The 54812-nt window shown below is 69.8% G+C and carries 55 protein-coding genes, 1 tRNA gene and 1 riboswitch (2 of these 57 running past the window's edge); of the genes, 26 read left to right on the forward strand and 30 right to left on the reverse strand.

What is annotated here, in order from left to right; translation table 11 throughout:
* The 3 genes from dapE to MKK82_RS07810 form a co-directional block, all read right to left on the reverse strand.
* Nucleotides 1-235, reverse strand: partial view of a succinyl-diaminopimelate desuccinylase gene (gene dapE, locus MKK82_RS07800; protein ID WP_238285327.1) — the beginning only. It extends 950 nt beyond the left edge of the window; only the first 235 of its 1185 coding nucleotides appear in the window; the start codon lies at nt 233-235; its stop codon lies beyond the left edge, outside the window.
* A gap of 126 nt (nt 236-361) precedes the next feature.
* Nucleotides 362-2707, reverse strand: coding sequence for an amylo-alpha-1,6-glucosidase (locus tag MKK82_RS07805; RefSeq protein WP_238285165.1), 2346 nt, complete (start codon nt 2705-2707; stop codon nt 362-364).
* Between the two features lie 178 nt (nt 2708-2885).
* The gene (locus tag MKK82_RS07810) at nt 2886-4016 is read right to left on the reverse strand and encodes a glycosyltransferase family 4 protein (RefSeq protein WP_238285164.1); all 1131 of its coding nucleotides are present in this window, start codon (nt 4014-4016) and stop codon (nt 2886-2888) included.
* 421 nt (nt 4017-4437) lie between these two features.
* Between MKK82_RS07810 and rpmI the strand changes: the two genes are divergently transcribed.
* The 5 genes from rpmI (at nt 4438) to MKK82_RS07835 (ending at nt 9715) form a co-directional block, all read left to right on the forward strand.
* On the forward strand, nt 4438-4641 hold the full coding sequence (gene rpmI / locus MKK82_RS07815) for a 50S ribosomal protein L35 (RefSeq protein WP_007561407.1): 204 nt from the start codon (nt 4438-4440) through the stop codon (nt 4639-4641).
* A gap of 51 nt (nt 4642-4692) precedes the next feature.
* Entirely contained in the window at nt 4693-5070 is a 378-nt protein-coding gene (gene rplT, locus MKK82_RS07820) for a 50S ribosomal protein L20 (protein WP_043355811.1), read from the forward strand.
* 157 nt (nt 5071-5227) lie between these two features.
* Nucleotides 5228-6310: a phenylalanine--tRNA ligase subunit alpha gene (pheS, locus tag MKK82_RS07825; protein ID WP_238285161.1), complete on the forward strand. Its 1083-nt coding sequence runs from the start codon at nt 5228-5230 to the stop codon at nt 6308-6310.
* 92 nt (nt 6311-6402) lie between these two features.
* Nucleotides 6403-8823, forward strand: a complete 2421-nt coding sequence (pheT, locus tag MKK82_RS07830) for a phenylalanine--tRNA ligase subunit beta (protein WP_243985212.1) — start codon at nt 6403-6405, stop codon at nt 8821-8823.
* 10 nt (nt 8824-8833) lie between these two features.
* Entirely contained in the window at nt 8834-9715 is an 882-nt protein-coding gene (locus MKK82_RS07835) for a DUF1186 domain-containing protein (protein ID WP_238285158.1), read from the forward strand.
* Here the strand turns inward: MKK82_RS07835 and MKK82_RS07840 are convergent.
* Both MKK82_RS07840 and infC read right to left on the reverse strand, forming a co-directional pair.
* On the reverse strand, nt 9704-10489 hold the full coding sequence (locus MKK82_RS07840) for a HesA/MoeB/ThiF family protein (protein ID WP_243985214.1): 786 nt from the start codon (nt 10487-10489) through the stop codon (nt 9704-9706). The two genes, MKK82_RS07835 and MKK82_RS07840, sit on opposite strands and share 12 nt — an antisense overlap.
* 98 nt (nt 10490-10587) lie before the next feature.
* Nucleotides 10588-11109, reverse strand: coding sequence for a translation initiation factor IF-3 (gene infC / locus MKK82_RS07845; protein WP_238285326.1), 522 nt, complete (start codon nt 11107-11109; stop codon nt 10588-10590).
* 288 nt (nt 11110-11397) lie between these two features.
* Between infC and MKK82_RS07850 the strand changes: the two genes are divergently transcribed.
* Nucleotides 11398-11550: a MerR family DNA-binding transcriptional regulator gene (locus MKK82_RS07850; protein WP_279602860.1), complete on the forward strand. Its 153-nt coding sequence runs from the start codon at nt 11398-11400 to the stop codon at nt 11548-11550.
* Nucleotides 11551-11927: 377 nt separating this feature from the next.
* Complete coding sequence (locus MKK82_RS07855; RefSeq protein ID WP_308445409.1) at nt 11928-12224, forward strand: carboxymuconolactone decarboxylase family protein; 297 nt, start codon at nt 11928-11930, stop codon at nt 12222-12224.
* Here MKK82_RS07855 and MKK82_RS07860 read toward each other — a convergent pair.
* The gene (locus MKK82_RS07860; protein WP_238285156.1) at nt 12194-13480 is read right to left on the reverse strand and encodes a glycosyltransferase; all 1287 of its coding nucleotides are present in this window, start codon (nt 13478-13480) and stop codon (nt 12194-12196) included. The genes MKK82_RS07855 and MKK82_RS07860 overlap by 31 nt on opposite strands.
* 107 nt (nt 13481-13587) lie before the next feature.
* On the opposite strand from MKK82_RS07860, the gene MKK82_RS07865 reads away from it, so the two are divergent.
* On the forward strand, nt 13588-14355 hold the full coding sequence (locus tag MKK82_RS07865; RefSeq protein WP_243985218.1) for an alpha/beta hydrolase: 768 nt from the start codon (nt 13588-13590) through the stop codon (nt 14353-14355).
* A 9-nt stretch (nt 14356-14364) separates the two neighbouring features.
* On the opposite strand, the gene MKK82_RS07870 is transcribed toward MKK82_RS07865, so the two are convergent.
* Together MKK82_RS07870 and MKK82_RS07875 are read right to left on the reverse strand one after the other, a co-directional pair.
* Complete coding sequence (locus MKK82_RS07870) at nt 14365-14649, reverse strand: DUF1150 family protein (protein WP_238285154.1); 285 nt, start codon at nt 14647-14649, stop codon at nt 14365-14367.
* 97 nt (nt 14650-14746) lie between these two features.
* A complete protein-coding gene (locus MKK82_RS07875) occupies nt 14747-15175 on the reverse strand; it encodes an Hsp20 family protein (protein ID WP_238285153.1) in 429 nt (142 codons plus the stop codon).
* A 400-nt stretch (nt 15176-15575) separates the two neighbouring features.
* Here MKK82_RS07875 and MKK82_RS07880 point away from each other — a divergent pair, with 400 nt between their 5' ends.
* The 7 genes from MKK82_RS07880 to MKK82_RS07910 all read left to right on the forward strand — a co-directional run bounded on the left by MKK82_RS07880 (nt 15576) and on the right by MKK82_RS07910 (nt 19870).
* A complete protein-coding gene (locus MKK82_RS07880; RefSeq protein ID WP_238285151.1) occupies nt 15576-16067 on the forward strand; it encodes a hypothetical protein in 492 nt (163 codons plus the stop codon).
* Between the two features lie 74 nt (nt 16068-16141).
* Nucleotides 16142-16618, forward strand: a complete 477-nt coding sequence (locus tag MKK82_RS07885; RefSeq protein ID WP_238285150.1) for a Tat pathway signal protein — start codon at nt 16142-16144, stop codon at nt 16616-16618.
* Nucleotides 16619-16749: 131 nt separating this feature from the next.
* A complete protein-coding gene (locus MKK82_RS07890) occupies nt 16750-17445 on the forward strand; it encodes a MotA/TolQ/ExbB proton channel family protein (RefSeq protein WP_238285149.1) in 696 nt (231 codons plus the stop codon).
* A gap of 54 nt (nt 17446-17499) precedes the next feature.
* Nucleotides 17500-17970: an ExbD/TolR family protein gene (locus tag MKK82_RS07895; RefSeq protein WP_238285147.1), complete on the forward strand. Its 471-nt coding sequence runs from the start codon at nt 17500-17502 to the stop codon at nt 17968-17970.
* Nucleotides 17971-17974: 4 nt separating this feature from the next.
* Nucleotides 17975-18970: an energy transducer TonB gene (locus tag MKK82_RS07900; protein ID WP_238285145.1), complete on the forward strand. Its 996-nt coding sequence runs from the start codon at nt 17975-17977 to the stop codon at nt 18968-18970.
* A gap of 288 nt (nt 18971-19258) precedes the next feature.
* Nucleotides 19259-19600 (forward strand): hypothetical protein, encoded by a 342-nt coding sequence (locus MKK82_RS07905; protein WP_238285144.1) that lies wholly within the window; start codon nt 19259-19261, stop codon nt 19598-19600.
* Between the two features lie 6 nt (nt 19601-19606).
* Nucleotides 19607-19870, forward strand: a complete 264-nt coding sequence (locus MKK82_RS07910; protein WP_238285143.1) for a BrnA antitoxin family protein — start codon at nt 19607-19609, stop codon at nt 19868-19870.
* Nucleotides 19871-19883: 13 nt separating this feature from the next.
* On the opposite strand, the gene MKK82_RS07915 is transcribed toward MKK82_RS07910, so the two are convergent.
* The 3 genes from MKK82_RS07915 to MKK82_RS07925 are packed head-to-tail and all read right to left on the reverse strand — an operon-like array spanning nt 19884 to nt 21639.
* Entirely contained in the window at nt 19884-20366 is a 483-nt protein-coding gene (locus tag MKK82_RS07915) for a YaiI/YqxD family protein (protein WP_238285142.1), read from the reverse strand.
* Nucleotides 20363-20566 (reverse strand): hypothetical protein, encoded by a 204-nt coding sequence (locus MKK82_RS07920; RefSeq protein ID WP_238285141.1) that lies wholly within the window; start codon nt 20564-20566, stop codon nt 20363-20365. The genes MKK82_RS07915 and MKK82_RS07920 overlap by 4 nt, the downstream gene beginning before the upstream one ends.
* Complete coding sequence (locus tag MKK82_RS07925; RefSeq protein WP_243985220.1) at nt 20566-21639, reverse strand: adenylate/guanylate cyclase domain-containing protein; 1074 nt, start codon at nt 21637-21639, stop codon at nt 20566-20568. The genes MKK82_RS07920 and MKK82_RS07925 overlap by 1 nt, the downstream gene beginning before the upstream one ends.
* Before the next feature lie 296 nt (nt 21640-21935).
* Between MKK82_RS07925 and MKK82_RS07930 the strand changes: the two genes are divergently transcribed.
* Complete coding sequence (locus tag MKK82_RS07930; RefSeq protein ID WP_238285139.1) at nt 21936-22775, forward strand: aldo/keto reductase; 840 nt, start codon at nt 21936-21938, stop codon at nt 22773-22775.
* A gap of 14 nt (nt 22776-22789) precedes the next feature.
* On the opposite strand, the gene MKK82_RS07935 is transcribed toward MKK82_RS07930, so the two are convergent.
* The 3 genes from MKK82_RS07935 to MKK82_RS07945 form a co-directional block, all read right to left on the reverse strand.
* Nucleotides 22790-24340 (reverse strand): sensor domain-containing diguanylate cyclase, encoded by a 1551-nt coding sequence (locus MKK82_RS07935; RefSeq protein WP_238285138.1) that lies wholly within the window; start codon nt 24338-24340, stop codon nt 22790-22792.
* 403 nt (nt 24341-24743) lie between these two features.
* Nucleotides 24744-26918: a transglycosylase domain-containing protein gene (locus MKK82_RS07940; protein ID WP_238285135.1), complete on the reverse strand. Its 2175-nt coding sequence runs from the start codon at nt 26916-26918 to the stop codon at nt 24744-24746.
* Between the two features lie 694 nt (nt 26919-27612).
* Nucleotides 27613-28005 carry an ATP-dependent helicase gene (locus MKK82_RS07945; protein WP_238285133.1) on the reverse strand — a complete coding sequence of 131 codons (393 nt, stop codon included), beginning with the start codon at nt 28003-28005 and terminating at the stop codon, nt 27613-27615.
* A gap of 532 nt (nt 28006-28537) precedes the next feature.
* On the opposite strand from MKK82_RS07945, the gene MKK82_RS07950 reads away from it, so the two are divergent.
* Entirely contained in the window at nt 28538-28783 is a 246-nt protein-coding gene (locus MKK82_RS07950; RefSeq protein WP_238285132.1) for a pilus assembly protein PilZ, read from the forward strand.
* A 9-nt stretch (nt 28784-28792) separates the two neighbouring features.
* Here the strand turns inward: MKK82_RS07950 and MKK82_RS07955 are convergent, their stop codons facing one another.
* From MKK82_RS07955 to MKK82_RS07965, 3 genes are all read right to left on the reverse strand, one after another.
* Nucleotides 28793-29863, reverse strand: a complete 1071-nt coding sequence (locus tag MKK82_RS07955) for an acyltransferase family protein (RefSeq protein ID WP_243985222.1) — start codon at nt 29861-29863, stop codon at nt 28793-28795.
* Nucleotides 29864-29986: 123 nt separating this feature from the next.
* On the reverse strand, nt 29987-30361 hold the full coding sequence (locus MKK82_RS07960) for an HNH endonuclease (protein WP_238285130.1): 375 nt from the start codon (nt 30359-30361) through the stop codon (nt 29987-29989).
* Between the two features lie 25 nt (nt 30362-30386).
* A complete protein-coding gene (locus MKK82_RS07965; protein ID WP_238285128.1) occupies nt 30387-31217 on the reverse strand; it encodes an alpha/beta hydrolase in 831 nt (276 codons plus the stop codon).
* 98 nt (nt 31218-31315) lie between these two features.
* Nucleotides 31316-31421, forward strand: a riboswitch (TPP riboswitch).
* A gap of 71 nt (nt 31422-31492) precedes the next feature.
* On the opposite strand from MKK82_RS07965, the gene thiC reads away from it, so the two are divergent.
* Together thiC and MKK82_RS07975 are read left to right on the forward strand one after the other, a co-directional pair.
* Nucleotides 31493-33379 carry a phosphomethylpyrimidine synthase ThiC gene (gene thiC, locus MKK82_RS07970; RefSeq protein ID WP_243985224.1) on the forward strand — a complete coding sequence of 629 codons (1887 nt, stop codon included), beginning with the start codon at nt 31493-31495 and terminating at the stop codon, nt 33377-33379.
* A gap of 322 nt (nt 33380-33701) precedes the next feature.
* Nucleotides 33702-34034: a hypothetical protein gene (locus tag MKK82_RS07975; protein ID WP_243985225.1), complete on the forward strand. Its 333-nt coding sequence runs from the start codon at nt 33702-33704 to the stop codon at nt 34032-34034.
* 9 nt (nt 34035-34043) lie between these two features.
* Here the strand turns inward: MKK82_RS07975 and MKK82_RS07980 are convergent, their stop codons facing one another.
* Together MKK82_RS07980 and MKK82_RS07985 are read right to left on the reverse strand one after the other, a co-directional pair.
* Nucleotides 34044-34868, reverse strand: a complete 825-nt coding sequence (locus MKK82_RS07980; RefSeq protein ID WP_238285125.1) for a class II glutamine amidotransferase — start codon at nt 34866-34868, stop codon at nt 34044-34046.
* Nucleotides 34869-34989: 121 nt separating this feature from the next.
* On the reverse strand, nt 34990-36759 hold the full coding sequence (locus MKK82_RS07985) for an N-acetylglutaminylglutamine amidotransferase (RefSeq protein WP_243985227.1): 1770 nt from the start codon (nt 36757-36759) through the stop codon (nt 34990-34992).
* A gap of 313 nt (nt 36760-37072) precedes the next feature.
* Here MKK82_RS07985 and MKK82_RS07990 point away from each other — a divergent pair, with 313 nt between their 5' ends.
* Together MKK82_RS07990 and MKK82_RS07995 are read left to right on the forward strand one after the other, a co-directional pair.
* Nucleotides 37073-37693, forward strand: coding sequence for a glutathione S-transferase N-terminal domain-containing protein (locus tag MKK82_RS07990; protein ID WP_238285122.1), 621 nt, complete (start codon nt 37073-37075; stop codon nt 37691-37693).
* 178 nt (nt 37694-37871) lie between these two features.
* Nucleotides 37872-37946 (forward strand) — tRNA-Gly (locus MKK82_RS07995).
* A 133-nt stretch (nt 37947-38079) separates the two neighbouring features.
* Here MKK82_RS07995 and MKK82_RS08000 read toward each other — a convergent pair.
* From MKK82_RS08000 to MKK82_RS08010, 3 genes are all read right to left on the reverse strand, one after another.
* The gene (locus tag MKK82_RS08000; protein ID WP_243985229.1) at nt 38080-39360 is read right to left on the reverse strand and encodes a cytochrome P450; all 1281 of its coding nucleotides are present in this window, start codon (nt 39358-39360) and stop codon (nt 38080-38082) included.
* Nucleotides 39361-39407: 47 nt separating this feature from the next.
* Nucleotides 39408-40547: a helix-turn-helix transcriptional regulator gene (locus tag MKK82_RS08005; protein WP_238285035.1), complete on the reverse strand. Its 1140-nt coding sequence runs from the start codon at nt 40545-40547 to the stop codon at nt 39408-39410.
* A gap of 636 nt (nt 40548-41183) precedes the next feature.
* Complete coding sequence (locus MKK82_RS08010) at nt 41184-41930, reverse strand: glucose 1-dehydrogenase (protein WP_238285034.1); 747 nt, start codon at nt 41928-41930, stop codon at nt 41184-41186.
* A gap of 107 nt (nt 41931-42037) precedes the next feature.
* Between MKK82_RS08010 and MKK82_RS08015 the strand changes: the two genes are divergently transcribed.
* Nucleotides 42038-42367: an ArsR/SmtB family transcription factor gene (locus tag MKK82_RS08015; protein WP_238285033.1), complete on the forward strand. Its 330-nt coding sequence runs from the start codon at nt 42038-42040 to the stop codon at nt 42365-42367.
* A gap of 96 nt (nt 42368-42463) precedes the next feature.
* Here MKK82_RS08015 and MKK82_RS08020 read toward each other — a convergent pair whose 3' ends face one another.
* From MKK82_RS08020 to MKK82_RS08045, 6 genes are all read right to left on the reverse strand, one after another.
* Nucleotides 42464-43804 (reverse strand): LLM class flavin-dependent oxidoreductase, encoded by a 1341-nt coding sequence (locus MKK82_RS08020; protein WP_238285032.1) that lies wholly within the window; start codon nt 43802-43804, stop codon nt 42464-42466.
* 268 nt (nt 43805-44072) lie between these two features.
* On the reverse strand, nt 44073-44288 hold the full coding sequence (locus MKK82_RS08025; RefSeq protein ID WP_238285031.1) for a hypothetical protein: 216 nt from the start codon (nt 44286-44288) through the stop codon (nt 44073-44075).
* Between the two features lie 33 nt (nt 44289-44321).
* Nucleotides 44322-44870, reverse strand: coding sequence for a hypothetical protein (locus MKK82_RS08030; protein ID WP_238285030.1), 549 nt, complete (start codon nt 44868-44870; stop codon nt 44322-44324).
* A 40-nt stretch (nt 44871-44910) separates the two neighbouring features.
* Complete coding sequence (locus MKK82_RS08035; RefSeq protein WP_238285029.1) at nt 44911-45420, reverse strand: hypothetical protein; 510 nt, start codon at nt 45418-45420, stop codon at nt 44911-44913.
* A 51-nt stretch (nt 45421-45471) separates the two neighbouring features.
* Entirely contained in the window at nt 45472-46146 is a 675-nt protein-coding gene (locus tag MKK82_RS08040; protein ID WP_238285028.1) for a cell division protein DivIVA, read from the reverse strand.
* 536 nt (nt 46147-46682) lie between these two features.
* Nucleotides 46683-47081, reverse strand: a complete 399-nt coding sequence (locus MKK82_RS08045) for a hypothetical protein (protein WP_238285027.1) — start codon at nt 47079-47081, stop codon at nt 46683-46685.
* Nucleotides 47082-48005: 924 nt separating this feature from the next.
* Between MKK82_RS08045 and MKK82_RS08050 the strand changes: the two genes are divergently transcribed.
* The 4 genes from MKK82_RS08050 to MKK82_RS08065 all read left to right on the forward strand — a co-directional run bounded on the left by MKK82_RS08050 (nt 48006) and on the right by MKK82_RS08065 (nt 51013).
* Entirely contained in the window at nt 48006-48986 is a 981-nt protein-coding gene (locus MKK82_RS08050; RefSeq protein ID WP_238285025.1) for an aliphatic sulfonate ABC transporter substrate-binding protein, read from the forward strand.
* Nucleotides 48986-49774, forward strand: coding sequence for an ABC transporter permease (locus tag MKK82_RS08055; protein ID WP_243985230.1), 789 nt, complete (start codon nt 48986-48988; stop codon nt 49772-49774). The genes MKK82_RS08050 and MKK82_RS08055 overlap by 1 nt, the downstream gene beginning before the upstream one ends.
* Nucleotides 49775-49848: 74 nt before the next feature.
* Entirely contained in the window at nt 49849-50631 is a 783-nt protein-coding gene (locus MKK82_RS08060) for an ABC transporter ATP-binding protein (RefSeq protein ID WP_238285023.1), read from the forward strand.
* Nucleotides 50632-50722: 91 nt separating this feature from the next.
* The gene (locus MKK82_RS08065) at nt 50723-51013 is read left to right on the forward strand and encodes a hypothetical protein (RefSeq protein ID WP_238285021.1); all 291 of its coding nucleotides are present in this window, start codon (nt 50723-50725) and stop codon (nt 51011-51013) included.
* Nucleotides 51014-51264: 251 nt separating this feature from the next.
* On the opposite strand, the gene MKK82_RS08070 is transcribed toward MKK82_RS08065, so the two are convergent.
* The gene (locus tag MKK82_RS08070) at nt 51265-54429 is read right to left on the reverse strand and encodes an efflux RND transporter permease subunit (protein WP_238285020.1); all 3165 of its coding nucleotides are present in this window, start codon (nt 54427-54429) and stop codon (nt 51265-51267) included.
* Nucleotides 54422-54812: the end of an efflux RND transporter periplasmic adaptor subunit gene (locus tag MKK82_RS08075; protein ID WP_238285019.1), read on the reverse strand. The gene runs 719 nt beyond the window's last position; only the last 391 of its 1110 coding nucleotides appear in the window; its start codon lies off the right edge, out of view; it ends in the stop codon at nt 54422-54424. The genes MKK82_RS08070 and MKK82_RS08075 overlap by 8 nt, the downstream gene beginning before the upstream one ends.

The raw sequence follows: 54812 nt of genomic DNA on the forward strand, positions 1-54812 counted from the left end.
TATGACCGGCGAAGACGAGGCAGGGGCCGCCCTGCCCGATGCGCGCGAACAGGTTCGGCGTATCGGGATAGCCGGCCTCGGAGAAGACCGGGCGCTCGATGGCGAACCCGGCGTTCCGGAGCGCGTCGGCGACCACGTCGAGGGCGCCACGATCCTCCGGGGTCACGGACCGGCAGCGGATCAGGTCTTGCGCCAGACGCAGTGCGGCGTGGGAAGCGTCGTTGTCAGCCGGCATGAACCCGTCGTCCTTGGAGAACCCGTCCGTCACGAGCCCGCCCTTGGCGTTCCGGCCTTGGCGGCCCGACACGCCGCGCGGGCCGCCTGCCCCGAGGCGGCCCGGACGGGGGAGCTCTGGAGTCCCCTACTTGGTGACCACCACCTGCACGTCACCGTGGCGGCGCTGGACCGAGACGGTGACGTCGTCGTCGTAGCGCTGGAACCGGATATCCAGGTGCGAGCTGCCGAGTCTCACGTTGTAGAGCGTCACGCCGTCGAGGAAGTTCGGTAGGATCGGGTTCTTGAGACGGACCCTGTTCCGCGCATGATCGAGTTCGACGCCGAGACAGGCGGCCAGGAATGCGAACGGCGCTGCCGCCGCCCAAGCCTGCGGGCTGCAGGCCACCGGGTAGGAGACCGGCCCGCGCTGCTTGCGGCGCATGAAGCCGCAGAACAGCTCCGGCAGGCGCTTCTGGTCCTGGTAGAGCGAGGTGTCGAACATCCCCTGGAAGATGCGGGCGGCCTCGTGCTTGCGGTCGTAGCGCGCGAGGCCCATCGCGATCAGCGCGTTGTCGTGCGGCCAGATCGAGCCGTTGTGGTAGGACATCGGGTTGTAGCGTGCCTCGCCCTTGGCGATCGTGCGCACGCCCCAGCCGTTGAACCCGTCCTTGCACAGCAGCGTCTCGGCGACACGCGCCGCGCGCTCCGGCTTGGCGATGCCGGTGAAGAGCGCGTGGCCGGCATTGGACGACCGCACCGCGCACTGCTTCTTGGATCCGTCGAGGGCGAGCGCGTAGGTGCCGATCTCCTCGTTCCAGAACGCCGCGTCGAATCGCTCCCGCAGGTCGGTGGCCGCCTGGGTCAGGCGCTCGGCCAGCGGGTCGTGGCCGAGGAGCGCGGCGAGCTTCGCCATGCCGTGCTTGGCGGCGTAGACGTAGCCCTGTACCTCGCACAGCGCGATCGGCCCCTTGGCGAGGTGGCCGTCGGCGTGGAAGATCGAATCGTGGCTGTCCTTCCAGCCCTGATTCTCCAGGCCCTTGTCGGTGTCACGGGCATACTCGACGAAGCCGTCGCCGTCGCGGTCGCCGTAGCGGTCCATCCATTCGAGGGCGAGTTCCAGCGCCGGCCAGATCGCCCGGATGGTCTCCAAGTCGCCAGTGACCGCGTAGTACTCCCAGGCGAGCATCACGAAGAGAGGCGTGCCGTCGATCGTGCCGTAATAGTGCCGGAACGGAACTTCCCCGAGCATCGCCATCTCGCCGCGGCGGGTCTCGTGCAGGACCTTGCCGGGCTGGGCGTCGGCCGCCGGATCGACCGCCTTGGCCTGGGTTGAGGCGAGGTAGCGCAGCACGCCGCGGGCGAATTTCGGATCGATCCAGAGCGCCATCATCGCCGTGATGATGCCGTCGCGGCCGAAGACCGTGGAGTACCAGGGAATGCCGGCGAACGGGTAGATGCCCTCGGGGGTCCGGCTCGCCAGCATGTAGAGGTCGGCCGTGGCCCGGCACAGGCCCTCGTTGAACTGGTCGTTCGACGAGATGATGGTGGTGATCCCGGCCGTCAGGGCGCGCAGGTCGCGGCGGGCATCGCGGTAGGCGCGGGCGAAGATCGTCCCCTCGCCGAGATCCTTTGCCTCACGCCGGGCACCGCCGACATTGGCGGCCAGCGTCAGCTTCGCGGCGGCGTCCTCGCCGACCATCGTGTCGGTCGGCGGCTTGGTGAAGGCGCGGTGCGCCTCGAACGCGACGCGGATGAACAGCGACGTCCGTCCCCCCGGGGGCAGCGACACGTCGAAGGCGACCCGGCCCGGCTCGATCAGGTCGGGCTTCGGGCCGAAATGCAGCGCCGTGGAGCGCACGATCTCGTCGAGCCCGACGTACCGGAACTGTACCTCGCGGTCGCTCGCGACTAGGACGCCGCGCTTGCCGCGCTCCTTGCGCTCGGTGCCGCGCACCTCGAACAGGTCGCGGAAATCGGCGTCGAAGGTCACGGCGATGCGAACGCGGCGATGCTTCGAATCGAAGGAGCGCAAGCCGATCCGGTCGTAGCAGGTTCCGCGGAACAGAAACTTCGTGCGCTCGATCGCGATCGTCTCGCGGGGGATCGAGGTCTCGTCATGGGCCTCGAGACGGATGTCGGGCGTCGTCATGTCAACGCTGAGGGCGCCGTTGTCGTCCTGCATGACCGAGGACAGCATCAGCGGACGCTGGCCTTCGACGGTCAGCTCCAGGCGCGAGAGATAGCGCGTGTCTTGGAAGTAGAGCCCCTCCGGTCCGGGCTGGACCCCGATATCGCCGTAGGAATCCAGGACCCCGAAGGCCTCGCCGAACTTCAGCGAGCGCAGGGGTCGCTCCACGAGGGAGGTCTGCGCTTCGATATGGTAGGGCGGAAGCACGTCGTCGGCATCCTGGAAGCCGAGCGCCGCGTTTCCGGCACTCGCCAGAGTGCGGGCCGTCGCTGGGTGGGCCGCTGCCGAGTTCTCCGCCGCCATACAGGGCATCTCCGGGTACGTGTGAGGGTGCGAATCGAGAGGGCCGCCGCATCACCTCGGATGCGGCGGCCCTTGTTCACTCTACGGATGAGTCGCCTTTAAGACGCTAGGCCGGGGCGGCCCTGCCTCGCAAGCCCGATGCCGGGATTCCTTGCGCTGCGGGGCCCCGACCGGCCGATCAGGCCGGCATCGCCGCGACGGGGATCGCGGGACGCGCGGAGCCGTTCAGCTCACCGAATTGCGGCTTGAAGCCGGATTTCGGCAGCTTGATCACGTCGGCCCCGCGGGCCAGCAGATCCTCGTAGGCGGCGACGTACTTCTTGACCATGCACTCGGCGGTAAACTGGCTCTCGAAGTGGCCGCGGACACCGGCGCGGCTCATGGCCTTGACCTGGGCGACCGCCGCGACGGCGTCGTCCATGGTCTCGCAGAGCACGCCGCCGACGCCGTCCTTGATGACCTCCGGCACGGAGCCGTTGCGGAAGGCAATCACCGGCGTGCCGGCGGACATCGCTTCGATCATGACGAGGCCGAAAGGCTCGGGCCAGTCGATCGGGAAGGCGAGCGCCAGAGCGTTGCCGAGGAATTCCTTCTTCTGCTCCTCGTTGATCTCGCCGATATACTCGATCAGCGGGTGATGGATCATCGGCTCGATGACCTCATCCCAATAATCCTGGTCGGCCTTGTCGACCTTGGCGGCGATCTTGAGCGGCGTCCCCGAGCGGATCGCCATCTCGATGGCGCGATCGGGACGCTTCTCGGGGGAGATCCGGCCGAGGAAGGCGAGGTAGCCGCCCTTCGCGTCCGGGTAGTACGGGCAGTTCTCGGCCGGCAGGCCGTGATGGATCGTCGCCAGCCAGTTCGAGGTCGGCGGCATGGGCAGGCGCTGGTTGTCGGAGATCGACACCAGGGGCATGCCCGTGAAGGTGCGGTAGACCGGCATGAAGTCCGGCACGTCGAGGCGGCCGTGCATCGTGGTGATGCACTTGTGGTTCAGATCCTCGAACATCGGATACTGCAGCAGATCGATGTGGAAGTGCAGGATGTCGAACTCGTGCGCGCGCCGGTGCACCTGATGCAGCATCGCCAAGTGGCTGGCGGTGTGATCCCGGTATCCCAGAAGGCGCAGGCCCTCGGGCGTGCAGGATGCGAGCTTCGATGAGGTCTTCGAGTCGCCGCTTGCGAACAGCGTGACTTCGTGGCCCTGGCGGACCAGTTCCTCGGTAATCCAGCTGACGACGCGCTCGGTGCCGCCGTAGAACTTCGGAGGGACGGCCTCCGACAACGGAGCGATCTGGGCAATGCGCACGAAGTGTCTCCTGGTTGGCCGAATTTGACGGGGGGTCTAACCCTGCCGGCCTGAGCGGGACATGAATGAAACGGACGGCCAAGGTTATGGTTCCTGGCGCCCCAGCTGTCGCTCCCCGTTTTGTGCAGTGCGCGCGCTGTCCCCGAATTCCCCCGAATCAGCGAGGCTATCCGGGCGTTCTCGACCTTTTGCTCGCGGAGAAGAGGGTGGCGCGCGCCTCCACGGCAGACCGCTCCGGCGGCCCGTTCGCGCGGGCGTTGCCGCGGCGCCGCCTTTCTGTCATAAGCCGCCCCGCGTCGAACCGCCCGGCTGATTAGGGCTGCCGTGGCGGCTCGTGCTGCTCCACCAGAAGCATAAACGCGCGAACCTCATCCGATCCTCGCGGGTCGGCCCGGGGAATCTTCGCGCAACGGAGAGCCAAATGCCCAAGTTGAAGACGAAATCGGGCGCGAAGAAGCGCTTCAAGATCACCGGCACCGGCAAGGTGATGTACGCCCAGGCCGGCAAGCGCCACGGGATGATCAAGCGGACGACCAAGCAGATCCGCAACCTGCGCGGCACCACGACCCTGTTCGAGGGCGATGCCGCCAACGTGAAGAAGTACTTCCTGCCGAACGCGCGGTAAGTCCTTCTACACCCGTTGCCACTGTCTTTCGTCGAATCCAGGAGATAACCGATGGCCCGCGTCAAGCGCGGCGTGACCAGTCACGCGAAGCACAAAAAAGTCCTGAAGGCCGCCAAGGGCTATTACGGCCGGCGCAAGAATACGATCCGGATCGCCAAGCAGGCGGTCGAAAAGGGCATGCAGTATGCCTACCGCGATCGCAAGAACAAGAAGCGCACGTTCCGCGCCCTCTGGATCCAGCGCCTCAACGCGGCGGTCCGCGAGCACGGCCTGACCTACTCGCGCTTCATCGACGGTCTGGCCAAGTCCGGCATCGTCGTCGACCGCAAGGCGCTGTCGGAGCTGGCGATCCACGAGCCGGCAAGCTTCGCCGCCGTCGTCGAGAAGGCGAAGGCCGCGCTGCCGCAGACCACCGCCAAGGCGGCCTGATCCAGGCCTGAGGCGAGACGTACGGAAGGCGCGGTTCCCCCGGGGAGCCGCGCCTTCGTCGTTCTCGAGGTCCCACGCCCCGCGCTTGCACCCGGGCGCACAACGCGCGAGAGCACGGCCCGACGGCCGACTCCGCCAACCCTGCTCGAAGACAGCGATGACCGATCTCGATTCCCTCGAACGCGATCTCCTGGCCGAGATCTCGGCGGCCTCGGACGAGGCGGCCCTCGACGCGGTCCGCGTCGCCGCGCTCGGCAAGAAGGGCAGCGTCTCGGAGCTCCTGAAGACCCTGGGCGCCATGACCCCCGGGGAGCGCAAGGAGCGCGGGCCCCTGATCAACGGCCTGCGGGACCGGGTCCAGGGCGCCGTCACCGCGCGCAAGGCCGAACTCGCCGAGGCCGCTCTGGAGGCCCGCCTCGCCTCCGAGCGGGTCGACGTGACCCTGCCGGTCCGCGAGGCGCCGGAGGTGCGCGGCCGGATCCACCCGATCTCCCAAGTCATCGATGAGATCACCGCGATCTTCGCCGATATGGGTTTCTCGGTGGCCGAAGGTCCGGACATCGAGACGGACGAGTTGAACTTCACCGCCCTCAACTTCCCGCCCGGGCACCCGGCCCGCGAGATGCACGACACCTTCTTCCTGGCGCCGGACCGGGACGGGAAGCGCAAGGTGCTGCGCACCCACACCTCGCCGGTGCAGATCCGCACCATGCGGGCGCAGACCCCGCCGATTCGGGTGATCATCCCGGGCCGGACCTACCGGCACGATTCCGACCAGACCCACACGCCGATGTTCCATCAGGTCGAGGGGCTGGTGATCGACACGGCGGCCAACATCGCCAACCTGAAATGGGTGCTGGAGGAGTTCTGCAAGGCGTTCTTCGAGGTGGAGGGCGTGAAGATGCGCTTCCGCCCGTCCTTCTTCCCCTTCACCGAGCCGTCGGCAGAGGTCGACATCCAGTGCTCGCGCAAGGGCGGCGAGATCCGCTTCGGCGAGGGCGACGACTGGTTGGAGATCCTCGGATGCGGGATGGTGCACCCGAACGTGCTCCGCAATTGCGGGCTCGACCCGGACGTCGTGCAGGGCTTCGCCTTCGGCGTCGGCATCGACCGGATCGCCATGCTGAAATACGGCATGCCGGACCTGCGGCCGTTCTTCGAGGCGGATGTCCGCTGGCTCGATCATTACGGCTTCCGGCCGCTCGACGTGCCGAGCCTCGTGGGCGGCCTCACCGGCTGAGCGCCTCCGCCGCGGCCGTCCGGCTCCGGCGAAGGCCCCGTGATCCTGTTCCTCCGACGGTCGAGCCGACCTCAGGCTCTCGAAGGTCCATCATGAAATTCACCCTCTCCTGGCTCAAGGATCACCTCGAGACCGAGGCCACCCTCGACACCATCGCCGACGCGCTGACGCGGATCGGCCTCGAGGTGGAGGGCGTCGAGGACAAGGCCGCCGCGCTCAAGCCCTACGTGATCGCCCGGATCCTGACCGCCGAGCAGCACCCGAACGCCGACCGGCTGCGGGTGTGCACGGTGGATACCGGCGCGGGCGCGCCGGTTCAGGTGGTCTGCGGTGCGCCGAACGCCCGGGCCGACCTCGTCTCGGTCTTCGCACCGCCCGGCACCTACGTGCCCGGAAAGGCCATCACCCTCTCGGTGGGCATGATCCGCGGCGTCGAGAGCCGCGGCATGCTGTGCTCAGGCGCGGAACTCGGCCTCGGGGACGACCATGACGGCATCATGGAGCTCCCGACCGACGCGCCGATCGGCCAGGGCTACGCGCTGTATGCGGGGCTCGACGATCCGGTCATCGAGATCAACCTGACGCCGAACCGGCCGGATTGCACCTCGGTCCATGGCATCGCCCGCGACCTCGCCGCGGCCGGGATCGGCACCCTGAAGCGCGAGACGCTGCCGGGCGTGCGCGGCGAAGGCCCCTGCCCGGTCGAGGTCGAGCTGGCCTTCGCGTCCGCCGACCGGCACCTCGCCCCGGTGTTCGCCCTGCGGCTCGTCCGCGGAGTCAAGAACGGCCCGTCGCCGGCCTGGATGCAGGCCCGGCTGCGGGCGATCGGCCTGCGCCCGATCAATGCGCTGGTCGACATCACCAATTACGTGACCTTCGATCGCGGACGGCCGCTGCACGTCTTCGATGCCGCCAAGGTGTCGGGGAACATCACGGTGCGGCGCGCGCAGTCCGGCGAGACCCTGCTCGCCCTCGACGGCCGGACCCACACGCTCACCGACGACACGGTGGTGATCGCCGACAAGAACGGCGTCGAATCCATCGCCGGCATCATGGGCGGCCAGGCCTCCGGCTGCGATGCCGGCACGACGGACGTGCTGATCGAATCGGCGATCTGGGACCCGGCCAACATCGCCCAGTCGGGCCGTCGCCTCGGCATCATCACCGATGCGCGCTACCGTTTCGAGCGGGGTGTCGATCCGGCCTTCACGCGTCCGGGTCTCGACCTCGCGACGCGACTGGTGGTGGACCTGTGCGGCGGCACGCCGACCGAGGCGCAGATCGCCGGCGAGCCGCCGGAATCCGGACGCCGCATCGAGTTTCCGTGGACCGAGGTCAGCCGTCTCGCCGGCATCGACGTGCCGCGCGTCGAGATGACGGCGATCCTCGAAGCGCTGGGTTTTCATGTCTCCGGCACCGGCGACCGGGCTCAGGTGCTCACGCCCTCTTGGCGGCCCGACGTCGAGGGCAAGGCTGACCTCGTCGAGGAGGTGGTGCGCATCGCCGGTCTGGATCGGATCGAGGCCAAGCCCCTGCCCCGGCTCGCCGGGATCGGCCGTCCGCTCCTCACCGTGATGCAGAAGCGCACCCGTATCGCCAAGCGCGCCCTGGCGAGCCGCGGCCTGATGGAGGCCGTCACGTGGTCCTTCGTTCCGCACGCGGATGCCGCGCTGTTCGGCGGCGGCGGTGACGACCTCGTCCTGGCGAACCCGATCGCCTCGGAACTGTCGGACATGCGCCCCAGCCTCCTGCCGGGCCTCCTGCGCGCGGCGCAACGCAACGCCGACCGCGGCTACCCGGACGCGGCCCTCTTCGAGGTCGGCCAGTGCTTCGGATCCGACGAGCCTGAGGGCCAAACCATCCGCGCGGCGGCGGTCCGCCGCGGCAGCGCCACCCTGTCCGGCGCCGGGCGGCACTGGGACGGCGGCGTCGAGACCGTGGACGCGTTCGACGCCAAGGCCGACGCCCTCGCGCTGCTGGGCAGCCTCGGCGTGCCGACCGGCGGCCTGCAGGTGACGGCAGGCGGGCCGTCCTGGCTCCATCCGGGCCGCTCGGGCACCCTGCGCTTCGGCCCCAAGACGGCGATCGGCTGGTTCGGCGAGGTGCATCCGCGGACCCTTCAGGCGCTCGATCTCAAGGGGACCCTGGTCGCCTTCGAGATCGTGCTGGATGCCCTTCCCCTGCCCAAGAACAAGACGACGAAGGCCAAGCCGGCGCTCGTGCTCTCCGAGTTCCAACCCCTGTCCCGCGACTTCGCCTTCGTGGTCGGGCGGGATGTTCCGGCCGGCGATATCGTGAAGGCCGCACAAGGGGCGGAGGGCAAGCTCGTCACGGGCGTCGACGTCTTCGACGTCTACGAGGGGCCGGGCGTGCCGGAGGGCTCGAAATCGGTGGCTGTCGCGGTGCGATTGCAGCCGGTGGAGCGCACCCTGACCGATACCGAGATCGAGGCGGTGAGCGCGAAGATCGTCGCCGAGGTATCCCGGCGGACCGGCGCGACGCTTCGAACCTGAGGAGAGCCGCGTGGATCGGATCGCCCTGCTCATCGCGGATCTCGCGGCCGCCGAACATCGGCCGACCGCAGCCTTGCGCGAGGCCCTGACGCATCCGGGGGCGCTCGCCGATGCGACACTCCCGCTGCTGGAGGCGGCAGCCGATGGGCGCGAGCTGACGCCGGAGGAGACCAACCTCCTCTTCTGGGGCCTGCACGTCATGGCCCATGCGCGGGACACCCGCGCCCTGGCACCGCTCCTGCGCCTGTTGCGGCAGGATGAGGAGAGTCTCGACGCCGTGCTGGGCGACGCCCTCACGGCGACCCTGGCCAAGGTCCTGGCGAGCCTGTTCGACGGGGATACCGCACCGTTCTTCCGGCTGATCCTCGACAGCACCGTGGACGATTTCGTCCGCATGGCGCTGCTCTCGGCCTGCACCTTCCTGACCCTGGAGGGCCGGATCGATCGGGGCGCGATGCACGACCTGCTGGTCCGCTTCGACGACGCCCAGGCCGCCGTCGAGGAGGCGCCGGTCTGGTCGGGCTGGGAAGAGACGATCGCGCATCTCGGCTTCCGGGACCTCGCCCCGCGCGTCGCGGCGGCCCGTGCCGATGGGCGCATCACCGACGAAATCAGCGATGCCGACTGGTTCAAGGAGGCGTTGCGCAAGGCCGAGACGAAGCCGAACGATCGCGATCGCCTCGGCCCCTATCAGTACGGCTACTTGGATGATCCGATCGAAGCCCTCGACTGGACCGTCGAAGGCGCGGGCGAGCCGCAGCGCAATCCGCTCAAGGACGTCGGCCGCAACGATCCCTGCCCCTGCGGTTCGGGCAAGAAATTCAAGAAGTGCTGCCTCGGCAAGGTCGAAGCCGAGGGACCGTGGATGCCGCCGGGATCGCTATTGGGCTGAGTCGCCGGACCCGCTCAGGGGATTCTCCGGATCCCAGCCGTATGTCAGCGTCTCGAACCGCATCGCGCGGGCATCGACCATCAGCAAGCGTCCGACCAGGGCCTCGCCGAAGGGAGCCACGGTCCGGATGACCTCCATGGCCATCAGCGAGCCCATCACGCCGGCCAGCGCGCCGAGAACGCCCGCCTCGGCGCAGGCAGGCACGCTGCCGGGTGGCGGCGGGTTCGGAAACAGGCAGCGATAGGTCGGATTCGGCCGTCCGTCCGGGCCGGATTCGTGCGCGCGGATCGTGGTGAGCGTCCCATCGAACCGGCCGAGCGCCGCCGTCACGAGCGGCCGGCCGGCCTGGTAGCAGGCGTCGGAGACGGCGTAGCGCGTGGCGAAGTTGTCGGACCCATCGGCGACCACGTCGTAGCCGGCGATCAGGTCGACGGCGTTGACCGGAGCGATCCGCACGACGTGGGAGACGATCCGCACGTGCGGGTTGAGATGCGCCACCGCATCGGCGGCACTCTCGACTTTCAGACGGCCGAGATCCGGCGTTCCATGGATGACCTGGCGCTGAAGATTCGACAGCGAGACCGTGTCGTCGTCGACGATACCGATCGTGCCGATCCCGGCCGCAGCGAGGTACTGGATCAGCGGCGCGCCGAGCCCCCCTGCCCCGATGACGAGCACCCGCGCGGCCCGGAGGCGGGCTTGGCCCGGACCGCCGATCTCGGGCAGCACGAGGTGGCGGGCGTAGCGTTCGACTTCTTCCGATGCGAGGGCCATGGGCTGCCCATAGCCGTCCGCGGCGCCGCGCGGAAGCGCCCGCACGCAAGAACGCCGCCCCAGTGAGGAGGCGGCGCCGTGTCTCGCAGGACGGCCGATCAGCGCGGCGCGAGGATCATGATCATCTGCCGGCCTTCGAGCATCGGCTCGCTCTCGACCTTGGCGATCTCGGCGGTCTCGTGCTTCACGCGCTCCAGAAGGCGCAGACCGATATCCTGGTGAGCCATTTCACGACCGCGGAAGCGCAAAGTCACCTTGACCTTGTCGCCCTCCTCGAAGAAGCGGTGCACCGACTTCATCTTGGTATCGTAGTCGTGCTTGTCGATGCCGGGGCGGAGCTTGATCTCCTTGACCTCGACGGTCTTCTGACGCTTGCGGGCCTCGTTCTGCTTCTTCTGCTCGTTGAAGCGGAAGCGCCCGTAATCGAGCAGCTTGCAGACGGGGGGCACGGAGTTCGGAGCGATCTCCACGAGATCAAGCCCGGCCTCCTCGGCAAGGTTCAGCGCGTCGAAGAAGGCGACGACACCGCGGTTCTGCCCGGTATCATCGATCAGCTGCACTTCCCGCACTCCGCGAATGTCGCGGTTCGCGCGCGGCCCGTCCTTCTGCGGGGCCGGCATGGCTCTCATCGGTCTACGAATGGCTTCGATCTCCTGCTGCAACGACGAAACGGCGGACTGGACAACCCCCGGGAGGATCGCCTGACCACCAGCCGCTCCGGTCTCATCCGGACATATAACGTTGGGGGAAGCGCGACCAGAGTCAACGGCCAACCGGACCGGGGCCCGAAATAATCGGACGCGTCGGTCGAAATGCGCCTGCCACCATGCGAAGATTGGAGGCGCCGGAAGCCTTGTCGACGCCGTGACTTGGCGTGCGCTCAAAGCAGTACCTGTGCCGGCCTCGCCATGGGAACAGGGTCCAAGAAGATCGAACCCCTCACCAGGCGCTGCGGGGTGCCGGACCACACGCTGCGCTACGACGAGCGGCTCGGGCTGATTCCCTACGCAGATCGGGACGTGTCCGGTCGGCGGGCCTCCGAAGCGTCCATCCTCACCTGATCGCGGTCCTCGGCCGTTTGATGGTCACGGGAATGTCGATCAGCGAAACGCTGCGACCCGCGAGCTTGCGGGCGCAGGGTCGGTCGACTGAACCCGAAGGGCGCGCTCCGCGCGAACGCCCCCGTCGGCAGGTGCGACGGCGAATCGCCGATGTCCAGGGCTGCCTCCTCTCTCGATTCGAAGGTCGCCGCCACGGCCGGTGTCGGGGAGAAGAAGACCGATGGCGCAAGCACAGGACCCGAACGAGTGCCGCTTCGAACGCGGGCGACGAATTCTGCCTGAAATCGACGGACGGGCCAGCGGGGCGGTGGTCGCGCCCCCTGGCCGGCATCGCGCCGGACTTCGCCCGCTACCTGATTGAGTTTCCCTCCGGCGACATGGACACGCGTCCCGGACTCGGCCTGCGCAGTCGGGAGGTCGCCGCCATCGCGGCGCTGGCGGCGCTCGGCAATGCCGCGCCGCAGCTCACGGCGCCCATAGCGACCGGTCTCAATGGCGGCGTCTTGCAGGCCGAGATCGTCGAGATCCTGATGCGGACCGCCGTCTATGCGGGCTTTCCAGCCGCCCTCTACGGCCTGTCAGCCCCTACAAAAGGCTTCCCGCCGCAGGCCGCGACGGATGACGCGACCCGAGCCGGGGCAGCTCAGGGATGGCGGCCGAGGAGGGCGGCGTAGACCGCAAGCGTGTCCTCGGCCATCCGTTCGAGGGAGAAATGCGCCTCGACATGCGCCCGCCCCCGTCGTGCGAGGGAATCCCGGGCACTGGCGCCGAGCGACAGGGCTTCGGTGAGTGCCGTCGCCAGCGCGGCGGCGTCGCCGGGCGGGACACGCCAGCCCGTGCGCTGGCCGGCGGGCACGTCGGGGGGCGCCAGGACCGTCTCGGGCACCGCGCCGAGATCGGAGACGACCACCGGTGTACCGAGGGCCTGGGCCTCCACGGCCGAGCGCCCGAACGCCTCCGGCTCCACGGACGGCACCGCCACCGCCGAGGCGGCCCGAAAGGCCGCCGGCATGTCGGCGCAGTGACCGACCCGGCGTACGATGTTGCCGAGCCCGCGCGCGGCGATCAGCGCGTCGAGCTCGCGCTCGTAGGATGTCCGGCCCTGGGGATCCCCCGCCAGCACCACGGCGAGGTCCGCCACGCCCTGATCGCGCATACGCGCGGCGGCCTCGATGAGGACGCGATGTCCCTTCCACGCGGTCAGGCGGGCGGCGAGGAGGATCACGCGCTCGTGCGGCGCCACGTTCCAGGCCCGGCGGAGGGCTTCGACCCGCGCCGCCCCGACGGCGACCGGATTGAAGACGGCGAGATCGGTGCCGCGATGGATGACCCGGACCCGAACGCCCGCCTGCTCGGCATGGAGCTGGTGGATCAGGTCCGCGGTGTAGCGCGAGTTCGCGATCACCACGTCGCCGCGGGCCATGACGGAGTTGTACAGGACCTTCACGCCGGTCCGACCGGAATAGCTGCCGTGATACGTCGTCACGAACGGAAGCCCGAGACGCCGCGCGGCGCCGAGGGCCACCCAGGCCGGTGCGCGCGACCGGGCATGAATGATCTGGACGCCCTCGCGGCGGCACAGGGCCATCAGGCGCAGGACGTTCACCGCCATGCGTGCCGGGTTCTTCGACGCAGCTGGGAAGCGGAGCCAGTGGCCGCCCTTCGCCTGCAGCTCGCCGACGAGCCGGCCGCCCTCGGTGGCCACGAGCGCGCGCGCGCCGGCCGCCGCCAGGGCGCCGGCCACGTCGACCGTGGTACGCTCGGCGCCGCCGGCTTCGAGTTCCGGGATGATCTGGAGGATCCGGGCGCCCGCCAGGGCTCCGACCTCGACGGGAAAAACCGACCGGCTCGGGGTCACGTCGCTTGCCCGCTGTCCGCCGGCGAGGAGGCGCATGCCCCCGGCCGGTGTCTGCCAAATGCTCGCTGCCATTGCTCCAACATCGCCGCCGGGCTTTACGGTCCGGTAAACGGACGCTGAAGCCGACCCGATCAGGGACGGAGTTCTTCCACGCGTGAACGCGGATATCGGAGACGACGATGACCGAAACAGGGCCCGAGTTCCTGGATGTCGGCAGGGGCGGCGCGGCCCGCCGCATTGCCGTCCAAGTGCGGGACGGCTCGGGACCGCCCGTGGTCTGGCTCGGCGGCTTCCGCTCGGACATGACGGCCACCAAGGCCACGGCCCTGGATGACTGGGCGGCGGCGACGGGGCGCAAGCTGGTCCGTTTCGACTACGCCGCCCACGGCGCCTCGGGCGGGACCTTCACGGATTGCACGATCTCGACATGGCTTGAGGACGCAGAGGCCGTGCTGGGCGCCCACGTCGATGAGGCTCCCATCCTGGTGGGCTCCTCGATGGGCGGCTGGATCGCCTGCCTCGCCGCCCGCGCGCGGGCCGCGCGGGGTGGCAAGACCGCCGGCCTCGTACTCATCGCACCGGCACTCGATTTCACCGAGGATCTGATCTGGAACCGGTTGAGCGACGCAGCCCGTGCCATGATGCTGCGCGACGGCGTTCTCAAGAAACCCAGCGCATACGCGCCGGAACCCGACCCCATCACCCTCGCTCTGATCGAGGATGGTCGGCGGAACCGCATGCTCGACGGAATGCTCGAACTGGGCGGTCCGGTCCACGTCCTTCAGGGCATGCGCGACAGCGACGTGCCGCACACCCATGCCCTGAAGATCCTCGGCCATCTGCCGGCCGAGGGGACGGTGCTGACGCTGATCGCCGATGGCGACCACCGTCTCTCGAGGCCGCAGGATATCGCGCGCTTGGTCGCCGCCGTCGCGGAGATCGCCTGACCTGCCGGATCAGTGCAGGCTGACCGGCTGCAGGTCATGGGCGGCGGCGTTCGCCAACACGACATCGCGGGAATCCGCGAGCATGATCGGCGCGCCGCTGGCCGACAGCAGGGCGAACAGGTCGAGGCCCGGCGACAGTTCCGGGGCCTGCGGGAAGAAGCGGCGCACCTCGTCGGACCGGATCGGCCGGACGTAGGCGATGTGGCCCTCACCCAAAGCCGCCAGGTCGGCCGGCTGGAAATCGGCCGGATCGAGATCGGCGGGGGTCAGGGGCGACGGGTTCGGATCGGTCATCTAAGCCCTCCTGGGTGGCAGAGCGTCCACCGCCGATCTCGAAAGCACCGGCGGCCTGAACGCTATGTGGGGATCCTCGGCGGCCGATCAATCGGGCTCAGCCGCGCGCGCCGATGTCGATCTTGCGCACGATCCGGTCCGGCTCGGGACGCACGAGGTCGATGGACAGGAGACCGTTGGCGAGGTCGGCTCCCAGCACCTCCATGCCGTCCGCGAGGAGAAAGGTTCGCTGGAACTGGCGCGCCGCAATGCCGCGGTGGAGGAACTGACGCTCGCGCTCGTCGACCTGCCGCCCGCGGACCACGAGCTGGCTCTCCTCCAGCATCACGTCGAGCTGTTCGCGGGTGAAGCCGGCCACCGCCAGGGTGATGCGCAGGCGCTCGGGCTCACTCTCGGTCCGCGGCAGACGCTCGATGTTGTAGGGCGGATAACCGTCGTTGGCGGCCTTGGAGACCCGGTCGAGGGCCTGCTCGATCTCATCGAAGCCGAGCAGGAAGGGATGCCCGAAGGGTGAGGTTCGTGTCATCGCGGCCGTCATCCAGAAGGCGAGGCCTCCGATCCCCGGGACTTGCCGCACCCCGGGGCTCTTCGAGCACCTCAGCGAAAGGGAGCCCGCACGGGACAGCGCTCCACCGGGCGGGGTGCCGCGGCGATTCAAGGATATGGCCAAGGGTTTCCGGGCCATCAAGGGACACGCCCCATTTGTTCGGTGGGGCCAGGGGCAGTGTTCAGGAATAAGCGGCAAGAAATTCTAGGATATTTACGCAAGACGCGAGACAGCTACGCTTTCACGTAACAGTTTGGAACTGCTCTGATTTTCTCGCTGGGCCTTGATCCCTGCGGCGGCGATGGATACTGCCGCGGCTGACACGCATCCGCCCCACGCGGATTTCCACCCACCATCGCACCGCGAGGCATCAGAGCCCATGAGCGCGCCTTCGAGCCCGGTGGAGCACGTGGCGTTGCGGCGCGTCGCCGACGTGTGCGGCGACGAGGCCGACATCCTGGCCTTATCGGTAGCCCGCTTCGTGGCGGCCGGCTACATGACGAGCGACGTGGCGTGCTGGAACGCGGCCTTCGACGGCGCGGAGCAGCTGCTCGGGGCGGCGGAAGGCTGCCGCTTCGTCGCCTGCGTGGTCGCGATCGTCCGCGCCCTGCGGGTGGAGCGTGACGACGATTGGTCGTTCATGCCGGCGAGCTGCTGCCGGGTGACCGGTCACGAATGCGCGCTGGTCAACCTGATCAACCGGGGGCGGCGGCGGCTCTGGGCGGATCTGGAGGAGGCCGCGGCCGAACTCACCGGGCGCGAGGCTGCGCCCCGACTCGTGGCGGCCGTCCGCGCGGCCGCCGGGCCGATGGACGCGGCCGCCGCGCGCCTCGCGCCGACGACGCGTCCCGGCGGTGCCGTGCTGCACTGAGTCGTCGCATCATCAAACCGGCAGAGCGGCTCGCGCCGTGCGGTCGGGCTGGAGTGGAAGAGGAAAACCGGTCGGTGCTTGCCCTGCGTGTTCCCCTGTACCGTCGACGTGTCGGGCGGATCGCCGTCGACATGGCGGCCTGCTGCGCGCTCTCGGCGCTCCTCATCGTCTCGGCGCTGTCCCAGGAGGCTCCCGAGAAGGCCGCGCCGCTCAGGCTGCAGCTCAACAAGGTCGAGACCACCGGGGAATCCTGCCGGATCACGATGGTGATCGACAATTCGAAGGGTGCCGGCCTCAAATCCTACAAGGTCGACCTCTTCGCTTTCGACACGGAGGGCGTGGCGCAGAAGCGCGTGGCGGTCGAGCTCGGGCCGCTTCCGCCCCGCAAGACCACCGTGAAGATTTTCGATTTCCCGGGAATCGCCTGCAACAAGGTCGGCCGCGTGCTGCTGAACGACGTACTGGCCTGCGACGGCGGCGATGCCGCCCGGGAGGCCTGCCTCGAACGCACCGAGACCGAGACCAAGGCCGGACTTCCGTTCGACCGCTGAGGCGGATGAGTTGAGGATCGTCGAGATCCAACCGCCCGGCGGCGACGGCTGCCGGGCGGTCAGCGGCTTTCGCCGCACCCCGATTCGACCGCGGCCCAGGGCCGCTCGAAATTGAACGCCAGGAGCCCGCGATGGACCCGACACAAGCCGCCCCGATCGAGGCCGCCCACGACTTCTCCTTCATCGGCCTGTTCCTCCAGGCCGATCCGATCGTGAAGGGGGTCATGATCCTGCTGGTCGTCGCCTCGATCGCCTGCTGGACGGTGGTGTTCGACAAGGTGATCCGGCTGGCCGCGGCGCGGCGGCAGGCCAAGGCCTTCGCCACGCTCGTGCGCTCCGGCGGGAGCCTCGACGGCGAACATCGCGGCATCGCCGGGCACGTGGTGAAGGCCGCCCTCGACGCCTGGCGCGATCAGGACTCCTCCGAGACGCGGGCGGAGCGCCGCGAACGGATCGAGCGCGCCATGAAGGGCGCCCTCACGCTGGAGGTGAAGAAGTTGCGGACCGGCCTGTCGCTGCTGGCGACGTCCGGCTCGACGGCACCGTTCGTGGGCCTCTTCGGCACCGTCTGGGGCATCATGAACTCGTTCTCGTCCATCGCCCGCAGCCAGGACACGTCCCTCGCCGTGGTGGCCCCCGGCATCGCGGAGGCGCTGTTCGCCACCGCGATCGGCCTCGTCGTCGCGATCCCCGCCGTGATGGCCTACAACAAGCTGTCGAGCGACGTGGGTTCGGTCCAGAGCACGTTCGCCTCCTACATCTCGGTGCTCGGAAACCGCCTCGCCCGCGATCGCGCGGGGGCGGCCCACCGCGCCGCGGCCGAGTAAGCCCCTCCCGCGCCCTCCCGCACGGGCCGAACGCACCGGAACCGGAGACGCCTCATGGCGATGGGATCCCTTCGCGCGAGCGACGAGGACGAGCTCGACGACATGCCGATGTCCGAGATCAACGTGACCCCGATGGTCGACGTGATGCTCGTTCTGCTGATCATCTTCATGGTCGCCGCCCCACTGATGACCACCGGCGTGCCGGTGCAGCTGCCGAAGACGTCGGCCCCCAAGGTCGCCCAGTCCAAGAAGCCCCAGGAGGTCACGGTCGACAAGGACGGCAAGCCCTCGATCGCCAAGGAGGTTTTCACGATGGAGAGCATCGTGCCGCGCCTGCGCGAGATGGCGGCCGCCGACAAGGACCAGGTGATCCTGGTGCGCGGCGACCGCGACGTGCCCTACGGCAAGGTGATGGAGGTCATGGGCCTCGTGGGCCAGGCCGGCTTCACCAAGGTGTCGCTGATCGCGCAGTCGTCCGGCGGCGCCGCGGCATCGCCCGCCGCTCCGGCAGGGACCGCACGCTGAACCGATGAGCACCTTCACGTCGACTGACCCGTCTGAGGATTTCGGCGCGCGCCGCCCGTCCGGGCTGGTCGCGGCCTTCCTGGTCGCCCTGGCGTTGCACGGCCTTGCCTTGGTTGCCGCCATGTTCCTGCAGCTCTCGCCCCCGTCGCCGCCCGGCGAGCAACAGATCACCGTCGATCTCGCGCCGGTCATGACCGACGCGGCGACCGAGGCTCCCGCGGAGCAGCAGATGAGCCAGGCCGCTCCGCCGGAGACGAAGCCGGTCGATCTGCCGCCCGACGACGCCGCGCAGCCCCCGCCCCCGGAGATGACCGAGGTGAAGCCGGAGGATGTCCAGGCCGTCGAGCCTCCGCCGGAAGCGCAGCCCGTCGACTCGCAGAGCCAGGTCATCACCTCCACGGCGGAAACCGCCGAGCCCCTCGCGCCGCCACCCGCCGAGATCGCCAAGACCGAGGATCCGCCGAAGCCGGTGCCGGATCCGGCCAAGCTGAAGGCCGAGCGTGAGGCCAAGCTGCGGAAGATCCGGGAGGAGAAGCTGCGCGAGGAGAAGCGCGAGGAGGCCCGGCAGGAGCGCCTCGAGGAGATCCGCGAGGCCAAGGCGAAGGCGGCCCGGGAGGCCAAGGCGCGTCAGGCCAAGGCTCAGGAGGGCGCGGAGGCCCGCAACTCGGCGTCCGCCTCCCGCCAGAACGCCGCCGGCCGCGCCGCCGCGGGCAACGATCCGAGCGCCATGCGACAGTGGACGGGCGCGATCAGCGCGGCGATCCACGGCCGTATGAACGCCGGCGCCGCGAGCGGCACCAGCGGCGGCACCGCGACCGTGCGTTTCACGGTCATGCGTTCGGGGCAGGTCACGAGCGCGGGCCTCGCACGGTCGAGCGGCGTAGGTCAGATCGACAGCGCCGCCCTCTCGGCCGTGCGGGGCAGCCTTCCGCCGGCCCCGCCCGGCGTGACGCAGTCGAGCCTGTCGGTATCGATACCGCTCAACTTCCGCGTGCGGTAGAACCAGCGTCACAACGCCCGGCTGACTGGGGACGACGGCGTGTCGGCCGATCTCCTTCGTGCCGCTCACGAATATTGTGCGTTGGCGGACCGACGAGGCCCGCCGGATTCGCCATCGGACCGACCCGCATGCTAAAGCCTTCCTGAATTAGCCCCTGCGCGCGTTCGACGATGGCGCGGGGAGGATCACCCGGCCTTTCTCCTCCCCTCCGAACAGGCCGGACCCGCCCAGTCACCGACCCGAGCAGGCGGGAGGTCGGAGGAGCTGAGCCGGGGTGAAAGGGATAGGATGAGCGACGATACTGAGTTCGACCTCGACGAGGAAAATTCCGTCCGCGACGCGGAAGCGGAAGCGAAGACGCGGGCCGACAACCGGGCTGAGCGCGCCGAACGAGCCGAACGGATGGCCCGTGAGGGTGCCCAGGCGATGGCGGAGCATCATGCGGCCATCAAGGCGGTCGACGAGCGGACCGTCCGGCTGCGCTCCCTGCGGTTAGCCAAGGAAGCCGCTGACGCGCAGACGAAGGCGGCCGAGAAGGAAGCGAAGTCTGCTGCGAAGAGCGCCGGAAAGGGCGCGGGCAAGAGCGCGCCCAAGAAGGCAGCGCCGAAGAAGACTGCCGCGAAGGATTAGTGGCCGATGGCCGAGGATCGCAATCGCCGCCGCTTCAGTGACCCGCGGGCGGCAGCAGAGGCGGCCTTCCGGGCCGCCACCACACCGAAACCCGCCGCCCCGCCGCCGCCACCGCCGGCTCCGCGGCCTGCCGCCGTGCCGGCTGCGCGCGAGATGGTCTCCCTACGCCTGGACAGCGCCGTGCTGACGCATTTCCAGAAGGACGGACCCGGCTGGCAGGACCGCATCAACGAGGCGTTGAAGGCGCTCGTACCGAGCCTTCAGGACTAGCACCCGCCCGCGCTCAGACGGCCTTCGGACGGTCCCGCAGGATTCGATTCACGGCGCGGTCGAGGGCCGACAGGAACGCCGAGCGGTCGGCGCGGGAGAACGGATTCGGGCCGCCGGTGATCGTTCCGGCCTCGCGGAGGGACTGCATCAGGTCGCGGGTCGCGAGGGCCATGCCGATCGAGGCCTCGCTGAAGGGCTTCCCCGTGAAGGCCAGCACCGTGGCCCCGGCTTTCACGCAGCGCGCGGCCAGCGGCACGTCGGCCGTGAGCACGATGCTGCCCGGCCCGGCCCGCTCGGCGATCCAGTCGTCGGCGGCGTCGAGGGCGGAGCCGACGACCACACGCATGATCCAGGGCTCGCGCGGCAGGTTCAGCACGCTGTTGGCGACCACGTGGACCGTGGAGCCGTAGCGCGCGGCCACCCGGTAGGTCTCGTCCTTGACCGGGCAGGCATCGGCGTCGAGGTAGATCGGGGGCGCCCCCGTCGCCCCGCTCACGGCCGCGGCACCAGCTTCGACGCGAAGCCCGCGAGGATGAAGAGCGCGCCGAAGGCGAACTGCCAGTGCTCGATGTCGCCGCCCACCGAGCGCACGACGGCGTCTCCCAGGATGATCAACCCGATCAGCGGCATGCCAAAGCGCAGCGCCATCTTGGCGCTCGTCAGGATGATCGCGCGCGATCCGCCGGCCGTTTCCATCAGCGGGCTGCCACCGCGCGGCGCGGCGCCAGATCCTCGACCGATGCCGCATCCGCCGGGCCCCGCTCCAGGGTTGCCACCGCCAGCGGGGCGCCGCGGCCGCGCAGGGCATGGGCGCCCAACGAGCGCGCGCGGATCCCCGCCGGCAGGCGCGGCAGCCGCTCGAGGAGGTCCTGCGAGATGAGGATGCCCACGCCGAGGGGACGGCACAGGGCTTCGATCCGCGAGGTCACGTTCACGGCGTCGCCGAAATACGCGATCTTGTGCCGGTCGACGCCGACTTCGGCCGTGACCACGGATCCCCCGTGCAGCGCCGCCCGCAGCCGCGGCACGGTGCCGAACCGCACCGTCCAGGCGGCGGCATCGGCCTCGATGCGGTCGATCACGTCGAACAGGCAGGTCACGCAGCGCGCATCCTTCAGGCCACGGGTCATCGGCCACGTCACCATGGCGAGGTCGCCGACGTAATCGTCGACGGATCCGCCGTTGCGCCGCACCGGCTCGGCCAGCGTCGCGAAGACCGCGCCGAGATATTCCTGAGCGCGCAGGTCACCGTGCGCCTCCGCGAACGCGGTGGAACCCACGACGTCGAGGAACAGGAAGATCCGCTCCTCGGCCACCGGCTTGTGGTACCGGCCGATCATGAAGTTCACGAAGACCTCGCCGCCGATGAGGTCGCGCATCCGGATCACGAAGACGAGGAGCCCCGACACGGCCAGCGCATAGGCGAGGACGCGCGCCGTCATGTGGGTCGCCGTAGGCAAGTCGTCGGGTGTGAGGGCCAGGGCCCAGACGACCAAGCCGCCGATCGCGTTGCCGGCCATGATCATCAGCACGTAGGCCAGTTCGGCAGCCGGAACGTAGAGCCAGGCCGGGAAACGCCGGATCCGGGCCTGCAATCCCGCCAGGATCAGGCCGCGGTCGAAGGCCAGCACCGTCGCGCCCATGCAGATGCCGTAGGTGAACCCGGCGAGCGGCGAGGCACCCGCCGCGAAGATGATGTTGTAGAGCAGTCCGGCGCCGGCAGCGGCCAGGAGGATCAGCACCCAGAACATCCGGTGGGCCGGCAGCATCGGCGCATCTCCAGCATCGCCAACGGACAGACCGCGCCCCGGGGCCGAATTCCACGCTGCCGGCGCGCGAGGGCGCGGCGCGTGGAGGCGCAGACTTGGGCGCTTCGCCACTCGACATCAGACAATGGCCTGACGTTGGGTGCCGCAGATGCCCGCCACCCATTGCTCATCCCCCCAAGATGGCGCGAGTAAGGCGTGTCGGCCGGAGACGGATCGAAGCCTCACCGGCCGGCAGGGCTGCGGACCCGTGGGGTCCGTCCCCCAAGAAACGTCGCGACAGGGAAGGATGCGCTGCCATGTACGCCAGGAGCTTCGGCGCGACGCGTGTCTCGGTGCCGGTCATCGGCCAGGGCACGTGGCACATCGACAGCGCGGACCGCGCCGACGCGATCCGCGCGCTGCGGGCCGGCATCGACGCCGGCATGACGCATATCGACACCGCGGAGATGTACGGCGACGCCGAGGCGATCGTCGCCGACGCCACCGCGGATTGCCGCGAAGAGATCTTTCTCGTCTCGAAGGTCGTGCCGGGCAACGCCACGCGCCGCGGCGTCACGCGGTCCTGCGAAGCCTCCCTGAAGCGATTGAGAACGGACCGGCTCGATTGCTACCTGCTGCACTGGCCGGGCCAGCACGCCCTCGAGGACACCATCGCGGGCTTCGAGGACCTGCGCCGAGCCGGCAAGATCCTGTCCTGGGGCGTCAGCAACTTCGACGTCGACGATCTCGACCGGGCGCTCGCGATCGCCGGGCCGGACCGGATCGCCTGCAATCAAGTCCTCTACCACCTGAACGAGCGGGCGATCGAGCACGCGGTGCTGCCCTGGTGCGAGCGCCAGGGCGTGGCGATGGTCGGCTACTCGCCCTTCGGCAGCGGAGACTTCCCCGATCCGGCGAGCCCCGGCGGACGGGTGCTGCAGGGTGTCGCGGATGGCCACGGGACGACGCCCTACGCGGTGGCCCTCGCCTTTCTCACCCGCCTGCCCGGAACGTTCACGATCCCCAAATCGAGCCGCCCGGGCCGCGCCGTCGAGAATGCCGGCGCCGCGGACCTGCATCTCGGTGCGGCCGAGATCGCCCTGATCGACGCCCATTTCCCGCGCGGGCCGCGTCCCCGGATGCTGCCGATGCTGTGACTTCCTGCCCGGTCTCAGGCGCGCCGCTGGAGCGCGGGCGCCCCGGACCGGGGCGCCGTTCGGACCCTGTTGCGACCGGCCTTCTTGGCGGCATAGAGCGCGGCATCCGCCGCCACGAACAGGGCATCGGGCGTGCCGCCCGTTCCGGGCTCGGCGCTGGCGACCCCGATGCTGACCGTCGCGACGCTTCCGACCTCCGGCGCATGCGCGATCTGAAGGTTCACGACGGATCGACGAACGCGCTCGGCTACGTCGCTGGCGGCCGTCGCGTCGAGCGCGGGCAGGAGCACCACGAACTCCTCACCACCGATCCTGAAGCTGAGGCCGCCGGAGGAATGCGTCCGGCGCAGGCACTCGGCGACTGCGCGCAGAACATCGTCGCCGCGCTGGTGACCGAACCAGTCGTTGAACTGCTTGAAGTGGTCCGCATCGACGATCAGCAGGGCCAGCGGGACACCGAGTTGCGCGGCTCGCCTCCACTCCGACGCAACGCGCTCGTCGTAGCTGCGGCGGTTCGGCAGGCCGGTCAGACCATCGGTCCGGGCCAGGACCGTGAGCGCGGCATTGGTCTCCCGCGTATCCGCCTCCGCGGCGGCGCGCCGCCCGACTTCCCGGTGGAGCAGCACGGTCAGCCCCAATGTCAGGACATTGAGGCACAGGATCAGAATGGCGATGATCGCGGCCTTGTAGACCCAGAGCGCCCGGATGCTGTCGAGGCTCGTGGCCACGGTCACGATCAGCGGCAATTGATCGAGATTCGAGAAGACGTAGAGCCGCGCCTCCCCATCGAGACTGGAGCGCCCCAGGAAGTCGCCGCGCGCCTGGGCGCGGTAAATCTGGTAGCCCGCGCTCGAGGCGATGTTTCGGCCGAGTGCCTCCGGTCGCGCCGGCGCGCGCATCAGCAGCGTTCCGTCCTGATGGAAAACATTGATGGTGAGCCCGGCTTCGAAGCGCAGGCGGTCGAACAGCGCCTGGAAGTGCTCCAGGACGATCGCGCCGGTCACGATGCCCGCGAAGGCACCGTCCGGGGTCTCGATCCGGCGGGTCAAGCGGATGATCGCCTGTCCCGTCAGACGGGAGCGGGTCGGCCCGGTCAGGATCAGCCCTGCCTGCGGCGCGGCCTGTGCGGCCGCGAATTCCGGCAGGTCGCTCAGGTCGGGACGATTCTTCTGGTTCGGATCGCTCGTCATGACCACGTGACCGGTCGCGTCGGTGACGGCCATCGGCCCGAGGCCCGATCCCGCGGCGGCCACGTCGAACAAGGCGAGGCGCCGGAGCCCGGGCTCGAGCGCCACCACGTCCGGCCGCATCGCCAGACGAGCGGCCTCGCGCATGGCCCGATCGTAGTTCCGGACGCTGTGTCCCACGCCCTCCTCGATGATCGACAGCAGGTTCCCGGCATCGCGGCGAGCGTTGTGCCAGGCAGTCCCGCGCAGGTCGGCGCAGAGGTAGGCGCCGAGCAGGGTCAGGCAGACCAGCAGGCTCGCCCCGGCGGCCGCGATCAGGCGCGTGGCGCGATCCGCGAGATGCGCGCGGATCGCTATGGCGGTCGATCGCAGGGCCATGAAGATCTGGTCGGGACGGCTGCGGTGGCACGCGGATGCGCGGCCGCCGGATCACTGATCGGCACCGATCTTGGGCTTCCAATATTGAAGAAGGCGTTATGCGGCGATCTTCGCACTGATAAAGCGCTTAATCCTATCAGCGCATACCGTATACGGCCGTTGGCCCATCGACGCCGCGAGCGGTCGAGAAGGCAATTCGACCCACGTCTTCCGCGACTTACCCCGGTTCCGAATTGCCGCCCGACAGCCGCGATAGGCCAAGTGACGGCATCGGAGCCGGCAACGCGAAGCCCGAGGCCGGGACTCGCCGAGATCGAGAACGCGCTGACCCGCCTCGCGGACCAGATGTTGATGCAGCCGTGACGAGCCACTCGAACCGACCCGGCGGCTTAGACGAAGGAACTCAGTCCCCGATCCCGAACAGCTTCTCGATGAAGTTGCGGTCGTCCTTCTGCGCCCGGCGCGTCGGCGCGGCCTGACGCGGCGCCGGCGCTTCCTGGTCACCGAAGATCTGGCCTAGGATCCCGGCCGGCGACGGCGGAGCGGCGCTCGCCACGGAGGCGGTGGTTTCCGGCGCCCTGCGCCAGCGGTTGAGCCCCGGAAGCGGAACCGGCGCTTGCCCCTTCAGGGCCTGCGTCATGTAGGTCTTCCAGATCTCGGCGGGCAGGTTGCCGCCCGACACCTTCTTGGTCAGCTCGCCATCGTCGTTGCCGAGCCACACGCCGGTCACGAGACTGCCCGAGAAGCCGATGAACCACGCGTCGCGATAATCCTGGGTGGTGCCGCTCTTGCCCGCGAGGTCCCAGCCCGGGATGTCGGCCTTCTTGCCGGTACCCGACACGAAGGTCTCGTGCATCATCGCGTTCATCATGCCGTCGGCATCGGCGCTCATCACCCGGCCCAGCCCGCTGTCGGCCCGCTTGTAGAGTACCTTGCCGTCCTGACCCTTCACCGCCGTGACAACGTACGGGATCACGCCGGTGCCGCCGTTGGCGAAGGCCCCGTAGGCGCCGACCATCTCCAGCAGCGTCACCTCGGAGGTGCCCAGCGCGATCGAGCCGTTGGCCTGGAGCGGCGAGGTGATGCCGAGCTTCTGCGCGGTCTGGACTACGGCCTTCGGGCCGACTTCCTGGCCGAGCCGCACCGCCACGGTGTTGAGGGACTGCGCCAGCGCCGTCCGGAGCGTGACCGCGCCCTCGTAGCGGTGGGAATAGTTCTCCGGCGCCCAGTTGCCGATCCGGATCGGGGCATCCTCCCGCACGGAATCGGGGGTCGCGCCGCGCTCCACCGCGGCCAGGTAGACGAAGGGCTTGAACGAGGAGCCGGGCTGCCGCTTCGCCGTGGTGGCGCGGTTGAACTGACTCTGCGCGTAGTCGCGGCCGCCGATCAGCGCGCGGATCGCGCCGTCGGGTCGCATGGAGACCACGGCGCCCTGGCTCACGTTGAAGCGCGCGCCCTTGGCGTTGAGTTCGTCGGTGAGCGCCTTCTCGGCCAGCGCCTGCATCCCCGTATCGACGGTCGTCTGGACGGTGATGTCAGTGTCGAACTTGCCGACGTAATCGTCGAGCACGTCCATCACGAGGTCGGCGACGTAGTTGGCCGAGCCGCCGCCGCGGGCGTTGGCGGGTCTCGCCGGCTGGGCGAGCGCCACCTTCACGTCCTGCGCGGGGACGAAGGCGAGTTCCTGCATGGCGGCGAGAACCTGGGCAGCGCGCGCCTGGGCGGCCGGAAGGTTGCGGTTCGGCGCGAGCCGCGAGGGCGCCTGCACGAGACCTCCGAGCATCGCGGCCTGCGCGAGGCTGACCTCCTTGGCGGGCTTGCCGAAGTAGCGCTGCGCCGCGGCCTCGACGCCGTAGGCGCCGGCACCGAAATAGACGCGGTTCAGGTAGAGTTCGAGGATCTCGTCCTTGGAGTATTTGTGCTCCAGCCAGAGGGCGAGGATCGCCTCCTGGATCTTGCGCGATGCGGAGCGCTCCGGCGTCAGGAAGAGGTTCTTGGCGAGCTGCTGGGTGAGGGTCGAACCGCCCTGCGCGACTCCGCGCCGGGTCAGGTTCTGGCCGATGGCCCGCAGGATACCGACCGGGTCGACACCGAAATGCTGGTAGAACCGCCGGTCCTCGATCGCCACGAAGGCCCGCGGCAGGTAGGGCGGAAGCTCCTTGATCGAGACCACCCGGCCGCCGGTCTCGCCGCGGTTGGCGAGCAGCGAGCCGTCGCTCGCCAGGATGGCGATGTTGGGCGGACGCTTCGGCACCGCGAGCTGGTCGATCGGCGGCAACTGGGAGGCGTGATACGCGATCAGACCGGCCAGCCCGATGACGCCCCAGAGGCCGAGCACCACGGTCGCGTAGGTGAGCCGGCCGAGCCAGGAGCGGCGACGCCGGCCGCGGCCCGGCGCTTTCGAGCGGCCTGTCGCCTTGGTCGGCTGGCGCGATGTCCCGCCCGATCGCTTCGCCACGCGGTCTCCTGTCCCGGGACGGTCGTCGCGGGACAGGCGCAGATCGAGTTCGCCGCGATCCCGCGCGCGCCCTTCGGGCACGTCGAAGTTCGGCTCAATCCTGCCTCGACCCTTGGCCATGCATCCCGTCTTCGAATGATCCGAACCGGCCCGTCTCTTCTGCGGTGCGGAACGGTTTCCGCACGTCAAATGCGGCGGTTTCGCGCTGCGGACGGAAATGACCCGTGGGTCAGCACCGCCGGCCCACCCTTTCGAATCCGTTTGTGACCGCAGCGCGGTAACGGTGGGGGAGAAGGGTGGCCATTCGGTTAAGGCTACCGGCGACCCAGGCGGTACCGGGGCTCAGCCAGATCCTGAGCCGACCGCCGGACCGGGAGGAGGTCGGTTCGCCGTCAGGCCGCATCGGTCGGGAGCGGATGTCGCGCCGGCTACCGCTTCCAGCCCGGTATCGCCGCTGGCAGGATCGGTTGCGCAGTCCGACAGCGGCCGCTCCGCCGCCTCAGCGGCACCGGCTCGTCGCGACGGCCTCCGCGCAGACGGCATCTGACATCCCTCGGTATCCGGAGACGGCGTTCAGGGCCGTCGGAGCGGGTCCCCTCGGCGGGGAGGCTTGCGCTCGCGCGCCGAGATGCCGACCGCCGACGGAAGGTTCGGCTGAACGTCGATGGATGGGTGACACCGCACCGGAGCGGATCGTGCAGCCAGCGCCCGGTGTGAATCTTCGCGAGCGACCCCAGCGCCTCGGTCGACACCACCCCTTCGGCAGCGGTGGTGAAGCTCCGCGGAAGGTCCCGCGTCGCCACCCTGGAGCGCGTCAGCGTCGGCTCTCCGGCGCCGCCTCCGCCGGTAGCGGGGCCCCGAGGACATGCCGGGCTTCCTCGAGCAACACCTGATGCCGGGCGGCTTGCGGACCGGCATCCGGCGTCTCCCGGCCGAGGCGGGCGATCCGCGACAGGAACAGGCGGCGGCGCAATCCGAACCGGCCGACGCTGGCCGCGAACGCCCGCAGGACCAATCGGACCGCCTCCGTCCGCTCCCGCTCCCGTACGAGCTCGTCCTTCAAGGCCGCTTCCCGCCGGAGCGCGTCCTCCAGGTCGCCACGGACGGCGTCGCGGCGCGCCTGGTCCATGCGCGCGGCGTCCAGCTGGATCCGGCATTCCTGCAGGGCGCTGAGCAGCAAGAGCTCCTGCGCGGACGCGTCCCTCATGAAGGTCTCCTCAGAGCGCCGATCTCCGGTGATCCCGCGGCGGGTCCGATGATCGTCGCAGCATCGCCGGCACCCGGCAGGCCGATGGGACGCCATAGCGAGCGAGGCGCTCGGCCGGAAGCCGTCAACCCGATTATGCGGCCGCGCCGCGACGAGCCAGGGGGATTCTCGAACGAGCGTGGACCGGTTGGCGCAGCCCTCGGCGCCTCGACGAGGGAGAGGGCCCGATCGCACCGCCCCCACCGCGCACCTGCCGGCGCCATACGCCGCATCGAGCGGGCCGCATGCGGGAGCGCGACGTCGGCACGAACCGTGGCCGAAGCTCCAGTCGCCGTGAGGTTCGCGCACCGACCGAACGCAGAAGACTACGGACCGTCCGGTTGTGGCCGGCGCGGCGAACCGGGCGATTATTGATCTCGAAACCCGCAGGCAATTCAGAGGCGGTATTCAGCCTGTTAACCGCCATCCGGCATCGTCCCGCCGTGCCGGGTCCGGCTCCGCGGGCTCGCGGATCCGATGGATGGAGGGGCTGATGACGGAGAATCGCCGCGGCGCTTTCCGAAAGAACGCCTTCACGTTCGGCACGCTGCTGCTCGCCTGCGGCGAGGTCGGCTGCCTCGTCTGGGACGCGACCGAGACGGGCGCCCAGATCGAGGTGGCGGAGGACCAAGCCGTGCCCGATCGCTTCCCGCTGCGCCTGACCGAGAACAGCGATCCGCGGCTAGCTTCCGTGGCGTGGCGGCGGGACCGCCGGATCGGCATCGCCTTCGAGGGCTGACGCGCCGGCTCAGGTCACCTGCAGTGCCGGTCGCCCCCGCACGCCCGGTTCCGCCAGCCGGAACCGGGCGGGGCGGACGAACAGCAGCGCGAGCGGCGTGTTGCGCACCATCCGCTCCAGAATCAGTGGAAGCAGCACGGCTGCCGCCATGACGGTCACGCTCGCCAAGCCAACATCTGCGATCGCGCCGGTGCCGACGAGATATCCCCGCATCGCGGCCATCGGCAACGAGAAGGCCAGATAGATCACGATCGAGCGCTGGCCGCAGACCCGGATCGCCTCCGCGATCGGACCGCCCGCCCGGGTGATCAGCGCCGCCCCGACGACGATGGCCAGGGCCCCCGCCGCGCCGAGGGCGAGGCTTACCAGGGGCAGGCTCGCCAGCGTCGGATAGGCCGGATGGCTCGACGGCGTGAGGGCGAGCCAGCCCTCCACCGTGGCCCAGGCGGCGAGGCCGCAGAGGGCGAGGCCGACCCGGGCACGGGCGGCGTCCGCCAGCGCGAAGATGCGGTCCGCGAAGAGGTAGCCGGCGACGAAGTAGACGTAGCGGGCGCAGAATTCCTCGATGAGGGTCGAGTCGCTGCGGAGATCGGCGATCTGCAGCAGCGCCGCGCCGGCCAGCAGCACCGCCGCGGGGACGCGGCGGAGCGCCTTCGTCACCACCGAGAACACCGCCAGCAGGTAGATGAACCACAGGCTCGAATAGGGCTCGATCAGGGCATGCGCGAGGTGCCCGGCGAATGCCGCAAACCCGTCGTTGCCGGCGATTTTCCCGTACCGGGCGGCCGACTGGATCACGAGCCAGAGCAGGTAGAAGTACGCGAAGTGCACGACGCGGCGGTCGGAGAACAGCCGCCAGTCCCGGTCGATTACGCGGCCCATGAACAGGCCGGACAGCAGGAAGAAATCCGGGATCCGGAACGGCTTCGCGAAGGCGACTACAGGGTGCAGGAAGCCCTCTCCGCCCATGGCCTCCCCGGTGCCGATGACCGAGTGCATCATGACGACCAGCAGGATGCAGATGCCCTTCGCGACATCGACCCAGGCCAGCCGGCCCGCCGTTCCACCTGCCTGCCCCATCGATCCAGCCCCCGCGACCGGACCATCCTGCATCGACAAGGTTGACGGGTTCCCGCCGCGCGGCCGGCGACCTCTGGACGTGCCCAACACCCGGTAAACGCGGTCGGCTTGGTGGGCAGGCCGTCAGGTTCGCCGCTTCGCCGCACGCCGGTCGCGCGTCATGCGTGTTGCCGCATGGAAGTCGTCGGGCTTGCCCCGGACCCACGCGAGGAACCGGGTGATCTCAGGATCCATGCGCAGGGCCGCCACGTCGGCGAGACGCTTGGCGATTTCGGCCTCGCTGTAGCGCGCATGGATGGCGGAATGGCAGATCTGGTGCAGCCGTACCGTCCCACCGTGGGTCCCCCCCTTCAGCTTCGGCGTCAGGTGATGGAGGCTGGAGCGGGCGCGCGCTGGGATCGGCCGCTCGCAGAGCGGGCAGATCGGATCGACGCGTGCCTCTGCCGCGATCGCTTCGGGATCATCGGCGCTCCAGCGCCGCGAGCGCCGGCCGACCATCCGCCTCCTCCTCGCGTTCCTGCCGCTACGGTACCACCTGCTTTGCGCGCACGCGGACCGGACCGACCGACCCGCCGAACAGCGCCTCGGCCTCTCGATCCCGGACGCCCAGAATGGACACGTGATCGCCCGCGACCGGATCGAACCGTGCCCGGGCTCCCGCCGCACGCGCGAGGGCCAGAGCGAGCTTGGCCGGGACCACCGCGTCGTCGCGGCCCTGGACGATCAGGACGGGGCCGGTTCCGGCGCGGATGCGCCGATCGGAGCGATAGGTGTCGCGCAGGAGCCAGGCCGGGACCAGCGGGGCATGCAGCCGCACCACGTGGGTCATCGAGTCGAAGGGCGCCTCTAGGTAAAGCCCGAGGGCCGGGACGCGCTCGGCGACGGCGATCGCCACGGCGGCGCCCAGGGAATGGCCGTGCAGCAGGATCGGCGCCCCCGGGGCGCGCTCCGCGGCGGCGGCGACGGCCGCCAGACCGTCCCGGATCAGGCCCTCCTCGCTCGGCTGGCCGGTCGAACCCGGATAGCCCCGGTAGGCCGGTGCCAGAACCCCCCAACCGGCCGCCGCCCAGGGTTCGCCGGTGAAGCGGGCCGCGTGCGGTTCGGGGCGTGAGCCGTTGCCGTGGAAGGTCACGACGACGCCGCGGCCCGGGGCCGGCGGCCGCCAGAGGGCATGCAACCGCTCGCGGTCCGCGGTGATCAGGGTGATCGGGGCGACGCCCTCTGGCGTGGGTAGAAGCACCGGCGTCCGGTAGGCGCCCGGGTAGAGGAAGCGGCGCTGATTGAACGCCAGCGCGGCCAGCGACACACCGTAGAGGAGGAGGACCGCGAGGCCGAAGCCGATCAGGAGACGCATATCGGGCAGGGGACGGCGACCGGGCGACGGATGTATCGGATCTGTCCTCTACGGTTCGGGCCCTGCATTGACAAAGGCTTCTCCGGGCCCGAGTCTGGAACCGTTCCGAGGGGGGCCCCGCAGGGGGCTGAGATTGGGCACGTGGCCCTGACCCTTGAACCTGATCCGGCTCATACCGGCGGAGGGACGGGAACCTGCGGTCGCGCGTCGCGCGGCCGGCTCTCATCTCAACCATCGCGTGGACCGGACCGCTCCAGAACGAGGAGAGGCCCACGATGAACGCACCCGTTCTCCCGAAGGACGTGAAAGGCAGCCCCGAGGCCGTGACCACCGGCCCGGTCACCGGATCGCGCAAAGTCTACGCGAGCCCCGCCGGCAGGCCGGATATCCGCGTGCCCTACCGCGAGATCGCCCTGTCCGATCCGAAGGAGCCGCCGGTCCGGGTGTACGATCCGTCGGGCCCCTACACGGAGACCGACGCGCGCGTCGACCTCAGCGCCGGCCTGCCTGGCGTGCGCGAGGCCTGGCTCGCGGGACGCGGCTACGCGGCCGTCGAGCCCCGGGCGGTCAAGCCGGAGGATAACGGTTTCGCGGGCGACAAGCTCGTGGCGCCCTGCCCGGCCGAGCGCACGATCCGCAAGGCTGCCGACGGCCAGATGGTCACGCAGTACGAGTTCGCCCGCGCCGGGATCATCACCGAGGAGATGATCTACGTCGCCCACCGCGAGAACGCCTGCCGCGAGGCCATGCTGGAGGGCGCGGAGGCCGTGCTCGCCGACGGCCAAAGCTTCGGCGCCTCGGTCCCGCCCTTCATCACCCCCGACTTCGTCCGCGACGAGATCGCCCGCGGCCGGGCGATCATCCCGGCCAACATCAACCACACCGAGCTGGAGCCGATGGCGATCGGCCGGAACTTCCTGGTCAAGATTAACGCCAACATCGGCAACTCGGCCGTCACCTCCTCGGCGGCCGAAGAGGTCGAGAAGCTGGTCTGGTCGATCCGCTGGGGCGCCGACACGGTCATGGACCTGTCCACCGGCCGCAACATCCACAACATCCGCTCGTGGATCATCCGCAACAGCCCGGTCCCGATCGGCACGGTGCCGATCTACCAGGCGCTGGAGAAGGTCGGCGGCGATCCGCTCAAGCTCGACTGGGAAGTCTTCAAGGACACGCTCATCGAGCAGGCCGAGCAGGGGATCGACTACTTCACCATCCATGCCGGCGTGCGCCTCGCCCACGTGCCTCTGACCGCCCGGCGAGTCACCGGCATCGTCTCGCGCGGCGGCTCGATCATGGCCCGCTGGTGCCTCGCCGGGCACCGGGAATCGTTCCTCTACGAGCGGTTCGACGAGATCTGCGACATCATGCGCGCCTACGACGTGTCGTTCTCGCTGGGCGACGGCCTGCGGCCGGGCTCGATCGCCGATGCCAACGACGCCGCGCAGTTCGGCGAGTTGGAGACGCTGGGCGAACTGACCAAGGTCGCCTGGGACAAGGGTTGCCAGGTGATGATCGAGGGCCCCGGCCACGTGCCGATGCACAAGATCAAGGTCAACATGGAGAAGCAGCTGAAGGAGTGCGGCGAGGCGCCGTTCTACACCCTCGGCCCGCTGACGACCGACATCGCCCCCGGCTACGACCACATCACGTCGGGCATCGGCGCCGCCATGATCGGCTGGTTCGGCACCGCGATGCTCTGCTACGTCACCCCGAAGGAGCATCTCGGCCTGCCCGACCGGGACGACGTGAAGACCGGGGTGATCACCTACAAGATCGCCGCCCACGCCGCCGACCTCGCCAAGGGCCACCCCGCCGCGCAGCTGCGCGACGACGCGCTCAGCCGCGCCCGGTTCGACTTCCGCTGGGAGGACCAGTTCAACCTCGGGCTCGATCCCGATACGGCCCGCCGCTACCACGACGAGACGCTGCCGAAGGATGCCCACAAGGTCGCGCATTTCTGCTCGATGTGCGGTCCGAAATTCTGCTCGATGAAGATCACGCAGGATCTCCGCGCCGAGGTGCTGGCGATGGAGGTGGCCGGTGAGGTCGTGGGCGCGTCGCCCGCGATGTCCAAGGCCGAGGCCGAGGCCGGCATGCGGGCGAAGTCGCAGGAGTTCCTGGCCGAAGGCGGCAAGCTCTACGTCGACGCCGCGGAGTGACACGACGTCGGGCCCGGGTCCTCGCGGATCCGGGCCCGAGACCTGCCGCCGAGGCCCTCTCTCTGCCGTCGTGACCGGCGGAAACCCAGGATTCGCTGGCGTGCGAGACATCGTGGGCGCGGCTGCCTCCACGGTTCCGCTTTGCAGCCCGCTTGATGGATCGGCGCGGATAACAGCGGGCTTTTGTTCACGCCCGGTAACCGGATGTTCATCGCGTGTCCGGACCGGACGCCGCATTCGGTGGACGAGCGGTTCCCTTTAAGGAACGCTTAGGCAGGCCCTCCGCTCAATCCTTCGATCATAGGATCGCAGGAGATCAGCCATGGAGATCCGCCCGCTCACCAATCCGACGCCGGGGCCGCTGGGCCTGGACGCGCTCGGCGCGACCGCCGCCCCCGCGGTCACGCAGGAGGCGCCCGAGTCCGCCTCGTCTCCGCTCGAGCCGGCGGTGAAACTCGACATCGAAACGACCGGAAGCAAGGCGCGCTACATCCGCGACCTGGACACGAGCACGATCGTCTTCCAGGTGATGGATCCCGCGTCCGGCACCGTTCTGGAGCAGTTGCCGAGCGAGACGGCCCTGCGCAATCGCGCCTACGATCCCGCGCGCGGCGCGCACGGATCGCAGCCCGGCAGTCTGTCCCGGGTGGCCTGAGCCGCGCCCTCAGGCCCGCAGCCGGCGGATGGCGGCCTCCGGTCCGGTTTGCCCGAGACCGAACCGGGTCAGTGAGTGAACCTCCACCGGCGCGTTCCGCCGCGCGACCACGACGCTGTTCTCCGCGACGGGCGTCCACGTCCCGTGGTCGCGATCCAAGGGCTCGGACGCGATGACCACGCCCCCCTCCGAGGCGCGGTAGTAAAGGGAGTTGGCCCTGTCGTTGGCCGCGTAGCGGAAGGCGTAGAGATCCCGCCCGTCGGCGAGCGCGGCCGTGAACCGGAACGGATGCTCGCCCGCCAGTTCGGTGAGCCGCGCCAGGGCACGGGCCGTCGCCTCCATCGGGTCGCGAGGCGGCGTGCTCCCCATCAGCCCGCAGCCGAGCAACCCGAGGAACATCGCCTCGGAATCCGTCGTCCCGGCGCGGGACGGGTAGAGTTCATCCGGGATCATCGCCTCGACCGGCCGACGCAGACGGTTCCAGTCGCCGATATAGCCGTTGTGCATGAACAGCCACGGCCCGCACGCGAACGGATGGCAGTTCGGCCGGGTGATCGACGTCCCCGTGGCGGCGCGCACATGCGCGAAGAACAGGTGCGAGTGGAGGTGGCGGCACAGGTAGCGCAGATTGTCGTCCGACCAGGCGGGCTGAACCTCGCGGTAGCGGCCGGGTTCGGGATGGTCGCCGTACCAGCCCAGCCCGAATCCATCGCCGTTCGTGGCTGCGGTCGATTCCAGCGCCTGGATGCTCTGCGAGACGAGGCTGTGGGACGGCTCGGTGACGTAGTGCTCCAGCGGGATGGTGCGTCCCGCATAGGCGATCCAGCGGCACATCGACGGGCTTCTCCGGGTGGCGGTCCCGGGTCTGATCCGGGACGATCATGGGCAAAGCGCGGCACCTTGAGCGCCGCATCGATCACGATCCCTCGCGAGAGCCGTGCCGCGGCCGCGGCCGTCAGACGCCGTGGGTCTGGAGCCAGCTCTCCAGCAGGGCGACCTGCCAGAGCTTCGAGTTGCCCTTCGGGGTCAGAGTCCCGTCCGGGTCGGCGAGCAGACGGTCGACGTAAGGACGGTTGAAGATGCCTCGGGACCGCGCCTCCGGCCGGCCGAGCACGTCGCGGACGTAGTCCAGGAACGGGCCGCGGATGTGCTTGAGCGCCGGGACGGGAAAATAGCCCTTCTTCCGGTCGATGACCTCCGCCGGGACGACCGCCCGCCCCGCTTCCTTCAAGATGTACTTGCCGCCGTCGCGGACCTTCAGGGAGGCCGGGATGCGGGCCGCCAGTTCGACCAGGTCGTGATCCAGGAAGGGCACGCGCGCTTCGAGCCCGCAGGCCATGGTCATGTTGTCGACGCGCTTGACCGGATCATCGACCATCATGATCTGCTGGTCGAGCTGCAAGGTCTTGTCGATCGGGCTCGCGCTCTTCGAGGCGGAAAAGAAATCGGCGAGAAAGGCCGTGCTGTGATCGCCGCCGATCATGTCGGGCACCAGCGCCTCGCGCATCTCGGCATGGTCGCGGTCGTGATACGCCTTGGCGTAGTCCGCCACCGGATCGCTCGACTGCATCAGTTTCGGGTACCAGTGATAGCCCCCGAACACCTCATCGGCGCCCTGTCCGCTCTGGATCACCGTCACGTGCTTGGCGACCTCCTGGGAGAGAAGCAGGAAGGCGACGGCATCGTGGCTCATCTGCGGCTCGGACATCGCCGCGATGGCGGCGGGCAGCGCCTCGAGGGTCCGGGAGCCGTCGACCGCCAGTTTGGTGTGGTCGGTCTCGAAGGTGCGAGCGATGATATCCGAGTACTTGAATTCATCGCCCTCGACGCCGTTCACGGCATCGAACCCGACCGAGAAGGTCTTCAAGCCGGTCTGCCCGTTGCGGGCGAGCAGCGCGACGAGCAGCGAGCTGTCGAGGCCACCCGAGAGCAGGACGCCGGTGGGCACGTCGGCGACCTGTCGGCGCGCGACGGCGGTGGCGGGGGTTTCGAGGACCGCCTCGCGCCAGTCGGCCTCGGTCATGCGGCGATCGGCCTCCCTCGGGCCGATCGTGACACTCCAGTAGATCTCTTCACTGCGGCGTCCGTCGGCTTCGAGCGTCAGGATCGTCGCTGGCGCGAGCTTGCGTATGCCCCTGAGGATGGTCAGCGGCGCGGGCACGCCCGCGTGCCAACTCATGTAGTGATGCAGCGCTACCGGATCGATCGCGGTGTCGACATCGCCGGCGGCGAGGAGGGCCGGGAGCGACGAGGCGAAGCGGAAGCGACCGCGGGTCGCGCTGTAGTAGAGCGGTTTCACGCCGAGCCGGTCCCGGGCCAGCACGACGCGTCCGGAATCCCGCTCCAGGATCGCGAAGGCGAACATGCCGTAGAAGCGCGCGACGCAGCCCTTGCCCCAGGCATGATAGGCCTTGAGGACCACCTCGGTATCGCTCGTCGAGAAGAACGCGTAGCCCTTTGCCTCCAGCTCCGCGCGCAGCTCGCGGAAGTTGTAGATGCAGCCGTTGAAGACGATGGCGAGACCGAGGCCCGGATCGACCATGGGTTGCTGGCCTGCCTCGGACAGATCGATGATCTTCAACCGGCGATGTCCGAAGACGACGCGGCCGGAGCCGAACAGACCCTCGCCGTCCGGGCCGCGCGGCCGGAGACAGCCCATCATGGCCTTGACTGCGGCGGGATCGGCCGGACCGTCGAAGGTGATCTCACCACAGATTCCGCACATCGTGGAAGAACGTCCCTGTTCCGGCGGCCTCGTCGCCTCCACGGTGCGCAACGGTCCTGCAACCGCAGCGTTCCGCCGCCGAAGGCTTTCGACAGACGGTTGTTTCGTTCCTCAATCGGGTCGTTCGGCCCCGCGACGCGGCCTCGCCGCCCCTCAGGTTGTACCTTGACGGCCTCGAGAGAGGTTTGCGCCCGCAGGGAGCTGGCCCAAACCCGATCCGGGTCATAGCCACGGCCGTGGATCGCGCGTTGGACGTCACGGACGGCCGATCCGGGCCGGCGAAACCTTGAGCGCGAGCGGGATTTATTACCCCATGATCGATCTGTATGCCTGGAACACGCCGAACGGACGCAAGATCAGCGTGGCGCTGGAGGAAATGGCGCTGCCGTACCGGGTCAAGCCGGTGGATATCACCCAGGGCCAGCAGCACGAACCGGATTTTCTGGCGATCAGTCCGAACAACCGCATCCCGGCCATCGTCGATCCGGAGGGACCGGACGGCGCGGCGATCTCGGTGTTCGAGTCGGGGGCGATCCTGCTGTATCTCGCGGAGAAGACGGGACGTTTCCTCCCCGAAGACCGGCGAACCCGCGTCGCCGCGCTCGAATGGCTGATGTGGCAGATGGGCGGCTTCGGGCCGATGCCCGGCCAGGTGCACCACTTCCTGGGCGTCGCCGAGAAGGACCGGGCCTACGGTCTCACGCGCTACCTCAACGAGACGCGACGGCTCTACGGCGTCCTCGACCGCCGTCTCGCGCAGGTCGCCTATGTGGCCGGTCCGCTCTCGATCGCCGACTTTGCGATACTCGGCTGGGTCTGGCGCCATGAGCGACATCAGGTGGACCTCGCCAATTATCCCATGGTCGAGCGCTGGTACCGCGACCTGATGGACCGGCCCGCCGTGGCGCGGGGCTTCGCGGTGCCCCTCAGCTGATCGGCGGACGAGATCGTCGCGTCTCAACTGTTGCCCGCTGACCCGTCGCAGCCGCCGTCGGGATCGGACGCAGGCGGTGTAGAGGTAGCGCCGCGCATCAAATTCGTCGGCGCACGGCCTCAACGGCCGTGCGGGTTGTTGACTCGGAGGCCCTGCGCCGTCCAAAACGCTTCCCGACGCGGGCGTAGTTCAGTGGTAGAACGTCAGCTTCCCAAGCTGAATGTCGTCGGTTCGATCCCGATCGCCCGCTCCAACGCACGCACCGGACAGCCTGCCCTCCGGTACTCCGGCCCCCGGGAAGCTTAGACAGCCGTATTCCGCGTCAGCTCCTGTCGTCCTCGCCGTCCGCATCGGAGAGTGCGGCCTTTGCGGTCCGCCGCGGTCGATCATCGGGCCTTCGCACCGCCCGGCGGATCCGGCCGATAGGTGATCCGGAAGGCTGTCGGGAACGGCGTGCCCCCGTCCTCGACCGGCCCGTCCGCTCGGACATCGTGCCGGAGCAGGATTCGACGCACGATCTCTGGGACCATGACGCCCGCCACGTGGCGGCCCAAGCATTCGTGGTGACCGAGTCCGAAATGCAGGAAGGCGTGATCCGGGCGGGTCGCGTCGAAATGGTCGGGATCCGGCACGCAATCGCCATCGAACATCGCCGAGAGGCTGAGCGGCAGGACGGCCTGGCCTTTCCGGATCCGGGCCTGACCCGAGCTGCCCTGACCAAGGACGTGGTCGGCCTCGGCCTGTCGGAACATGAAGGCCACGATCGGCGCGAAGCGCAGCGCCTCCCACACGAAACCGTCGAAGGCGGCGGGGCCGGCCGAGGCGGCGGCCCGCGCGGCCGCGTGAACGTCGGGGCGGCGGAGGATCTCGGCGAGGGCGTTCACCACCGCCTCCGCGGTGGTCTCGATGGTGCCGATGAGGAGGCCACCGACGTTGATGACGACCCGGTCCATGCCGAAGCCCGTCGCCGCCGGAAGGCGCAGCCGCAGGAGCCGCGTCAGGCTGTCGTCGGGCACGTCGGCGCCCGCTTCAAGGGCGGCCACCCGCGCGGGTATGAGGGAGGCGAAGGCCGCGCGCATCTCATCCCGGGCGTGGGCCGCGGCGGCCTGGACCGCATCGGCATCGGGACGTCCGTCAAAGGGCAGGTTGTTGAATTGATCGAGCTGGTTCGCGTACGACCAGCGCAGCAGGTCGTCGTCGGAAGCGGCGAACCCGAAGAAGCGCTGAACGATCCGCAATGGCACCAGCCGCGCGATCGAGGCGACGACGTCGAGGGCGCCGTTGCCCGCGTCGAGGGCGGCGTCGGTGATGGATCCCGCGAGGTCGCGGATGGCGGGAAGGTCGCCCCACGGCAACACCGCGCGCATCACGGCCTTGTCGCGGTAGTTCACCTCGGTTTCGTCCAGCGCCAGCATGAATGCGCCCATCTTGGGCTTGTAGAGCGCGACCGAGAAGACACCCGGGAGACCTAGGATCTCCGCCACCGCGGCGCGTTTCGCGACGAGGACGACGGCGCCACAATCCAGCACGGGCTGCCGTGCCCGCAGTTGCGCGAAGAACGGCCGCGGCGCACGCCTGATCCAGTCGTGGGCGACCGGCCAGCGCTCATCCTCCGGCAAGGCCAGCAGGGTATCGAGGCAGGGTGCGTCCTGCATAACGCTCCGCATGCGGGTTCTCCGTGCCGCGTTCCGGGGCTGCTCCGCGGCGCGCATCGTCAGTGCAGGGATATGTCCAGACCCTCGCGCAGGCGCGCGACGAGCTCGCCCTGCCGGTGCGTCTCCGTCTTGGCGAAGAGCGACCGCAGCTGCGTTCGGACCGTCGAGATGGCGATCCCGCGCTCCTGGGCATGGGCGTTCAGCGATCGCCCGGACGCGACCGCGTTGGCGAGGATCGCCTCCGCGCTGGTCAGGCCGAACAGGCGCTGGAGGCGCGTCGCTGAATTCTCCTGGGCCTTGGGCGCGCCGCTGCGGATCACCACCGCGAGTTCGGCCTTGACCCGCGTCCCCGTCCCGGCGGGTCGCCGCGAGAGGGGGTGCAGCGACACCCGGTAGAGCATACCACTCTCGCCGCAGGTGATCGCGATGTGCTCGGCCTGCGTGATCGTGGCATCGCCGCTCGCCGCCGCGAGCGCTTCGCTCGCGGCCCGTGCGATCCGGCGGGAACACTGGCTGTCCTTGATGGCCAGACTGCCCTTGTCGAGGGACAGGCCCGTGCGGGCCTTCGCGAGTTCCTCGGCGGCGCGGTTCGCATGCGCCACCCGCAGGCGGGAATCGGTCAGGATCACCGCCGCGTCGAGCAGGTCGAGGGCGGAGGCGAGGTCGGAGGACCGTTCGGAGGCCTGACGCATCAATGCGTAGAACTCGAAGGCGCGGCGCAGGTGCGGCACGAGCATCGCGAGGCGCCGCACCTCCGCCGGCCGGAAGGCTCCAGCCTCCTCGTCGCGCATGGCCGCGAGCGTCGCCATGACGTCGGCCTCGCGGGCGAAATAGGTGACCAGGCTGTGCTCGATTCCGAAGGGACGCACGACCTCCTTGAACAGGGCGGTCTCGCGGAACTGCGCCGCATCGACCCCCTCCTCGGCGCGGATCACCTTACCCTGGTTCGAGAGGATGTAGGGGAGGCGCGGATCCTCGGTGGCGTGACGGTAGAGAAACGTCCGGTACTGCGACCGGTCGAAGCCGGAGACGGCCCACATCGGCTTGCGCGTCCCGTCGAGGCTGAAGACCGCCAATTGACCGACCCGCCCGCCGACGAAGCTCGTGAGATCTTCCAGGAGAGCCGGCCACTCTTCCGGTTGCCCGACCCGGTCATAGATCGACCCAACCAGTCGGGAATAGACCTCAAGTTCCTCCATAGCCACACTCCACGGTGAGTGACAGGTTCACGGAACCTAGCGCAACGTCCCCCGGCTGGCATCATCAATAAACGACAAGCGAATATCGATACTACCAATATTTGTTGTGCGGAACCAATAAAGCTCAGAGCGCCCGCAGATATCTGAGGAGCTGACGCCGCTGCGCGTCATCCAGCCGGTCCGCCCCGTTGGTGGTGGCCGCGTGACCGCGTTTCGCAGTGGCCGGTCGTGTCGTGTCGGACTTGAAGGGACCTGTCGCCCAGATCCCGTCGAGGGGGCGTGCCTTGTAGACCGGGCGATCGCGATCCTTCCGCCGGTCGAGGTACCGCTCGCCGAGCCGCTTGCCGCTGGCCTGCGAGACATCGTCGAGCAGGGTGTTCTCCGATGCGGCCGCGGAGGCGTCCGCCAGCGCGTGCGATCCTGGAAACTGTCACGGTCGCATCTCGGGCATGGACGAACCTTGCGCCTTGCGGACTGAGTCGGGTATTCAATAACCGCTGGCACATCCAGGCGCCTCATCCGAATGGATGACGGCTTTTCTCAGCAAATGGCACGTGCCGCGGCGTCCGCACGGCGTTGTTGTCTCAATCGCCGATGGCGCGCAGGCGCCGCTGTGCCTGCACGCGACGCCTCAGGTCAGCGGACGCCGCCGCCGACATTGATCTCCTCACCGGTCACCCAGCGCGCATCGTCGGAGGCGAGGAACGCGACCACTCCGGCGATGTCGTCGGGCTGGCCGGCACGGCCAAGCGGTGTCTGCGCGACGAAGCCGGCTTCCATCTCCGATCCGGCGATGCCGGCGGTACGCGTGCCCTCGGTCACCACGAAACCCGGGCTCACCGCGTTCACGCGGATCTTGCGCGGCGCCAATTCGTTCGCGAGCACACCGGTGATCACGTTCAGGGCGCCCTTCGTACCGCTGTAGACGGCCGAGTTCGGAGGCTGGATGCTCGCGGCGATCGACGAAATGTTGATGATGCTGCCACCCTCTCCGAGGTGTTTCGACGCCGCCTGCGTCGCGAGGAGCACGCCCAGCACGTTGACGTCGAAATGACGGCGGTAGTGCTCCTCGGTCACCTCCGCGAGGGCGGCGAACTCGTACACGCCGGAATTGTTGACGAGGATGTCGAGCCGCCCGAACGCATTCACCGCGGCGTCGACGAGACCCTGAGCCTCCTCGCGCTTCGACACGTCGGCCCGGACGGCGATCGCCCTGCCGCCATCCGCGGTGATCGCCGCCACCACGGCATCGGCCCCCGCCTGGCTCGACGCGTAGTTCACGACGACCGCCGCCCCATCCTTGGCCAACGCTCTGGCGATGGCGGCGCCGATACCCTTCGATGCGCCCGTCACCACCGCGACCTTGCCGTCGAGCTTGGACATGTGTGTAAACCTTCGCCACGGGACGGTGCCGGGATGGCCTCGCTAGTCCCATAGTTCGGAATTTCAGAACTAACGGGACGAAGCGCAAGGCCCCATATGGTTGAATCATGAGGCCTCTCTTCCATCCCGCGATCGACGACGTTCGGCCGGAGGCGATCCTTCACGCGCTCTCCGACCCCGACCGGGCGTCGATCTTCGCCAAGATCGCCCAGGCGGGCTGCGTCGAGACCTGCGCGACGGTCTCGGCGGTCGGAGACCGGGTAATCCCGAAATCGTCGCTGTCCAGCCACTTCAAGGTGCTGCGCGAGGCCGGATTGATCCGGTGCGAACGCCACGGCGTGGAGATGCGCAACCACGCGCGCTGCGCCGAGATCGACGGACGCTTCCCGGGCCTTCTCGCCGCGATTCTGACAGCCTACGCGGCGCGATCCGTCTGACCGGGCGCTCAGACCGCGGGCCCGCGCCGCGTGACGCCTCCTTTTTCCTGGCGAAGAGCGAGGCAGCACGCAGGTCAACGAATGCGGTTCCGTGCCCTATCGCGTGGCACCTGCGGGGCGCGGCGCTGCGGGCGGTCGCGAGCCGATGTTCTCCCGCAGCGTCCGGCCCTCGTACTCGGTGCGGAACAGACCCCGCCGCCGCAGCTCGGGCAGCACCAGCTCGATGAAATCGTCGAGCCCGCCCGGCAGGGTCGGCGGCATGATGTTGAATCCGTCCGCACCCCCGGCCTGGAAACGCTCCTCCATCTCGTCGACGATCTGGGCGACCGTGCCCACGATCTGCGAGTGGCCGCGCGCGCCCGCGATGCGCAGGTAGAGCTGGCGCAGTGTCAGCCCTTCCCGACGGGCGAGGTCGACCATCAATTGCTGTCGGGACTTGATGCCGTCGGTCTCGGGCAGCTCGGGCACGGGCCCGTCGGGATCGTGGCCGGACAGATCATGCCCGCCGATCATTCGGCCGAGCAGGGCGAGACCGACGACGGGATCGATCAGATCCTGCAGGGCCTCGAACTTGGCCCGCGCCTCCGCCTCGCTGCGCCCGACCACGGGGAAGAGACCCGGCATCACCTTCAGGTCGTCAGGCGAACGGCCGAAGCTGGCCATCCGCGCCTTCAGGTCACCGTAGAACGCTACCGCCTCCTCGAGTGTCTGGTTCGCCGTGAAGACGATCTCGGCGGTGCGCGCCGCCAGATCCTTGCCGGGCCCCGAGGATCCGGCCTGCACCAGCACGGGCTGGCCCTGCGGCGTGCGCGAGATGTTGAGCGGTCCGCGGACGTCGAAATACTTGCCGCTGTGATCGAGCGGGCGGAAGCCGTCGGGCTTCGAGAACTGTCCGCTGGCGCGGTCGATGATCACCGCATCGTCGTCCCAGGTGTTCCAGAGGCCGAGGACTACGTCCACGAACTCTTGGGCGCGCTCGTAGCGGTCTCCGTGGCCAGCGATCCGGTCGCCGCCGAAATTGGCCGCCTCCGCATCCGTCGCGGAGGTAACGAGGTTCCAGCCGGCCCGTCCGCCGCTGAGGTGATCGAGCGACGCGAACCGACGCGCGACGTTGAAGGGCTCGTTGAAACTCGTGGAGGTGGTGGCCACGAGCCCGATCCGGCTGGTCACAGCCGCGAGCGCCGACAACAGGGTGACCGGCTCGAAATGGGTGGAGCGCGCGGTCCGCTCGCTCGACCGCAGGTCTAGGTCCCGGATGCCGGATCCGTCCTCGAGGAAGATCAGGTCGAACTTCGCCGCCTCGGCGCGGCGCGCCCAGCCGACGTAGCGTTCCAGGACGAGGCCGCCATCCGCCTCGCTGGAGGGATGGCGCCAACCCGCCACGTGGTGGCCGGTCGCGTAGAAGAACGCGCCGAGGCGCAGGTGATCCTGTCTCATCGATCCGACTGATACCGGGGCCAGCCCGGTCCGGGCTGCGCGGAACACGGATCTTAGCGGAGCAGGCGCCCGGCGGCGAACCGTCAGCTGCGGGAAGCTGCGCTCCGTCCAGCCCTGTGACAGCGGATCCACGATGCAGGCCGACGCGGGCCACCCGCTGGAGGGGCCTGACATCGTTGGGAGCCGGGAGGCGTGTCCGGTGCCTCGCGGGCCGCATTCCCGCGCGGCGGTGCGAGCCAGTCTGCCCGTTCCGCCGGGCCGGGGATGACTACAGGTACGAGAGCCGCAGCCGCCACTCGGCTTGGTCCGGCGGTTCGACAGGACCGGCGCGCGCCGGGACGGACTCGGACTGCGTGATCTGCTCGGCGAAGGTCCGCTCGACCGGATGATCCAGCGTCGAAACGCAACCGCCGAGCAGCAGCGCGATCAGTCCCGCCAGAACAAGCATCCGCGGGGATGCGATGAGGGGGCCGGCCGCGCGCATGGGCTCATCCGGTCGAGGCAGCTGCGAGCGCCATCAGGCTGCCGCCCGTTCGGCGGCGGGCAGCAGGTCGCGGCTCGCCTGCTCGATCCGGCGCAGCCACTCTTCGGCAGCCTCCGCGCGCAGCTCTGCGGCCTGCGCCCGCGCCTCAAGGGCCTGAAGCTGCGCGTCCGACTCCGCTCGCAGATCCCGGACGCGGGCCTCGGCCTGGGCCTGGACGTCCTTGAGCTTCGCCTCGGCCTGTGTCTGGCACTCGCGCAGGAGAACCTCGAAGGCGCGTGTTTCCTGCTGCGCGCGCTTCAGTTCCTGAAGCAGGGCGTCCTGCTCCGCGGCCTGCTCGCGCAGGCGCATCTCCTGCTGCTGAGCGGCACTCTTGGCCGCGGTGAGCGTGTCGAGCACGCTGGTCCAGTCCGATGCCAGCCGGCGTGACGGGGCGGTGGGCATCGCTGCGGGGGGGGATTTCAAGGCGGGGACCTGCGGCGCCGGCCGGACGGGAGCGACCGGCATCCGCCCCTCGGCCTCCGGGCGCTGCGCGGTGATCTGCGCATCGAGGGTGGCCCAGAAAGCCTCGTCCATCGCAGGCATCACGTGTCCCTTTTCCTGTCACTGTGCGGAGACGGTCGCGTCAGGCGTCCTGCGTGCCGGTCTTGAGCGGCGCCGGCTCGACGACGAATTCGGACTCGATCGCATCCGAGATGCGGCGCAGCCACTCCTCGGCGGAGCCGGCGCGCTCCTCGGCCACGCGCGCCCGCTCCTCGGCGGCGCCGATGAGGGCGTCGGCCCGGGCCTGGATCTCGCGGGTGCGCTGCTCGGCGGCGCGGACCTTGGCGTCGGCGTCCCGCATGTCGGCGCGCACCTGCTCCAGGAGTTCGTGCACGCGGACCTCGTAGTCCTGCGCGCGATCCTCGATGTGCCGGATGTACTGGGCAGCACCGCGTACCCGCTCCAGCACGCCCGGCCACTTGCCGGAGGCCGCCTCGGCGGCGGGTCCACGTGCCGCGGGCGAACCGGCGGGCACCGAGGCCAGGACGACGACCTTGGCGGGGGATGCGGGCCCGCCGGGCCCCGAGGCCGGCGCGAGATGCGCCTGGCGTTCGGCCGGCTGGTCAGCCGTGGTCCATCGTGAGTGTTCCATCATCAATCCTGGAGCCCGTCTCGGAGGAAGCGCTGCGGCACCCGCAGCGTCTCAGGCCTCGGCCTGGCTCATATGCCCCCCCAGCAGCAGGTTCTTCGCCGCCGCGTCGATCCGGGACAGCCACTTCTCGGCGGTGTCGGCTCTCACATCGGCCACCCGGACCTGCTCCTCGGCAGCCCGGACCCAGGCTTCAGCCTCGGCCTGGATCGTCCGCACCCGGGCCTCGGCCTCGGCACGGATCTCTTCCACCTGCGCATCCGCGTCGGCCTGGATCCGCTGCAGGCGGATATCGGCGCGGGCCTGGATCTCGTGGGCGCGCATTTCGGACAGCTGGAGCCTCTGCTGCGTCTCCTTCAGCTCGCGCTGCAGGGTCTCGAGCGCCATCTCGTGCGTCGCGCTCTGGGAGCGCAGGCGCCGCTTCTGCTCGTCGGCCAGCCCCACCATGCCGTTGATGATGTCGAGGGTGCTCATCCAGTCCGACACCGCCTCGTCCTCTGCGTCGTGAGCGCCGGCGGGCGGCTCGGCATCGTTGACGGCCGGGTCCGGCAGAAGCGCCGCGTTGGAGTCCTCGACCTGCTGCCCCAGGCGCAGAGCGGGCGCCTCGGCGCCGGTGAAGGAGGGTTTGAGCCTCAGGATCTCGGCTGACGGTTTCTCGACGATGCGGTCGAGACTTTCCGCGACCTGCGTCAGGATATGAGACCACGAGGCTGTGGGCGCCGCAACCATGATGAAATCTGCCCTTCCGAGAGCCGAACGTGGCATCATGCAGACACGGCTATGGTTAATGCATCGTTAATCGGCTTCGGGGTTGCTAGCTTTTCGTAAGCTCTGCCTAACCAGAATTAATTTTCAGCCGCCCCAGGACTGCGCTGGACAGTCGTGCCGACTCTGAATTCATGCGACCGCGCCGCCGTCTGGCCGCGGCACGCATCGTATCGAGGGCGGGGAATAGAAATTGCGCGAAGCTCTTGCCCCAGACAAATCAAGATTTGATGTCGCCGTTTAGACCGAGAACGTACCCGGGCTTCCTCGTCCGAGAAGCCGTGGCCTGCAGGTACCTCCATCAATACGGCGAGCGGCCGGCTATCGTCCGGCGATTGCAGCCGAATACGGCCCGCACCGCTCGCCGGTCCCGGGGCGTGCCGCCGCCGGAATCGGGCGGCGATGCCGGGCTTGGCAATCCCCGTGAGGTCTTGGCTTCCGAACGCTCGTTCCGGCTCCGCGGTCGACTGGAGCGAGAATGTTAACCGGTGTGGCGCCCATCAGCCCCGCCGGCCTGTGGCGGGCGATGCGTGAAGTATTGGTGCCGCCGCCGCACGGTTAGCCGCAGGATCGCGGTCGCGGGGCGGATAGCGGCGGCACCAATTGATCACCCGCTTCGTGGCCTTGGCGGCGGCTCCGGAGGGCACGAGCGTGTCCAGGGGAAGCCCCAGCAGGGCCGCGAGCGGGTTCGCCAGCATACCGGTCACGCGGACGATCGTCCGCGCCGGACCGCACCTCCCGTCCGCCAGCGTTACGCCGGCAGCATCGACCGCGGCGACGCTGGCGCCTGCGATGCAGGTGCACCCCGCCGCCGCGAACGCCGCGCGGATCGACGGCAGCGCGGCCTGTCCCAGGAAGTTGCCGATCTTGGCAGCGCGGTCGATCCGGAGCGTGCGCACGCTCCCGGTACCGGCCCGTCACGCGCGGCGGCGAGGCGTGCGGGCCTCACGCAGGCGCGTTCGAGGCCGGCGAGCCCGGCATCGACGGCCAACGCGGTCCGGAGGCCCGGCGGCTCGGATTCCGATACGGACTGACTGAGGCGATCGAGATGCGCTGCCAGAGCCCGCGCGCCGTCGTAAGTGCCGGCTTCGAAGGCGTGCGCGATGCCGGGACGGGCGGCCGCTGCAGGTGGCTGCCGGCGGCCAGGATGAGCAGCTCGTAGAACGGAGCGGCCGGCGCTCCGGATGACGATCCGGAGCGGCGGCCGTCACAGGGAGGGTGCGTCGGGCGGCTCGCGCAGGGGCGCAAGGTCGGCCTCGCAGCAACGCATCCGGATGACGTGGGACGAGTCCGGTGCCACGAGGGTGATGGCGCGGTGTCACCCAGCCCGCGCTCGTCCCGCGTCCGCGCGGCGGCGGCCGCAGCGCGAACGCCCGATCTCGGGCCTGGGAGAGCGGTCTGCGGCGCGTTCCGCGGCCGTGCGGCGAACGAGTCCCCTCGTTCGCCGCGTCGCCGAAGATTCTTATCTTTTCGGGTCGAAGTAGAGAATGGGCTTTCGTTGACTCGCGATCACCGGGACAGGATGGTGCGTTCGTTGTCTGCAACGGGGTTTCGGGCCGAAGATGAAGACGCATGAGCCGTCCGGACGTGATCCCGGAGCGATCTCGCGCGTCGTCACCGCTCGGAGGCGCAGTATGACCGTCCGGTGGAGCCGGCTGGAGCACAGCGGCGCCTCAGCGCCTCCCTGTACGCGTCGCGTGATCCAGCACCGCTGATCGGCCCCCGGGATACCCGACAGGTTGATCGCGCCGATCGCGGCGCCGCCCGTCCGCTCCGGAACGCCGGACGCCCAGACCCCAGTCTCACGCCAAAAGGTCCCGCCCATGTTCTCGACCCGCCGATCCCTGCTGGCCGCCGGCCTCGTCCTGGCCTGCCTCGGCATCCTGCCGGGACGGGAGGCGCGCGCCGAGGACCCGAAGGAGATCCGCCTGGATTGGGCGACCTACAATCCGGTGGGCCTGCTCCTGAAGGAGAAGGGCTTCCTCGAGGAGGCACTCGCATCCCGCGGCATCAAGGTCCGCTGGGTGCAGTCGCTCGGCTCCAACAAAGCGCTGGAGTTCCTGAATGCCGGCGCAATCGATTTCGGATCGGCTGCGGGCGCGGCGGCGCTGGTGGCGCGGATCAACGGCAACCCGATCAAGGCGATCTACGCCTACTCGCGTCCGGAATGGACGGCGCTCGTCACCCGCAAGGAGACCGGCATCACTAAGCCGGCGGACCTCAAGGGCAAGCGGGTCGCGGTCACCCGCGGCACCGACCCTCACATCTTCCTGATCCGCGCGCTCCAGAGCGCCGGTCTCACTGAGCGCGACGCGAAGCTCGTCCTGCTCCAGCATGCGGACGGGCGCACGGCCCTCGACCGGGGTGACGTCGACGCCTGGGCGGGGCTCGACCCGATGATGGCCGCGGCCGAGATCGAGAACGGCGATGTCCTGTTCTACCGCGACGCCGCGGCGAACACCTGGGGGCTGCTCGACGTGCGCGAGGAGTTCGCCAAGGCCCATCCAGAGCTCGTCCGGACGGTGATCGCCGCCTACGAGAAGGCGCGGGCCTACGCGCTCGCCAACCCGCAGGCGCTCTCGGCCGCCCTCGTGGCGGCCACCAAGCTGCCGGCGCCCGTGATCGCCCGTCAGATCGAGCGCACCGACCTGTCGCAGCCCGCGATCGGCCCGGCACAGACCGACTCGATCAAGGCGGCCGGCTTGGCCCTGCAGCAGGCCGGCGTGATCCCCGCCGGGACCGATGTGGCGGCCGCGGTCGAAAGCCTGCTCGATCCGACCTTCAATCCCGCCGCCGGGCGGTGATGGGGGGCGTTCCGCTGCTGCGGCGGGGCGGCCGCGCCGGTCTCGGCCTGCTTCTGCCGCTGCTCCTGGCGATCGGCTGGGAGATCGCGGTCGCGGCCGGCCTCGCGTCCGGGCGCCTGCTTCCGCCGCCCAGCCGCATCGGCGCCACCCTGTGGGAGTTGGCGGCCTCGGGTGACCTGTGGATGCACGTGGAGGCGACCCTGATCCGCGTCGGGCTCGGCTTCCTGTTCGGGGCGGCGGCCGGGATCCTGGCCGGCGCCCTGGTGGCCACGATCCCGGTGCTGCGCTGGCTCGTCGACCCGAGCCTGCAGGCGCTCCGCGCCGTCCCGTCGCTCGCCTGGGTGCCCCTCTTCATCCTGTGGTTCGGCATCCTGGAGACGCCGAAGGTCCTGCTGATCGCCGTGGGCGTCTTCTTCCCGGTCTATGTCGGGGTTTCCGGAGCGATCGCCTCGGTGGACCGGAAGCTCGTCGAGGTCGGGCGGATCTTCCGGCTGTCGCGGCCGGCGCTGGCCCGCCGGATCCTGCTGCCGGCGGTGCTGCCGGCCACGCTGGTCGGCCTGCGCACCGGTCTGGGCCTCGGCTTCCTGTTCGTCGTGGCGGCGGAGCTGATGGGCGCCTCCGAGGGCCTCGGCTACCTGCTGGTCGACGGCCAGCAGTTCAGCAAGCCCGATCAGATCGTGGCGGCGATCATCGCCTTCGCGTTGGTCGGCAAGCTCGCCGACATGGCCCTCGTGACGCTGACGTTGCCCTTGACGCGCTGGCAGGATACCGCGCGGGACAGCCTGTGACCGCCGGATCCCGCTCCGCCGGGACAGCCGGGTCGCGCACCGGCACCCGCGCCAGGCCCGGACAAGGGACGCCCGTGCTCGTCATCGACGATCTCTCCAAGACCTACGCGGACGGCACGCGGGCGCTCGAGGCCATCGGCCTGTCTGTGAAGCAGGGGGAGATCGTCGCGCTGATCGGCGGCTCCGGCTGTGGGAAGACGACGCTGCTCCGGTTGATCGCGGGGCTCGACCAAGCCAGCCGCGGCTTCGTGCAGGTCGACGGCGAGACGATCGCCGAGCCCCATCCGAGCGTCGGGGTGGTCTTCCAGGAGCCGCGGCTCCTCCCCTGGCTCAACGTCGCCGACAATGTCGGCTTCGGGCTCTCCGGCCTCGGCCGCTCCGAGCGCCGGGCCCGCGTCACCCACGCGCTGGAGCGGATCGGGCTGGCCGAGCACGGTGGGCGCTGGCCGCGCGAACTCTCGGGGGGCCAGCAGCAGCGTGTCGCCATCGCCCGAGCCTTCGTCGCGCAGCCGAGGGTGCTGCTCCTCGACGAGCCGTTCTCAGCCCTGGATGCCTTCACCCGGAAGGGGCTTCACGACCAGCTCCTGGACCTCTGGGCCGAGTCGAAGCCGACGATCGTCATCGTCACGCACGATGTCGGGGAGGCGGTGACGCTCGCCGACCGGGTTGTGGTGATGCGCCCGCGGCCGGGACGCCTCGACGAGACCGTCGCGATCGGGCTCGCCCGCCCGCGCGACCCCGTGGCGGCGACCTACGAGGAGGCGGTGCGCAGGGTTTTAGCGGCCCTCGATCATTCCCTCCGTCCGGCCGCGGCGAACCGCCCCCCTGCCCCGGAAACCCGCGCCAGCTGGTGGTAGCTGCGGCCCCGTCCCGGCCCGCCTCGACGAATGATCCCGCTGCCCGTCTCCGCCGAATCCCGATCGCCGGCCGGTCGGCCTTCCGTCTCGCGTGACGGGGTCGCGCCGCGCCCGCACCGGCCCCTCGCGCATCGGCTGGCAGTGCTCCTCGACGCTGATCGCGCCGCTGCTCCGGGACGGCTGCCGGGAGCGGGACCTCACACCCCTCGGCACCGGCCAGTCCCGGCCTGGGTTCACCCGCGGAGTGCCGGTCAAGGAGGCACGGAACACCGGACCGATCGCCCTTTCGGCCGACCGCGCCGACACGGACCCGATCCACGCGCAGGCCTCCGGCGCTGGGATCACCCATATCGCCCGGGAGGCGCCCTCCCCCGGGGCGTAGACGTTCCTGGTGGCTGCGGACGCGGCTGCGACGTCGGTGGCCGGGTTGCGGGGGAAGCGGCTCGCGGTGACCGCGGGCGGCAGCCAGGACCCGCTCGTCACCGCCCCGCGAAGGCCGGTCTGACCTTCGAGGACATCGCGCCGGACCGTCCGAGCAGGACAAGATCGCCGACGCGTTCCGCGCCGGGGCTGCTGCCCCGCCCCGTCGTCAGCCCCCCTCGGGCTTGGCAGCCACCGGCAGGCGGAGCGATGTCAGGACCGGAGGGCGGGCGCGATCATCGCCTCCCCGGGCTCCTCCATCCGGAACCGGGCGAAGCGCAAGGCCAGCACCGGCAGGATCAGGAGGGTGAGCACCGTCGAGGTGACGAGGCCGCCCAGGATGATCAGCGCCATCGGGCCCTCGATCTCGCGGCCGGGCTCCCCGGCCCCGAGGGCCAGCGGCAGCAGGCCGAGACCGGTGACCAGCGAGGTCATGAGGATCGGTACCATCCGGTCGGCGGCGCCCGCGGCCGCGGTCGCGGCGTCCCACGGGAGCTTATCCCGCGTCACCATCTGCTCGTAATGGGCGATCATCATCACGCTGTTGCGCAGCGAGATGCCCGCGAGGGTGACGAAACCGACGAGGGAGCCGAGCGAGAGCAAGCCCCCGGTGAGCGCCGCCGCGGCGACCCCACCCACGAAGGCGAAGGGCAGATTGACCAGGACCAGCATCAGGTTCGCCGCCGAACCGGTGACGATGGCGAGCAGAACCACGATGCCGAAACCGGCGAGACCGGCGTGGATCAGCAGGTCGCGCCGGGCCGCCTCCTGCGCCTCCGCGGCCCCCGAGAAGGTCACGTAGACACCCTCGGGCAGCCGCACCTCCTTGGCGATCTTGCGCTTGGCCGCCGCCACGAATCCCGCCATGTCCCGTCCGGCGACGTTGGCGGTCACGGCCTGCACCCGCTGCGCACCGAGATGCTGCACCTGATAGCGGCCCGCGCTTTCGTAGACGTCGGCCACCTGCGACAGGCGGACGTAGCGACCGCCTGTCGCCCGCAGGGGCAGGTCACCCACCGCGCTGAGTCGACTCCGCACTGCCGCGTCGAGGATCACCAGCACGTTGAACACCGCGTTGCCGCGATAGGTCTGGCCGACGACGTCGCCCTGGTAGGCGGTGCGCACCGCCTCCAGCACCTCGACCGGATCGAGACCCCAGTGGCGCAGATCCACCGGGCGGAGCGCCACGGTGACCTGCGGCAATCCGGCCGGGGACGCCTGCTGCACGTCGCGGGCGCCCTTCACCTCCGCGAGTTCGCGGGCGACCGAGCGGGCGGCGGCCTCGATGCGGTCCAGGTCGCTGCCGACCACGTTGACCACGACGGGCGCCGTGAAGCCCGACACCGTCTCCTCGATCCGCTCGGTCAGGAAGGTCTTGAGCGAGAAGGCGGCACCGGGAAACCCGGCGATCAGGTCGCGGATCGCCGCCTCGACGGATCGCTGGGCCGCGCCGTCGAGGCCGGGCTGCAGGTCGATGTGGATCTCGCTGTAATGGGGACCCGCCGTATCCTCGGCGGCCTCGGCGCGACCGATCTGTGCGGCCACGGCGCGAACGCCCGGAATGCCCTTCAGGTCGCCGGTGATCAGCGTGCCGAGCCGCTGCGATTCCTGCAGCGACGTCCCGGGGATCGCCACCATGTGGAGGATCAAGTGGCCCTCCTTCAGGTCGGGCAGGAACACCGCGCCGAGGGTCGGGAGGATCGCGGCACCCGCGAGGGTCAGCAGCAGGCTTCCCAGCATCGCCAGGCGCGGGGCCCGGCCGATCCAGGCCAGCAGCCGGAGGTAGGCGGCACGGCTCCAGCGGACCACGGGCGGCTCGCGCGGCGGAGCGGCCTCGGCGCGCGCCATCCGGCCACCCAGGAGGAGCAGCGCCAGGGCCGGCGTGACCGTGAGCGCGACGAGGAGCGAGGCCACGACCGCCGCGATGTAGGCGAGCGCCAGGGGGCCGAACAGGCGCCCCGCCACCCCGGTGAGCGCCAGCACCGGCAGGAACATCAGGAGCACGGCGAGCGTCGCGTAGGCGACCGAGGTGCGCACCTCCAGCATGGCGGCGAGCACCACGCGGGCCGGTCGCTCGCCACGCGCGGCCCGCAGGCGGCGGGAGACGTTCTCGACGCCGATCACCGCATCGTCCACCACCTCGCCGATGGCCAGCGCCAGCCCGCCCAGCGTCATCGTGTTGAGGCTCTCGCCCCAGGCCTGGAGCGCGAGCGCGGCGGCGACCAACGAGAGGGGGATCGCCGCCGCGCTGATCAGCGCGGCCCGCCAATCCGCCAGGAAGACGAACAGCACGATCACCACCAGGACGCCGCCGAAAGCCAGGGCCTGGAGGACGTTCCCGGTGGCGACATCCACGAAGTTCGCCGGCCGGAACAGGTCTGCGCGCAGGGACACGCCCTCCCGGTTCAGGACCGGCCGCAACTCGTCGAGGGCGGCTTCCAGCCGCGCCGTCACGGCCCGCGTGTCGACGCCGACCTGGGCGCCAACCATGAGCAGCACGCCGGGCTTCCCGTCGACGAGCGCCGCGCTGATCGCGGGTTCGGGGGCGGCCGTGACATTCGCCACGTCCGAGAGCACGACGCTCGCCCCCCCGTCGTTGTGGAGCACCGTGCGGCCCAGGGCCTCCGGGGTGAGCGACTGGCCCTCGCTCCGCAGCAGCACGCGCTGGTTCGGGGTGTCGACGAAGCCGGCGCCCCGCACGCCGGTTGCTTTCCGGGCGGCCGTCAGCACGTCGTTGAGGCCGATCTGGAAACGGATCAGGTCGTCCGGCCGGACCTGGACCTGCAGCGCCCGCACCGCCCCGCCGTAGATCGACACCTGCGCTATGCCCGGCACGGCCTGAAGGCGCCGCCGTACGGTCCATTCGGCCACGTGGCGCAGGTCCATGCCGTCGCGGGCCTCCGCGGTCAACCCGACGAGGAGCACCGTGAGGGTCGAGGAGGTGAGCGGGGTCATCGCCGGCGTCGCAACCCCGTCCGGCATTCGGCCGGACAGAGCCGCCAGACGCTCGTTGACGCGCTGGCGGACCCGATCGACGTCGCTGCCGGACTTGAAGGCGGCGGTGATCACCGACAGGCCCTGGATGGAGGTGGAGCGCAGGGTCTCGAGCCCCGGAAGGCCGCCGACCGCGACCTCGACGGGCTGGGTGACCAACACCTCGACCTGCTCCGAGTCGAGGCCCGGCGCCTCGGTCTGGATCGTCACGATCGGAGGGGCGAATTCCGGAAAGACGTCGTAGCGCGCTGCCGCGAGCGCGTAGAGGCCGAAGACGAGCACGGCACAGGCCAGAGCCAGGACCACCCGAGGGAGCCGCACGGCGAAACCGACGAGGGCCGCCTGGGGACCGCCGCGGCCGGCAGCACCCGGCGGCTCAGTCATCGTCGTCGCCCACGACGCGGATCCGGCTCTTCATCTCCTCGGAGAGCAATGCCTGCCCACCCCGCAGCACGATCTCCCCGCCATCCGGCAGATCCTCGACCACGAAGGCGTCGGCCGACATCGGCGCATCGGCACGGACCGGATGCCGCACGAAGGCACCGTCGCCGGTGCCCCGATAGACCCAGGTGCCCCCCTCGCCGTGCACGACGGCATCCTCGGGCACGAGGACGCCCCGAATCGTCTGCGGCGCCGCCAGGAACGCCATCGTGCTGGTGCCCGGCAACAGGCCGCTGTCGCCCGACACCAAGTAGAAGAAGCTCTGCCCCTGGATGCGTGGATCGGTGCGGGTCGCCGCCGAGACCAGCCGCAGGGGGACGCGCTCG

It is taken from the genome of Methylobacterium sp. E-046, assembly GCF_022829625.1.
Taxonomy (GTDB): Bacteria; Pseudomonadota; Alphaproteobacteria; order Rhizobiales; family Beijerinckiaceae; genus Methylobacterium; species Methylobacterium longum.

Bases quoted from the DNA above. Each gene is read 5' to 3' on its own strand.
- MKK82_RS07990 (WP_238285122.1), top strand. From the start codon at position 37,073: ATGATCGATCTGTATGCCTGGAACACGCCGAACGGACGCAAGATCAGC.
- MKK82_RS08015 (WP_238285033.1), top strand. From the start codon at position 42,038: ATGAGGCCTCTCTTCCATCCCGCGATCGACGACGTTCGGCCGGAGGCG.
- MKK82_RS07860 (WP_238285156.1), bottom strand. From the start codon at position 13,480: ATGGCAGCGAGCATTTGGCAGACACCGGCCGGGGGCATGCGCCTCCTC.
- MKK82_RS07960 (WP_238285130.1), bottom strand. From the start codon at position 30,361: ATGGTCGGCCGGCGCTCGCGGCGCTGGAGCGCCGATGATCCCGAAGCG.
- MKK82_RS07910 (WP_238285143.1), top strand. From the start codon at position 19,607: ATGGCCGAGGATCGCAATCGCCGCCGCTTCAGTGACCCGCGGGCGGCA.
- MKK82_RS07870 (WP_238285154.1), bottom strand. From the start codon at position 14,649: ATGACCGATCCGAACCCGTCGCCCCTGACCCCCGCCGATCTCGATCCG.
- MKK82_RS07945 (WP_238285133.1), bottom strand. From the start codon at position 28,005: ATGAGGGACGCGTCCGCGCAGGAGCTCTTGCTGCTCAGCGCCCTGCAG.
- pheT (WP_243985212.1), top strand. From the start codon at position 6,403: ATGAAATTCACCCTCTCCTGGCTCAAGGATCACCTCGAGACCGAGGCC.
- MKK82_RS07975 (WP_243985225.1), top strand. From the start codon at position 33,702: ATGGAGATCCGCCCGCTCACCAATCCGACGCCGGGGCCGCTGGGCCTG.
- MKK82_RS07955 (WP_243985222.1), bottom strand. From the start codon at position 29,863: ATGGGGCAGGCAGGTGGAACGGCGGGCCGGCTGGCCTGGGTCGATGTC.
- MKK82_RS07890 (WP_238285149.1), top strand. From the start codon at position 16,750: ATGGACCCGACACAAGCCGCCCCGATCGAGGCCGCCCACGACTTCTCC.
- pheS (WP_238285161.1), top strand. From the start codon at position 5,228: ATGACCGATCTCGATTCCCTCGAACGCGATCTCCTGGCCGAGATCTCG.
- MKK82_RS07900 (WP_238285145.1), top strand. From the start codon at position 17,975: ATGAGCACCTTCACGTCGACTGACCCGTCTGAGGATTTCGGCGCGCGC.
- MKK82_RS07880 (WP_238285151.1), top strand. From the start codon at position 15,576: ATGAGCGCGCCTTCGAGCCCGGTGGAGCACGTGGCGTTGCGGCGCGTC.
- MKK82_RS08020 (WP_238285032.1), bottom strand. From the start codon at position 43,804: ATGAGACAGGATCACCTGCGCCTCGGCGCGTTCTTCTACGCGACCGGC.
- MKK82_RS07925 (WP_243985220.1), bottom strand. From the start codon at position 21,639: ATGCTGCCGGCCCACCGGATGTTCTGGGTGCTGATCCTCCTGGCCGCT.
- MKK82_RS07875 (WP_238285153.1), bottom strand. From the start codon at position 15,175: ATGACACGAACCTCACCCTTCGGGCATCCCTTCCTGCTCGGCTTCGAT.
- rplT (WP_043355811.1), top strand. From the start codon at position 4,693: ATGGCCCGCGTCAAGCGCGGCGTGACCAGTCACGCGAAGCACAAAAAA.
- MKK82_RS07895 (WP_238285147.1), top strand. From the start codon at position 17,500: ATGGCGATGGGATCCCTTCGCGCGAGCGACGAGGACGAGCTCGACGAC.
- MKK82_RS07930 (WP_238285139.1), top strand. From the start codon at position 21,936: ATGTACGCCAGGAGCTTCGGCGCGACGCGTGTCTCGGTGCCGGTCATC.
- MKK82_RS08010 (WP_238285034.1), bottom strand. From the start codon at position 41,930: ATGTCCAAGCTCGACGGCAAGGTCGCGGTGGTGACGGGCGCATCGAAG.
- MKK82_RS08025 (WP_238285031.1), bottom strand. From the start codon at position 44,288: ATGCGCGCGGCCGGCCCCCTCATCGCATCCCCGCGGATGCTTGTTCTG.
- MKK82_RS08050 (WP_238285025.1), top strand. From the start codon at position 48,006: ATGTTCTCGACCCGCCGATCCCTGCTGGCCGCCGGCCTCGTCCTGGCC.
- MKK82_RS07840 (WP_243985214.1), bottom strand. From the start codon at position 10,489: ATGGCCCTCGCATCGGAAGAAGTCGAACGCTACGCCCGCCACCTCGTG.
- MKK82_RS07935 (WP_238285138.1), bottom strand. From the start codon at position 24,340: ATGGCCCTGCGATCGACCGCCATAGCGATCCGCGCGCATCTCGCGGAT.
- rpmI (WP_007561407.1), top strand. From the start codon at position 4,438: ATGCCCAAGTTGAAGACGAAATCGGGCGCGAAGAAGCGCTTCAAGATC.
- MKK82_RS07985 (WP_243985227.1), bottom strand. From the start codon at position 36,759: ATGTGCGGAATCTGTGGTGAGATCACCTTCGACGGTCCGGCCGATCCC.
- MKK82_RS07865 (WP_243985218.1), top strand. From the start codon at position 13,588: ATGACCGAAACAGGGCCCGAGTTCCTGGATGTCGGCAGGGGCGGCGCG.
- MKK82_RS07980 (WP_238285125.1), bottom strand. From the start codon at position 34,868: ATGTGCCGCTGGATCGCCTATGCGGGACGCACCATCCCGCTGGAGCAC.
- infC (WP_238285326.1), bottom strand. From the start codon at position 11,109: ATGCCGGCCCCGCAGAAGGACGGGCCGCGCGCGAACCGCGACATTCGC.
- MKK82_RS08005 (WP_238285035.1), bottom strand. From the start codon at position 40,547: ATGGAGGAACTTGAGGTCTATTCCCGACTGGTTGGGTCGATCTATGAC.
- thiC (WP_243985224.1), top strand. From the start codon at position 31,493: ATGAACGCACCCGTTCTCCCGAAGGACGTGAAAGGCAGCCCCGAGGCC.
- MKK82_RS08030 (WP_238285030.1), bottom strand. From the start codon at position 44,870: ATGCCTGCGATGGACGAGGCTTTCTGGGCCACCCTCGATGCGCAGATC.
- MKK82_RS07940 (WP_238285135.1), bottom strand. From the start codon at position 26,918: ATGGCCAAGGGTCGAGGCAGGATTGAGCCGAACTTCGACGTGCCCGAA.
- MKK82_RS07905 (WP_238285144.1), top strand. From the start codon at position 19,259: ATGAGCGACGATACTGAGTTCGACCTCGACGAGGAAAATTCCGTCCGC.
- MKK82_RS07965 (WP_238285128.1), bottom strand. From the start codon at position 31,217: ATGCGTCTCCTGATCGGCTTCGGCCTCGCGGTCCTCCTCCTCTACGGT.
- MKK82_RS08035 (WP_238285029.1), bottom strand. From the start codon at position 45,420: ATGGAACACTCACGATGGACCACGGCTGACCAGCCGGCCGAACGCCAG.
- MKK82_RS07850 (WP_279602860.1), top strand. From the start codon at position 11,398: ATGGGAACAGGGTCCAAGAAGATCGAACCCCTCACCAGGCGCTGCGGG.
- MKK82_RS07805 (WP_238285165.1), bottom strand. From the start codon at position 2,707: ATGGCGGCGGAGAACTCGGCAGCGGCCCACCCAGCGACGGCCCGCACT.
- MKK82_RS08055 (WP_243985230.1), top strand. From the start codon at position 48,986: ATGGGGGGCGTTCCGCTGCTGCGGCGGGGCGGCCGCGCCGGTCTCGGC.
- MKK82_RS07920 (WP_238285141.1), bottom strand. From the start codon at position 20,566: ATGGAAACGGCCGGCGGATCGCGCGCGATCATCCTGACGAGCGCCAAG.
- MKK82_RS07950 (WP_238285132.1), top strand. From the start codon at position 28,538: ATGACGGAGAATCGCCGCGGCGCTTTCCGAAAGAACGCCTTCACGTTC.
- MKK82_RS08040 (WP_238285028.1), bottom strand. From the start codon at position 46,146: ATGGTTGCGGCGCCCACAGCCTCGTGGTCTCATATCCTGACGCAGGTC.
- MKK82_RS07855 (WP_308445409.1), top strand. From the start codon at position 11,928: ATGGACACGCGTCCCGGACTCGGCCTGCGCAGTCGGGAGGTCGCCGCC.
- MKK82_RS08070 (WP_238285020.1), bottom strand. From the start codon at position 54,429: ATGACTGAGCCGCCGGGTGCTGCCGGCCGCGGCGGTCCCCAGGCGGCC.
- MKK82_RS08000 (WP_243985229.1), bottom strand. From the start codon at position 39,360: ATGCGGAGCGTTATGCAGGACGCACCCTGCCTCGATACCCTGCTGGCC.